Below are 55969 nucleotides of genomic sequence, written 5' to 3'. Positions count from 1 at the left end.
ATCGGCAAGGAGGCCGAGGGTGCCCCGGCGGCGGAAACCGTCCCGCCCCTCACCGAAGCCCAGGTGGTGCAGTTCTCCGACATGGTGCTGGCGGCGGCGGTGCCGGGCCTCATCAAGTACATCGACGCGCTGCGCGCCGACGGCCTGTCCATCGAGGCCGTGATGCTGCAACTGATGGCCCCGGCGGCGCGGAGGCTGGGCGACCTGTGGCTCGACGACCGGCTCAGCTTCCTCGACGTCACGGCGGGGCTCGGCCGGCTGCAGGGCGTGATGCGGGCGCTGGGGCCCGACTTCGACGGCGACGTGCCCGGCCAGATCCACGGCAAGAAGATCCTTCTGGCGCCCGTGTCGGGCGAGCAGCACGTCTTCGGCCTGTCGGTCGTGGCGGCCTTCTTCCGCCGCGCCGGCTGGGACGTGACCTTCGAGCCGCGCATCGCCTTCGACGACCTCCTGATCCTCGTGCGGGCGGAGCGCTTCACCGCCATCGGGCTGTCGGTCGCCAACGACAGGTTCCTGCCCGCCCTTCCGGCCCAGGTGCAGGCGCTGCGCCGCGCGTCCCTCAACGGGGACGTGACGCTGCTGGCGGGCGGGCCCGCCTTTCTGCTCGATCCGGAACTGCACCGGACCGTCGGCGTCGACGCCGTCGCGTCGGACGCCACGGAAGCCGTGCAGATGGCGGAAGCGCTGTCCGGCCAGGTGGTCGCCGCCGCCGCTCGCTCCTGACTTTTTCTGTTTAAAAGGAAGGCTTCGCATTTCGAAACGAGCCGCTTATCGTGAATAAAGCTGGGCGGCGCGCGTCACTCGCGGGAGCCGCCCGACGTTTCCGCAAAGGCGAACCCCCTTGATCGGTACCACCGTCCTTCCCGGCCCCAGAGGTGGTTTCCGGTCCCCGGGAGCCCTGCTGGGCGACATCGGGGCCGAAACCTTCTCGCAGCTCGTGTCGGCGAGCAGCGACATCGCTCTCGTGGTGGATCGCGGCGGGGTCGTGCGCGACGTGTCGGTCGGCGACGCCGAACTCGCGGCGCGCGTGGGCGGCGGCTGGATCGGGCGGCCCCTCGTCGAAACCGTGACGGTCGAAAGCCGCGGCAAGGTCCGGTCCCTGCTCGGGACCGCCGCCGGCGACGGGCTCGCCTGGCACGAGATCAACCATGCCGTGGACGGCGGCGAGGACCTCCCCGTCCGCTACGTCGGGGTGCGCCTGCCGAAGGACGGGCAGTTCGTCGTGCTCGGACGCGACCTGCGCGGCCTCGCGCGCCTGCAGCAGCAGCTCGTCGACATCAACCTCACGGTGGAGCGCGACTACGCCCTCTATCGCAGCGCGGAAACCCAGTTCCGCCTGATGTTCCAGACGTCCGGCGAGGCCATGCTGATCGCCGACGCGGCGACGCGGCGCGTGACGGACGTGAACCCGGCCGGCGAAGACCTGCTGCACCGCGTGGCGCGCCGCCTCGTGGGCACGACGATCGACGAGCTGTTCCTCGACGACGACGCCAACGCGATCTCGGACTGCGCCGCGGCGGCGCGCGCCATGGGCCAGGCGTCCTGCGCGGCGCTGCGGCTGCGGCTGACCTCGGCCGACGTGTCGCTGTCGGCGTGGCTGCTGCGCGGCGGCGGCCCGTCGCAGCTCCTCGTGCGGCTGTCCGCCGGCGGCGCGGCGAGGGCCGGGGTATCGGCGCTGGGCGACGCCTGGGGCGCCTTGAGCCACCTGCCCGAGGCCATGGTGACCGCCACGGGCGACCTCGACATCATCGAAGCCAACGAGGCCTTCCTCGACCTCGTGGACGTCGCCACCGCCAACCAGATCCGCTCGGAGTCCCTCGCACGCTTCGTCGGGCGCCACGGCGTCGACATGAACGTGCTGACGTCCCGCCTGCAGGACAACGGGTCGATCCGGCGCTACGCCACGGTGCTGCGCGGGCAATACGGCGCCGTGCGCGACGTCGAGCTGACCGCCGCCGTGGCGGACCGCGACGAGAAGCGCGTCTACGCCTTCCTGTTCCGCCCCGTCATGGCCGAGCGTTCCGTGCTGGGCGACGTGCGCCGGCCGCTGCGCCCGGTCAGCGAAATGACGGACCTCGTGGGCCGCGTGCCGCTGCGCGACATCGTGCGCGAAGCCACCGACATCATCGAGGAGCTGTGCATCGAGGCCGCGCTCGCCGTGACGCAGGACAACCGGGCTTCCGCCGCCGAGATGCTGGGGTTGAGCCGCCAGAGCCTCTATTCCAAGCTCCGCCGCTACGGCATCGGCGACCTGCCGTCGGACCCGTCGAACGCCGGCTGACGCCGCGTCGCCACCGTCCCGGCGGCGTCGGGCGGTGCCGCGCATCTCGCCCGGCACCTCGTGCCCCGGCGCCCGGCGCCCACCCTGGCACGCCTCCGGACCGCGACGCCCATCGGCGGGCGCGGGGCGTCCCGCGCCGCACCAACACGGGATCGTGATGGCGCTTCGGCAGCATCGGAACATAGGCCGAGTGTCCAGGCGAGCCCGCCCGAAGTGTCAAGTCAGATTGACAACTCTTCGGCGCTCCACCAGCATGACGCCATGCGAGACCACTCCGCCCTGGCCCCCGCCATCGACCGTCCCGCCCCGGCGGCGGTGCTGGAGCTGCTGAAGCCGATCACCTGGTTTCCGCCGATGTGGGCCTTCGGCTGCGGGCTGGTGTCGGGCGGCCTCACGCTGCCGTCGCAGCTCGGCCTGATGCTCGGCGGCGCGGTGCTGGCGGGGCCGCTGCTGTGCGGCGCCAGCCAGGCCGTCAACGACTGGTTCGATCGGCACGTCGACGCCGTCAACGAGCCGTCCCGCCCCATCCCGTCGGGCCGCGTGCCCGGCCGCTGGGGCCTCGCCGTCGCCGTCGTGGCATCCGCGCTGGCGCTGCTCGTCGCAGCCGCGTTCGGCCGGTGGGTGCTGGTGCCGGCGGCGCTGGGAACGGCCCTGTCCTGGGCCTACAGCGCGCCGCCGCTGCGCTTGAAGGCGAACGGGTGGTTCGGCAACGCCGCCGTGGCGCTGTCCTACGAGGGGCTGGCCTGGCTGGCGGGCGCCGACGTGGTGGCCGGGACCGCTCCCGACCGACGTGTCCTCGCCCTGGCGCTGCTTTACAGCCTCGGCGCCCACGGCATCATGACGCTGAACGACTTCAAGTCCGTCGAGGGCGACCGCCGCATGGGCGTGCGCTCGTTGCCGGTGCAGCTCGGCGTCGCGCGCGCGGCCCGGGTGGCCTGCGCCGCCATGGCGCTGCCGCAGGTCGCCGTGGCGCTGTCGCTGCTCGCCTGGGGTCGGCCCTGGCACGCCGCGGCGATCGCGCTCCTCACCGCGCTCCAGCTCGCCCTGATGCCCCGCTTCCTGCGCGACCCGCGGCGCGAAGCCCCCCGCTACAACGCGTCCGGCACCGGCCTGTCCGTGCTCGGCATGATGGTCGCCGCCGTCGCGGTGCGGAGCCTCGTGCCGTGATGGAGGAAGCGCGTCCGCTCGGCTGGTTCGGCGTCGCCCGGCTCGGCCTCGTCCAGGCGTCGATCGGCGCCGTGGTGGTCATGGCCACCACGACGCTGAACCGCGTGATGGTGGTGGAACTGGCGCTGCCGGCCGTCGTGCCCGGCGCCCTGGTGGCGGCCCACCACGCCGTGCAGGTGTTGCGCCCCCGCTGGGGCCACGGCTCGGACGCCACGGGCCGGCGCACGCCCTGGATCCTCGGCGGCATGGCGGCCCTGTCGCTCGGCGGCACCGGCGCGGCGCTCGGCGTGTTGCTGATCCCCGCCATGCCGGCCGTCGGGCTCGCGCTCGCGGCCCTGTGCTACCTGCTGATCGGCCTCGGCGTCGGCGCCGCCGGCACGTCGCTGCTGACGCTCGCCGCGACCCGCGTCGCGCCCGAGCGCGGCGCCGCCGCGGCGGCGGCGATCTGGATCATGATGATCGCCGGTTTCGCCGTCACGGCCGGCGTCGCCGGGGCCGCCCTCGATCCCTTCTCCCTGGGTCGGCTCGTGCGCGTGGTCGGCGCCGTCTGCGCGGTCGCGCTGCTGCTGAGCGCGCTGTCGTTGTGGGGCCTCGAAGGCCGGGCGCCGGGCGCCGGCGCCCCCCGGGCGGCCGTGGCACCGCGGCCCGCCTTCGGGGTGGCGCTGCGCCGGGTGTGGGCCGAGGCGCCGGTGCGGAACTTCACGCTTTTCGTCTTCGCCTCCATGCTGGCCTACGGCTCGCAGGACCTCGTGCTCGATCCCTTCGCCGGCCGCGTGCTGGGCCTGACGCCCGGCGACACCACGAAGCTGTCCGGCCTCCAGCACGGCGGCGCGCTCGCCGGCATGCTGGCCTTGGCGACCGTGGGCGCGCTGTGGGGCCGGCGGCGGCGGGATTTCCTGCGCGCCGGCGCCGTCGCGGGCTGCATCCTGTCGGCCCTGGTTCTCGCCGGGCTCGCGTCCGGCGCGCTCGGGGCCGTCGTCCCGCTGCGCCCGGCGGTGGCGCTGCTCGGCTTCGGCAACGGCGTGTTCGCGGTGGCGGCGGTCGGCTCCATGATGACCCTGGCGGGGCAGGGCGGGCCCGAGGGGGCCGGCCTGCGCATGGGCGTGTGGGGCGCCGCCCAGGCGCTGGCCTTCGGCGCCGGCGCGGTGCTCGGCCCCGGCCTCGTCCAGGGCGGCATCGCGCTGATGGGCGCCCCGCCGCCGGCCTACGCGGCCGTCTTCCTCGTCCAGGCCTCCCTGTTCCTCCTGTCCGCGCGCCTCGTCGCGTCGGCGGCCCCCGCGGGTGCCGGCGACGCCCGCGCCGCGGACCTCGTCCCGGTGTCGGCATGACAGCACAGACCGAGATCTTCGACTGCGTGGTGGTCGGCGGGGGCCCGTCGGGCGCAACGGCGGCCGACGACCTCGCGCGGGCCGGGCGCCGGGTCGCGCTGCTCGACCGGGCGGGGCGCATCAAGCCCTGCGGCGGCGCCATCCCGCCCCGCTGCATCGCCGATTTCGCGCTTCCCCCGGAACTGCTCGTCGCCCGGATCCGCTCGGCCCGGATGGTGTCGCCGAAGCGGCGCGACGTCGACATGCCCATCGACGGTGGCTTCGTCGGCATGGTGGACCGCGAGCATTTCGACGAATGGCTGCGCGAGCGCGCCGCCGCCGCCGGCGCGCGCCGCATCGGCGGCACGTTCGAGGCGATCGCCCGCGACCCGGACGGCACCGCGGTGGTGCGCTACCGGCCGAAGGGCGCCCCCGCCGACGCGGTCGCGGAGATCCGCGCCCGCGCCGTGATCGGCGCCGACGGCGCTCGCTCGGCCGTGGCCAAGGCCGAGGTGAAGGGCGGCGGCGCTGCGCGATGCGTCTTCGCCTATCACGAGATCGTGCGCTCGCCGGTGCCGGCCACGGATGGCGCCTTCGATCCCGCGCGCTGCGACGTGCATTACCGGGGCGCCGTGTCGCCGGACTTCTACGGCTGGATCTTCCCGCACGGCGACACGACCAGCGTCGGCACCGGCAGCGCCCGCAAGGGTTTCGCGCTGCGCGATGCGGTCGGCAAGCTCCGCGCCGACGTGGGCCTGGGCGCCGCCGAAACGCTGCGGCGCGAGGGCGCGCCGATCCCGATGAAGCCGCTGAAGCGCTGGGACAACGGCCGCGACCTCGTGCTGGCGGGCGACGCCGCCGGCGTCGTGGCGCCCGCCTCGGGCGAGGGGATCTATTACGCGATGCTGGGCGGCCGGCTGGCCGCCGAAGCGGTGGCGGAGTTCCTCCAAACCGGCAAGGCCAAGGCCCTGGCGGGCGCCCGCCGCCGCTTCATGAAGGAGCACGGGCAGGTGTTCTTCATCCTCGGCCTGATGCAGGCGGTCTGGTACCGGAGCGACGGCATGCGGGAGCGCTTCGTCAAGCTGTGCCGCGACCCGGACGTGCAGCGCCTGACCTGGGACAGCTACATGAACAAGCGCATCCGGCGTTCCGACCCGATGGCGCACCTGCGCGTGTTCTTCAAGGACATGGCCCACCTCCTCCGCTTGGCGACGCCGTGACGCCCCGCGACGGCGCGCCGTCGTGAACGCCGCGCAGCCTGCCGGCCGGGCGCGCCTCGTCCCCGAGCTCGTCGTCACCGATCTCGACCGCAGCCTCGCGTTCTGGCGCGACCTCGTGGGCTTCCGCATCCTCTACGGGCGGCCGGAGGACCCGTTCGCCTTCCTCGAGCGCGACGGTGCCGAGGTCATGCTGGACGAGTACGACCCCGACGGCCGGCACTGGCTGCTGGCGCCCTTCGCGCCGCCGCTGGGGACCGGCATGAACCTGCAGGTGTCCGTCGCCGATGTCGCGCCCATCCTGGCGCGGCTCCGTGCGGCCGGTTGGCCCCTGCTCCTCGAACCCGAGGACAAGTGGTACCGCGCGGGCGAGGTCGAGAACGGCCAGCGGCAGTTCGTCGTGGCGGATCCGGACGGCTACCTGCTGCGCCCCGCCCAGGCCCTCGGGTCGCGCCCCGTCTGACCGACCCGCGGAGTCGGATGCCACCCGGCCTCGGACCCGACGTCGTCGTCGAAGACGCCCCCTCGCGCTTCAGGCGCCGGGCTCCTTCGGGGTCGGCGCGCCGGGGCGGCCGAAATCCGCCGCCGCCGTTTCCTGGCCCACCGCCACGATGGAGCGCCGGATGGCCCGGGTGCGGGTGAACAGGTCGAAGAGGCCGTCCCCGTCGCCGAACCTCACCATGCGCTGCAGCGCCGACAGGTCCTCGAGGAAGCGGCCGAGCATCTCCAGCACGGCGTCGCGGTTGTTGAGGAACACGTCCCGCCACATGGTGGGATCCGAGGCCGCGATGCGGGTGAAGTCGCGGAAGCCGCCGGCCGAGAACTTGATGACCTCGGAATCCGTGACGGTTTCGAGGTCCGCCGCCGTGCCCACGATGTTGTAGGCGATGAGGTGCGGCACGTGGCTGGTGATGGCCAGCACCAGGTCGTGGTGGTGCGGCGTCATCGTGTCGACCTTGGCGCCGAAGGATTCCCACAGCGCCCGCACCCGCGCGACCGCGTCCTCGGTCGAGGCGTCGCAGGGGGTGAGGATGCACCAGCGGTTCTCGAACAGCGCCGCGAAGCCGGCGTCGGGCCCCGAGAATTCCGTGCCCGCCACGGGATGGGCCGGAACGAAGCTGACACCGGCGGGGAGGTGCGGCGTCACCGCCGCCACCACCGAGCCCTTCACCGAGCCGACGTCGCTCACCACCGCCCCGGGCGCGAGATGGGGCGCGATGTCGGCCGCCACCGTCCCGATGGCGCCGACCGGCACGCACAGGACGACGTGGTCGGCGTCGCGCACCGCTTCCGCGGGGGTTTCGGCCACGCGGTCGGCGAGCCCGAGTTCCGCCACCCGGGCCCGCACGGCGTCGGACGCGTCGTAGGCCACCACCTCGCCGACGCGCCCGCCGCGCCGCGCCGCCAGCGCCATGGAGGCGCCGATCAACCCGAGCCCGACGATCGCGACGCGCGCGAAGACCGGAGGCTCGATCGCGGCCGGCTCAGCCATGCGCGGGTGCCGCCGCCATGAACGACCGCAGCGTTTCGGCCACGAGGCGGTTGGCTTCCTCGGTGCCGACCGTCACGCGCAGGTGGTCGGGCAAGCCGTAGGACGACACGGCCCGCACCACGAGGCCCCGCTCGGCCAAGTATCGGTCGGCCGCCGCGGCGTCGCGGCCCCCGCCCCGGGGGAACCCGACGAGGAGGAAGTTGCCGACGCTCGGGACGACGTCGAGCCCGATGCCGCGCAACGCGTCGGTCAGCCAAGCTGCCCAATGGGCGTTGTGCACCACGGCGGCGTCCTCGTGGGCGCGGTCCTCCATGGCGGCGATGCCGGCCTCGATCGCCGGCAGGTTGACGTTGAAGGCGCCGCGGATGCGGTTCATCGCGTCGCAGACCGGGGCCGGCGCATAGGCCCAGCCGACCCGCAGCGCCGCCAGGCCGTGGATCTTCGAGAAGGTCCGCGTCATCACGACGTTGTCGGCCGTCGCGGCCAGTTCCAGGCCGGACGAGTAATCGTTGTTGCGGACGTATTCGGCGTAGGCGGCGTCGAGCACCAGGACGATGTCGGGCCTCAGGCCGGCATGCAGCCGCTTGACCTCGGAGAAGGGCAGGTAGGTGCCGGTCGGGTTGTTGGGGTTGGCGAGGAACACCATGCGGGTGCGCTCGGTCACGCGCTGCAGGATGGCGTCGACGTCGGCGGTGAGGTCGCGCTCGGGCGCCACCACGGGGGTGCCGCCCGCCGCCCGGATGGCGATGTCGTAGATCAGGAAGCCGTGCGCGGAATGGATCGCCTCGTCGCCCGGCCCGATGTAGCCGTAGGCGAGCAGCGACAGCAGGTCGTCCGAGCCGCATCCGCACACGATCCGCGCCGGGTCGATGCCGTAGCGCCTGCCGATGGCCTCGCGCAGGCGGGTGGCGGCGCCGTCAGGGTAGATTTCCAGCTTCTGGGCCGCGGCCGCGAAGGCCGCCATGGCCTTGGGGGAGGGGCCGAGCGGGTTCTCGTTCGACGACAGCTTGTGCAGCTTCACGCCGGGCGGCACCGCGCTCTTGCCGGGCACGTAGGCCTCGATGGCGAGCACGCCGGCGCGGGGCACCGGGCGGGGGGCGGGGGCGGTCGACATGGGGTGGGCTCTCGGTCGCGTGTGTCAGGTCGGGACGGCGGGGGAAAAGTCGTAGCGGGCCGCGTGGCTGCCGATCGGCGCCACGCGCACGTCCGCGGCCGTGGCGCCGAGCGCGTCGCGGAGCCGCCCGGCGGCGTCGTCCGGGGAGGAAGCGCCGGGCGTCGCGGGCTCGCCCGGCAGGGCCACGAGCAGGGCCAGGCCCTCGGCCCCGGCGGCCTGTTCGAGGATCTCGCCGCCGACCGACGCCACGGCGCCCGGCACGCCGTCGCGCCACCGGTCGATCCACACGCTGTAGACCAGCACCTCCGTGGCCGGCGTGGCGACGGACGGCATGGCGACCACGAAGACCGGCATGCCGGCCGGGTGGCCGGGCCGTTCGACGAAGGGGAGGCGGGCGATGACCTTCGGGGCGTCGGGCCCCGCGAGCGCGCGCCACCACGGCCCCGCCGCGATGCCGCCGTGGAGCCGCACGAGGCCGAGGTCCGTCCCGGCCGCGCGCACCGCCGCGATCACGGCCGCCGGACCCGCGTGGGTGTGGAGCGGCACCGTGAAGCCGAAATGGAACCGCGCCGAGTCGCGCATGGCCGCGTCGCCGGCGGAGCTGTCGGCGTGGACGGCGTATTCCGCCTGGACGTGGGTGAAGGTGGAGATGATGATGCGCCAGATGCCCTCGACCGTGTCGAGCGGCAGGCGGCCGCGGTGCCGCTCGGCGATGTGGCGCATCATCGAGGCTTCGCGGTCCGGCCGGAAGGCCGAGCCGCCGCCCGCACGCGCTTTCACGGCGATCAGCCGGTCGATGATCTCGCCGCGCGCGATGAGGCTCGCATGCATGTCGGCGTCGATGCGGTCGATCTCGACCCGCAGGTCCGCCAGTGTTTCGGGCCGCAGGTCCGTCATGCCCCCGCCGCCCCCCTCCGGGTCGACCCGGGCCCCATGGCGAGCTGGCGCCGGGCTTCCGCTTCGCGGTGGTCCCGGCGGGTCCGTGCGGCGGCTTCGGCGGGGCGGGGGGTGGCGCTCATCGGGACCGTGTTCCGGGGCGGGATGTCCCGCCTTGTATCGGGGCGGGGGCGGGGACGCAAAGGGCGAGCGCGGTCGCGTGTCCGCCCCATTCCGGCACGCCCGGCCCTGGTGCGAGGCTTGCTAACCTTTTGTTCATCCTGAGAGCGTCGGTTGGGGGATCGATCATGCTGGAACGCCGGAAGCATCACAGGGGTCGCGACTTCGCCTGCGGGACCATCGTCGACGGGCAGCGGAACGCGACATACGATTGCGTGCTGCGCAACCTGTCCGACGGCGGTGCGCTGCTCCTGGTCGACGAGCCGAGCCGCGCCCCGGTGGAGCTGAAACTGGCGGTGCGCGGCGGCATGCGCGCGGCGCGGATCGTGTGGCGCAGCGAAACGGAAGTGGGAATCGCCTTCGCGGCGGCCGGTGGCGCGGCGGTGCGCCCCGCACCCGCTTCGGTGGTGTGCCTCGACGCGGCGCGGCGCGCGCGTGTCGGCGGCAGCGACGAACGACGCCTCGCCGACCGCATCGCCCGGTTCGTGCGGTCGCCCCGGCGGCCCGACCGCGGCTGACGCCCGGGCCGCGGAATCGCCGCGCCGCTGAGCGCGTTCGGAAGGACCGGAGCCTCGGATCCGCCTCAAACGACCGTATGATATTCATACGGTCGTAGGGACCGGGGAGCGGTGTCCATGCTGCGCACGACGTCTGTCCTGCCGAAGTCCGTCCTGAAATGGGTGTCGCAGGTGGCGGCGTCGCTCGGGGCGACGCTGTCGGCCACGCTGATCTGGTCGGCGGTCCCGCATCCCGGCGCGGCACCGGCGCCGCAGCCCGAGTTGACCAGCGGCGGCAAGTTCGCGGCCCGCGCGGTCGGGCCGGTTGCCTTCGACGGGCTGGACACCATGCCTCTGCCCCACGTCGCGCCGTCGCCGGCGCGGTTCGTCGCGCCGAGCGTCGAGCCTGCCCCTTCGGCGATGCTGCATGCCGCCGCCTGGGACGAGGCCGCGCCGTCGCAAGCGCCCCGCCCGGTCCGCCCGGTCCGCTCCGCCCAGCGTGCCCCGCTGCGCGCCGACGCGCCGCGCGCCGAAGCCGTGCATGGGGAACCGCGGCATGCCGAGCAGGCTCCGCACCCCGCCGCCGCCGTTCCCGCACAGGTCGCCGCGGAGCCCGAAGCGGACGGCGGCCTGCTGAAGGCCGTGATCCCGTCGGCGCTGCCCCGCATCCTGCCCTCGATCGTGTCGACCGCGCGGAGCGCCTGGACCGTCACGGCCTCGGCCGGCGACACGCTGATGTCGCATGTGGTGCCGCTGATCCCGTGAGCGACGTCGCGACCCCCGGGATCCACGCCCACCGGGCCCCGTCGCGGCAGGCGGAGGCCACGCGGCGCGCCCTCGTGGCCGCCGGCATCGACGCTTTCGCGGAACACGGCTTCGAGGCCGCCTCGGTGCGCGACATCACCGCCAAGGCCGAGGTCAACCAGGGCGCCATCACCTATCATTTCGGCGGCAAGGAGGGGCTGTACCGGGCCGTGCTCGAAGCCGTACGCGACAAGGTGGCGGAGCAGCCCTTGCTGGACGCGTCGGGCGTCGGGCGCCATCCGCCCGACGAGCTGCTGCGGCGTTTCCTCCGGCAGATGCTGGCCCCCTTGGCCGAAGGCCCGGCGGACCGGCGCCACCTGCGCGTGTTCGCCTGGGAGCAGCTGCGCCCGACGGCGGTGGGGCGCCGGCTGACGGAAGACACGCCCTTCCCACCCGCCGTGCTGGCCGGGCACATCGTCCGGCACCTGCGGCCCGGCGCGTCGGATCCCGAGGTCGCCATCGCGGTGGCGTGGATGGTGGGGCAGGCCGTCACCTTCCTGCGCGACGCGGACTACTGGTCGCGCCCGCCCTTCTCGGTCGCCCTCGACGCCGCGTCCCTGGATGGGATCGTGGCGACGCTGGCGCGGCTCTGCCTGGGCGGCCTCGCCGGCGCCGTTCATCTTACGGAGAATTAATGGCGCGGAGGCGCTTTGCGCCGCGCGAGGGCCTTCCCGGTGCGCCGCGGCGAGGCCATATTCCGCTCAGCGACCGACGCGTCTCCCATGGGGGCGTCGGCCATCAGAGGGGTTCTCATGTCCGACTACCGCAATCCGTCGTACCGCTGGGGCGGCACCGCGGCCCGGGCCGGCGCTGACGTCGACCAGGGGCTCCGCTCCTACATGCTGGGCGTCTACAACAACATGGTGCTGGGCCTGGCCGTCACCGGCCTCGTCGCGATGGGCACCAACATGCTGGCCGTGACGCGCGACCCGGCGGAAGCCGCGGCCCGCTTCCACAGCTTCTACCTCACCAGCTTCGGCGTGGCGCTCTACGGCAGCCCGCTGCGCTACGTCGTGATGCTGGCGCCGCTGGCCTTCATCTTCTTCTTCCAGTTCCGCATCGACCGCATGTCGGCGGCGTCCGCTCGCAACATGTTCCTGGCCTTCTCGGCCGTGATGGGCCTGTCGCTGTCGTCGATCCTGCTGGTCTACACCGGGCAGTCGGTGGCCCTGGCCTTCTTCGAAACCGCGGCCGCCTTCGGCTCGCTGAGCCTCTACGGTTACACGACCAAGCGCGATCTGACGCCCATCGGCTCGTTCCTGGTGATGGGCCTGTTCGGCCTGATCATCGTCAGCCTCGTGAACATCTTCATCCACAGCTCGGCGCTGCAGTTCGGGATCTCGATCCTGGCGGTCGGTATCTTCGCCGGCCTCACCGCCTGGGACACCCAGCGCATCAAGGAGATGTATTGGGAGCACGACGGCTACGAGGTCGCCACCAAGAAGGCCGTCAATGGCGCCCTGATGCTCTACCTCGACTTCATCAACATCTTCACGGCGCTGATCCAGCTGACGGGCAACCGCAACAACTGATCCCCTCCGCCGACCGACGATGCGAAGCCCCGGAGCGATCCGGGGCTTTTTCATGTCCGGCTGTGCGGCGCGTCTGCGTCCCCGCGTCGCCGTCGATCTCCGCTGCGGCGCGACCCTGTCCCGCTCCGCCGAGCGGGGTGTCGTGGGCTCGTCCCTGCCATCCTGCCCTTCTTCCCCGCCGGGCGAGGAGGACCGTCGTTCGTCGACCCACGAAGGCCCATCGAGCGCCCGCTCTTGGATGCGCGGGCCGCCGCGACCCGCTATACCGTGGCGACATGGCGCTCTTCGAACTCCTCATCGCACTGCTGCTCGGCGGCGCTGTCCTGACGGCACTGGCCCATCGGATCGGGGCTCCCTATCCGGTGCTCCTGGCGCTGGCCGGCACGGCGCTGGCCATCTCGCCCGTCAACGTGCCGGGCATCCGTCTCGATCCCGACCTGGCGCTGACCCTGTTCGTGGCGCCCGTGATCCTCGACGCGGCCTTCGACACGTCCCCGCGCGACCTGCGCGAGAACTGGGTGCCGGTGACGGGGCTGGTGCTCATCGCCGTGGCGCTGACCATCGCGGCCGTGTCGGTCGTGGCGCGCGCGCTCGTGCCCGAGATGCCCTGGTCGGTGGCCGTGGCGCTCGGCGCCGTGGTGTCGCCGCCCGATCCGGTGTCGGCCACCGCCATCCTGGGCCGGCTGTCCCCGCCGCGCCGCCTCGTCGTCATCCTGGAAGGGGAAGGGCTGCTCAACGACGTGAGCGCCCTCCTGATCTACCGTCTCGCCGTCGCGGCGGCGGTCGGAACGGCGCTGACGGCCGGCCACGCGGTGCCGCTCTTCCTTCTGAACTCGCTGGGCTCGGTGGCGCTCGGCTGGGCGCTGGCCCGCCTGTACCTGCTGCTCGCCGGCCGCATCACCGACCTCGCCATCTCGGTCGTCACGCAGTTCGTCGCCACCTTCGCGGTGTGGATCATCGCCGAGAAGCTCCAGGTCTCCACCGTGCTGACCATCGTGGTCTACGCGCTGGTGCTCGCCCGGCGGATCACGAGCCTGCAGAAGGCGGAAGTGCGGCGCGGCTCGCTCGCCGTGTGGGAAGTCGCCGTCTACGTGCTGAACGCGCTGGCCTTCATCCTCGTCGGCCTGCAGCTCCAGGACATCGGCGACGCGATCCCCGGCGGCGTGACCCGCTACATCGGCTTCGGCCTGGCGGTGCTCGCCACCGTGATCGCCGTGCGGCTCGCCTGGACCTTCACCTACAACGCGATCGCCCGCATGGTGGAGCGCTTCGCCCTGCCGCCGGAGCGGCGCACGCCGACCGCGCGCTCCTACAAGAGCGCCCTCGTGGTGGGCTGGTGCGGCATGCGCGGGCTGCTCACCCTGGCCACCGCGCTGGCGCTGCCCTTCGACGGCGCCTTCGCCAACGCCGAACACCGCGACCTCGTCATCGTCGCCGCCTTCTCCGTCGTGCTCGGCACCCTGGTCATCCAGGGCCTGACGCTGGGGCCGCTGCTGGCCCGGCTCGGCCTCGGCGACGACGGGCGGGGCACGCTCGAGCGCGACGTCGCCCGCCAGGAAACCACGCGGGCCGCCATCGCGTCGCTCGACGGCGTCGACGAGCCCGAGGCCGCGATGCTGCGCAAGGAATATTCCGTGGTGCTGCAGGACGAAGCGCTGCGCCACCTGCGCCCCAAGGTGTTCGGGCGGCTGCGCATGGCCGCCATCGCGGCGGAGCGGGACACGCTGATGCGCTTGCGGCGCGAGCGCGCCATCGGCGAGGATGCCTACCGGGACGTCGAGGAAGAGCTCGACTGGGCCGAGGGCAACGCCCGGCGCCGCGGCCGCGCGCTCCGCCTGCCGGACGGCGACGATGGGGGACGGCGATGAGCATGGTGGTCCGCGACGCCCGCGAGGACGACCTTCCCGCCATCCTGGCGATCCACAACCACGTCGTCGCGACCTCGACGGCGCATTACAATTTCACGCCCGCGGACCTCGCCGACCGGCGCGCGCTCGTCCTGGGGCGCCAGTCCGCCGGGCTGCCGTTCCTCGTCGCCGCGGACGGCGACGCGGTGGCGGGCTACGCGTCCTTCGGGCCGTTCCGCCCGCAGGACGGCTTCGGCCGCACGGTGGAGCACATGGTCTACGTGGCGCCGGAGTTCCAGCGCCGCGGCGTGGCGGCCCTGCTGCTGGCCGCGCTCATCGCCCGCGCCCGCGCGCTCGGGCTGCACGTGATGCTCGGGGCCCTCGACGCCGCCAACGAGGCCTCGATCGCCCTGCACGCCCGCATGGGCTTCGCCAAGGTCGGGCTGATGCCGCAGGCCGGCTACAAGTTCGGCCGCTACCTCGACCTGCTGTGGATGCAGATCGTCCTGGATTGAGCGATGGGCGCCGCAGCGCCGGCCTTCAGCCGTCCGCCCGGAGCTCCCGCCCGTCGTGGCCCGCGATTCGGACGGCGACGAGGCTCCCCGGCTCGACCCCGGCGCTGAGCCGCACGGCCGAGAAATCCTCGGTGCGCCCCCGTCCGCCGCGTTCCGCCAGCACGACGGCCCGCGTCCCGACGTGGCGGTCGAGGTGCCGGGCCAGAGCGGCCTCGCCCGCGGCCCGCAGCGCCGCGGCTCGCGCCTTTACGACGTCGCCCGGCACCGCCGGCATCCGCGCCGCGGGCGTGCCGGGCCGGGCCGAGTAGGGGAACACGTGGAGGTGCGCGATGCCGCAATCCGCCACCAGCGCCAGCGACTCCGCCGCGTGGCCCTCCGTCTCGGTCGGGAAGCCCGCGATGAGGTCGGCGCCGAAGGCGATCTCGGGGCGAAGCCTCCTCGCCTCGGCGCAGAACGCCACCGCGTCGGCGCGCGAATGTCGCCGCTTCATCCGTTTCAGGACGAGGTCGGCGCCGTGCTGCAGAGACAGGTGCAGGTGCGGCATGAAGCGGGGCTCGTCCGCCAGCACGTCGAGCAGGTCGCGGTCCGCCTCGATGCAGTCGATGGAGGACAGGCGCAGCCGCGGCAGGTCGGGCACCTCGCGCAGGATCCGCTTCAGCAGCGCCCCGAGCCGCAGGCCGCCGGGGGCCGCGTAGGAGGTGACGTCGACGCCGGTCAGCACCGCTTCGGCGGCCCCGCCCTCCACCAGCGCCCGGATCTCGGCGACGACGCGCTCGGGGGAGCGCGATCGCGACGCGCCGCGGCCGAACGGGATGACGCAGAAGGTGCAGCGGTGGTCGCAGCCGTTCTGGATCTCGACGAAGCCGCGCGTGTGACCGCCCGCGGCCCGCGGCCCGAACGACGCCGGCGGGAGGGCCGGGAAGGCATGGCCCGGCCGCGCCCAGGCGGCGGGCTCCGCCTTGCCGGCGTTGGGCAGCACGCGCGTCACCTCGGGCAGGGCGCGCAGCCCGGCGTCGATCTCGGCGGCGCAGCCCGTGAGCACGATGGCGGCGCCCGGCCGGTCGCGCGCGGCGCGGCGGACCGCCTGCCGGGCCTGGCGCACGGCTTCGGACGTCACCGCGCAGGAGTTGACCACCACGAGGTCGGTGTGGCCCGCCGCGGTGGCGACGGCCCGCATGGCCTCGGATTCGACGATGTTGAGGCGGCAGCCGAAGGTGACGACCTCGACGCCGCCCGCCTGCGCGGCGCGTCCCGTCACCACGCCGCCGTGGCGCCGGTCGCCGGATCGAGCCGGCCGCGGTGCTCCAGTTCCACCGGGCCGGTCATCATCAGGTGGCCGTCGGCCCGCCACGCGATGCCGAGTTCGCCGCCCGGCAGGGCCACGCGGGCCTGCCGCCCGGTGAGGCCGCGCAGCGCCGCGGCGGCCAGGGTGGCGCAGGCCGCGGAGCCGCAGGCGAGCGTCGCCCCGGCGCCCCGCTCCCACACGCGCAGGCGGATCGCGTCCGTCGCCCGCACTTCGGCGAAGGACACGTTGGCGCGGTCCGGAAACATCGGGTGGCGCTCGAACCGCGGCCCGAGCGCCGGCAGGTCGATCGCCGCGGCATCGGGGACGAAGAAGACCACGTGCGGGTTGCCCATGCCGACCGCCGCCGGCGCCTCCAGCCCCGTGCCGGCGAGCGCGTCGCCGAGATCGAGGTTCAACGTGTCGGCGGCTTCGCGCAGCGGGATCTCGCGCCAGCCGAAGTGCGGCGGCCCCATGTCGACCGTGAAGGACAGCGGCCCGTCGCGGCGGCACGACACGGCCGTGCCGTCGACGTCGAGCGCGACCGCGTCGCCGCTGCCCGTCTCGCCCATGAACCAGGCGACGCAGCGCGAGCCGTTGCCGCAGGCGCCGGCGCGCGAACCGTCCGTGTTGAAGATGCGCACGGCGGCGTCGACGCCCGCGCCGTCGGACAGCACCATCGCCTGCTCGAAGGCCAGGGGGCCGCGGCACAGGGCGCGCGCCATCTCGCCCGTGAGGGTGGGACTGGTGCCGCGCTCGTCCACCACCAGGATGGAATTGCCGGCCCCGTTCATCTTGGCGTAGCGGAGCATGCGAAACAGGTGGCACGGGCTGGGTGCCGGGACAACCCCGGCCCTTCGCGCCGCGGGAGCGACGGCGCTCGCTCGCGGGCCCCGGCGGTCGACACCCGCGGCCGCGGATGGTGTGCCGACAATGTCCTGAGCGGACCCCGCTTCCCCGCCCTCGTCCGGAAGGTCTCGAAGGGAGACGCCCGCCTCTTCAGGACGGGGAACGGCGAAGACAGGCCGCCGCCGGCATCAGTCCGTCATCACCAGCGCCCAGTAGGTCTTGAAGCGCGTGCCCGGCGCCGAAGCCGCCGCGATGCCGATGCGGCGGATCGGACGGAACAGCAAGTTGGCGTCATGGCCGGGAGAATGCTGCCAACCCAGGAGCGCGCGCTCGAAGCTGGGGTAGCCCGCCGAAACGTTCTCGGCTTCGGCGCCGCGCCGGATGCCTTCCGCGGCGACGCGCGCCGAAAGCTCGCCCGCCAGCGTGTGGCTCAGCGTGTCGGCCCGCGCCATGGCGTCCGCCTGGCGCTGGGCCACGCGGTTCAGCGCCGGATCGACCGACACGGCGCCGAGCCCGTGCGAGGCCCGGTACTGCGCAATGGCGCGCCGGGCCGCTTCGGCGTCGACCGGCAGCGGCCCTGCGCTGACCACCCTCGGCGCCGCGTCCGGCACCGGCAGGGCGGAACATCCCGCCAGCACCGAAGCGGCGAGGGCGAGGGCCGCCGCGGCCGGCGCGGCTCCGCGAAGGGGTCCCCTCAACGGAAGGGCCGCATCACTTCAGGAAGACGTAGATGTCGACTTCCAGCGTGTTGTCGTCGGAGCTCTTCGTGCGATTGAGGTATTCCTCGGCGAACATGTTCTTCGCCTCGAGGCCCTTCTCGTCGAGGTAGGCCGTGATGGCCTCGTAGGTCGAGTCGATATCGTCGTAGGCGCTGCGGTGCTGGAACTTCATCACCTTGCCGGCCGGCGACTGCCCGAAGGACTCGTCGGCGGGCATGTCGGCGGGCTTGGCGCCCGGGTCGGCCGCCACGGGCACCATGGCGGTGAACTTGAAGCCCGCGTCGTCGGTCTCGGTGAACACCGCCATCGGGCGGCCGGTCGGCTGGATCTTGTCCTTGGCGAGCTGCTCGTTCAGCTTGGTGAAGCTGTCGTTCAGCGCCTTGAAGCCGTCGTCCCAGGTGGATTGGCCGCTGACCTGCACCACCGGATGGGGCTGCAGCGTCATCGTCTGGCTGATGGTGGTGTCGGGCGGCGACGCGGGCGCCGCCGCGCTGCCGTCGGGCGCCGCGGGGGCGGGGGCGGACGTGGTGGGGCCGGTCGGTGCCGCGGGCGGCTGGGACACGGGCGGGGTGATCGGGGTGGCGGGCGCCGGGGACGCGGGCGCGGCCGGGGTCGTCGTGGTCTGCGCGCCGGCGATCGAGGCCGCGGCGGCGAGCCCGCCCGCCGCCACCGCCGTCAGGGCCAGGCGGCGAAGGAATCCGTTGAAAGCCATTCTGCTCTTTCCCGAGAAGGAATCGCGGCCGACCCGCGGCGACGCGGTCCGGCGCACCTTATCCGACGAACCCGCGGCGATTCAAAGGGACTTCGGTTCCGCTCAGGCCCCGAGGCCACCCTTCCGGTGGATGAAGTCGATCACCGCATCGACGCCCTGCCCGGACTTCATGTTGGAGAACACCCAGGGCTTGCCGCGCCGCATCCGCTCCGTGTCGCGTTCCATCACGTCGAGCGAAGCGCCGACATGGGGGGCGAGGTCGGTCTTGTTGATGACGAACAGGTCGGAGCGGGTGATGCCCGGGCCGCCCTTGCGCGGGATCTTCTCCCCGCCCGACACGTCGATGACGTAGACGGTGAGGTCGGCGAGCTCCGGCGAGAAGGTGGCGGCGAGGTTGTCGCCACCCGATTCGATCAGGATCAGGTCGAGGTCGGGAAAGCGCCGTTCGAGGTCGGCGACCGCAGCCAGATTGATCGAGCAGTCCTCGCGGATCGCGGTGTGGGGGCAACCGCCCGTTTCGACGCCGAGGATGCGGTCGAGCGGCAGCGCTTCGGCCCGCGCCAGGATCTCGGCGTCCTCCTTGGTGTAGATGTCGTTGGTGATGGCGGCGATCTCGTGGGTGTCCCGCAGCCGCCGGCACAGCTGCTCCATCAGCGCCGTCTTGCCGGAGCCGACGGGGCCGCCGATGCCCACTCTCAGGGGCCCGTGTCGCGATGTCATGAGCGGAACAGCCTCGAATACAGCGTTTCGTGCCGCAGGGCGGCCACGTCCGACCTTAGGGCACAGGCGCCGAGGTCGTCGAGCGTGGACCCTGCCGCGACGGCGCCGAGCCGCCGCGCTTCGGGCAGCAGCATCGCCGTGACGCGCTGGCCGTCGGTTTGGCCGATCGGCCCGAGCCGCACGGCCGCCGACACGAGGTTGGCCACGAAGCCGAGCGCCAAGGCTTCGAGGCTCGCCCCGAGCGGCAGGGCCGCCGTCCCGGCCGTCGCCCCGAAGGCCACCGGATAGGCCACGTCCTCGCCCGCCGGCAGGGCGGAACAATGCCCCTCCGGCCAGGCGCCGCGGATCGCGTCGGCGAAGGCGCGGCCGGTGCCGCCCGTTTCCAGCCGGCGCTCGCGCGACGGCGCCAAGGCCAGCCCGAGGTCGTTCAGCTCGGCCAAGGCGTTCCGGTCGCCCGCCGGGGCCAGCCGCCAGGCTTCGGCGGCCAGCACGGCATCCTGCCGCGCCGAGCCGTGGCGCAGGAGGTCGCCGATCCAGCACGCCAGGCCGTCGGCGTCACGCACGAGACCGTCGTCGACCGCGCTTTCGAGGCCGTGCGAATACGCGAAGGCGCCGACCGGGAAGGCCGGCGACAGCCAGGCGAGCAGTTGCAGCGGGAAAGCGGCGGCTTCGTTCAATGGTCGTGCTTGTGCTTGCCGTGCTTGTGGCCGTGCTTCTCGTCGTGATCCGCCGTCGCGTCGCCGTGCTTGTGCCCGTCGCGGCCGTGCTTGTCCTCCCCGGGCTTGCCGTGGTCGTGCTTGTGGCCGTCGTGCTTGCCGTGGTCGTGCTTGCCGTGGTCGTGCTTGCCGTGATCGTGCTTGTGGCCGTCGTGCTTGTGCTTGCCGCCCTTCGCGTCCTTCGGCCCGTCGCCGTGCTTGTGATGGTCGACGGTGGCGTGGCCGGCTCCCGCGTAGGCACCCCCTTCGGGGTCGAAGGGGGCGTCGATCGACACCACGGCGGCGCCGAGGCCGCGCAACATGTCCTCGATGACGTGGTCGCCGCGCAGCCGCAGCGCGTTGGGCATCACCTGGGCCGACAGGTGCCGGTTGCCGATGTGCCAGGCGAGGCGCACGAGGTCGCCCGGGGTGCGCCCGCGCACCTCGATCAGGGGCTCGGCGGCGGCCACCACCTCGACCACGCGCCCGTCGTCGAGCGCCAGCCCGTCGCCGCCGCGCAGCGCCACGGCCTCGTCGAGGTCGAGCAGGAATTCGAGGCCGCCCGTGCCCGTCATGGCGATGCGCCGGCGGTGGCGGTCGTCGAAGTCGAGCACGACGGCGTCGGCGATGGCGGTGCCGTCGGGCCAGTGGCCGCGGGGCAGGACTTTGGTGGCACGGATCAAGGGTTCATCCTCGTGGAGCTGCTGACGGAGCTGATGGATGGTGTGCGCCGCACACCGGCGCGCTCGGCGATCCGGCGCGGTCAGGACGATCGCCGCGCCCTTCACCGCGCCTGTCGGATCGCGATCCGCGGACCGGCCGCCGCACCTGCCGCGTCGCCCGCGTGGGACGCCCCGGGTGATCGCCGACGGGGAGCGGCCGTCCGCTGGCGGAGGGGGCCGGAGCCTCGTCGCGGAACCTAGAGGTCCTCGACCTTTTCGGGATGGATCACCTCGACCTTGCGGTCGACCACGTAGTCGGCCGACACGCGGCGCCATTCCTGCAGGTGCGGCGTGTCGAAATGCGCCGCCAGCGCGTCGCGCGACGCCCAGCGCTCCACGAAGACGAACGCGTTCGGCTCGGTGATGCTGCTGGTGAGGTCGTAGGACAGGCAGCCCTCCTCCTTCACCGTATGGGCGATCACGCTGCGCGCGGCTTCGAGAAAGTCGGCCCGCTTCCCGGGGTGGATGTGGACGGTCGCGATCACGTAGATCATGGCGTCGGGTCCTCTGGGTTCGGCGCCGCGGCGTCGGGCGCCGCCCCGGTGTAACGCCCGAGCGAGCGCTTCGGCAACAGGACCGGCGGGGCGCCGCTTTGTGCCGGCCGCGTCGAGCGGGTAAGGGGAGTTCGCGCCGGATCGTCGGCGACGGACGGCACCACGCGGATGACGGTCGGAACCACGAGAACCGGGCGCGCCGTCGGTCGTGCCGCCGTCACCGCCGCCGTGCTGGCGCTGGCCGGTGCCGCCCTGCTGTTCGTGCTGAAGCCGCTGTCGATCCAGTTGCCGGCCGGGGGCCGCGACGAGTCCTGGATCGCCGTGCTCGGCGAGGCGGCGGCGCGGTCGGCGCGGTGGGGCGTCGACATCACCTTCACCTACGGGCCGGCGTCCGAGCTCGTCACGCGCTACTTCACCGAAGGCTATCTCCTCCGCGCCGTCCCGGTCCTGTGCGGCCTCGCGCTCGTCCACACCTTCGCGCTGGCGCTGCTCGCCCGCGGGGCGGTGAAGGGGCTGCGCCACGGCGCCTGGCTCGTGCCGCTCGCCCTGGCCGCCGATGCCGCCGCCCTCGCGACGCAGTTGGCGCTCGACATCGACGCCTTCGTCTACGCGCTGGTCCTCGCCCTCCTGCTGCTCGACCTCGCGCGGGCGCCGAAGGACCGCGCCGCGGCCGCGACGGTCCTGTCGGGGGCGGCACTCCTCGGCGCGATCGCGGTGGCCAAGACGAGCTTCGGCGTCGCCGCGCTCGGCGTCTTCATCCTCGCCGATGTGCGCGCGGTGCTGGCCCGCCGTCGCGTCCCGGCCCTGTTGCCGGCCTGCCTGGCGGGCGCTCTGGCGTGCTTCCTCGGCCATGGCCAGAGCCTGGTCGACCTGCCCGCCTACCTCGACCTGCAGGGCCAGCAGGCGTCGGGCTATGGCGAAGCCATGTATCTCGCCTCGGACGGCGTCGAACTCGGCGCTTTCCTGCTCGGCGCCGCCGCGCTCGTGGCGGTCTCGGGCCTGGGCGGCTCGCCGGGGCGGGGCGGGCGTGTCGCCGCGGCGCTCGGCACGGCCTTCCTGTCCCTCGTCGGGCTCAAGGCCGGGTTCGTCCGCGCCGACACCCATACCCAGATCGCCTGGTCGCTGCTCGGGCAGGGCGGCCTCATCGTGGCGGTCGGCCTCGTCCTGCCCCGGTCGCGGCTCGGGGCGGCCGCGCTCGGCACGGGCGCGCTGGCCGTGCTGTGGGTCGCGGGGCCGCTCTTCCTGCTGGCCGCGACGGGGCGGGACGCATCCCTGGCCCATCTGCCGGACGTCTACACCGGCATGCGCGGCCAGCTCGCCGCGGAACTCGACGCCGTCGGCCGCTTCGCCCGGAGTCCGTCGGCCTTCGCCGCACGGGCCCGCAGCGACAAGGCCGCCGCATGGGCGGCCGCCGCGGCGGCCCGGCCGATGCCGCCCCTGTCCGGCACCGTCGACATGCTGCCGTCCGAGCAGAGCGCCGTCCTGGCGAACGGCCTCGACTATCGTCCGCGGCCGAGCTTCCAGGAATACCCCACCTACACGGCCGGGCTGATCGCCGCCAACGCGGCCTTCTACGCCGGGCCGAACGCCCCCGATTGGGTGATTTTCGGCATGGGCGAACTCGACGACCGCTACCCGGCCGCCATGGAGGGGGCGCTCTGGCCGGAGCTGCTGCGCCGCTACGAGCCGCGAACCCGCGTCGGCCCGTGGGTCGCGCTGCGGCGGCGTGCCGACCCGCTGGCCGACCCGCTGAGTCCTCCCGTCGCCGTCGAGACCGTGCTGGGCCGACCGGCCGCGCTGCCCTTCACCGGCCCCGTCTTCGCCCGCATGACGGTGCGCCCGACGCCGCTCGGCCGGGTCGCCGCAGTGCTGTTCCGCCCGCCGGCGCTGACCCTGCGGGTGACGCTGGCGAACGGGGACCGGCAGGACTACCGTTTCGTGCCCGCCATGGCGGCCGGCGGATTCCTGCTGTCGCCGCTGCTGACCGATGCCGACGGGTTCGCCGACCTCGCCCTGGGCCATGCCGAGGACACCGGCGGTGCCGACGTCACCGCCGTGGCGGTCGAAGGGGCGCCCTGGGCCCGGTTCTTCTACCAGCCTTCCGTGTCGGTCGAGCTGCGCCGCGTCACCGTGCCGGCCGCGGCCCCGAGCGCCGCGTCGGCGCCGCTGGTCGAAGACCTCGCCCGCGCCCTGCCGTGGCGCCGCCTCGTGCGCGCCATCGGCCGGGCCGGCCAGCTCGACGGAGACCGGCTGACCGCCCTGCCGCCGACGGCGCTGACGATCCCCGTGGCGGGCGCGCGGCGGCTGCGCCTGAAGTTCGGCATCTCCGACGCGGCCTGGACGGACGGCGCGACGAAGGGCGTGTGCTTCGCCGTCGCGGCCTCGCCCGGGGCGGTTCCGATCTGGCGGCGGTGCCTCGACCCCGCCGCGGTGGTGGCCGACCGGGGACAGCAGTCGGAGGACGTCGACCTGCCGCCGGGCCTCGCCGCCGTCACGGCCGAAACGAGCTGCCGGGAGGATTGCGCCTGGGGCTGGTCCTATTGGGGCGGCATCGTCCCGGAAAACTGAAACCCGGCCGTCAGCGCGGCCGCATCATCACGAACTTCTGCGCCTCGGACACCTTGAAATAGTCGCCGGGCCCGCCGCCGCGCAGGATCGGCTCGGCGGCGGCGGTCCGGTACACGCCGTCCACGATCAGCGATCGATCGATGTGGACCGCCACGACCTCGCCGAACACCATCCAGCTGTCGACGTCGCGGCCCGCCGCGGTCTTGAGCCTGACCAACTGGGTGAGCCTGCACTCGAAGGACACGGGGCTTTCGCCCACGCGCGGCGCCCCGATCCGCCGCGACGGCGCCGCGGTCAGCCCGGCGAGGTCGAACTCGTCGACGCCGGGGGCGACGGCGGCGCAGGACTGGTTCATCGCCTCGGCGAGGGCGAAGGTCGACAGGCTCCAGCCGAACTCGCCCGTCGCTTCGACGTTGCGGACGCTGTCCTTGTAGCCGATCGAGCAGAAGCCGACGATCGGCGGGACGTAGTTGAATGCGTTGAAGAAGCTGTAGGGCGCCAGGTTGCGGCGGCCGTCGCGGTCGACGCTCGAGATCCAGCCGATGGGGCGTGGCCCCACGATGGAGTTGAACGGGTCGTGCGCGAGGCCGTGGCCCGTCGCAGGCTCGTAGTAGTGCATGTCGTCGGCCATGGAACGCTCCCGGGTGCTCGATGGCCGGTGTCTAGAGCAGATCGCGATCCGGTGGAAACACCCGGGCGGGCGCCCGCCCGGGTCGGACGGCTTCGGGACGGCCTCGGCCCGTCAGGGCACCACGTCGACGTCGACCGTGATGTGGGACGTGCCGCGGATCACGCGGCTGTACATGATCTCCCCGCCGACCTCGAGCACGAACCGGTCCTTGCCGACATAGCCCTTCTGCGACTGGTATCCCCAGCCGTTGTAGCCCGACGTCCCCGCGCGCCCGTGCAGTCCCTGTTCGGAGATGCCGAGGTGGTTGATGCCGCCGGCGCTGACGGTGCGGCCGCGGCCTCCCTGCACGAAGGACACGCCGCAGACCGCCCCGCTCCTGACCACCATGGTGGTTTCGCCGTCGCTGCCGAAGCTCAGGTCGAACGGGGCGATCTGGCAGGTCGCCGCGGCGGCGGCGGGGCCGGACGCGAGGGCCAGGAGCGGGACGAGCACGGACCGGTGGAGGCGCAAGGCGTTCCCTTCCCAAATGATGTTGGGGGAAAGCTAGCGCACCTATCTTGGGTTGGAAAGCGCGTGTGCGGCCCCATCGCCACATCCGTTCCGGCGCACTGCCGGCTTCCGGCGGAGCCTTCCACGCCGGCGCTGGCGCCGGACCCGCCGAGGTCGCGTCGCGACGTCGCCGGGGAGTGTGTCTTTTTTGCCGATCGGGTGTTGTCGGGCCCTGGCGACGCCGTCCGCACACCCCCACATCGGGTGGAGCCGGCCGCCGCAACGGGGCCGGGCTTTATCGGACGATCCGCGCCGCTTCGGGGCCGGACCGCCATGGAGACATCAGCCATGAACTTCGAAAAATTCACGGAACGCGCCCGCGGCTTCGTGCAGTCGGCCCAGTCGCTCGCGACCCGCGAAGGACACCAGCAGTTCACGCCCGAGCACGTGCTCAAGGTGCTGCTCGACGACAACGAGGGCCTCGCCGCTGGCCTGATCGACCGCGCCGGCGGCCGCTCGCGCGAGGCCCTGCAGGCCACGGAAGGCGCGCTCGCCAAGCTGCCGAAGGTCGGCGGCAACGGCGCCGGCCAGCTCTACCTCGCCCCCGCCACGGCGCGCCTGTTCGGCGAAGCCGAGTCGATTGCCACCAAGAGCGGCGACAGCTTCGTCACCGTGGAGCGGCTGCTGCTCGCGCTCGCGATGGACAAGGGCGCGGACGCGGGCCGCATCCTCGCCGTCGCCGGCGTGACCCCGCAGACGCTCAACGCCGCCATCGAAGACCTCAGGAAAGGCCGCAAGGCCGACAGCGCGTCGGCCGAGAACGGCTACGACGCGTTGAAGAAATACGCCCGCGACCTGACGGAAGCGGCGCGCGCCGGCAAGCTCGACCCGGTGATCGGCCGGGACGAGGAGATCCGCCGCTCCATCCAGGTCCTGTCCCGCCGCACCAAGAACAACCCCGTGCTGATCGGCGAGCCCGGCGTCGGCAAGACCGCCATCGTCGAGGGCCTGGCGCTGCGCATCGTCAACGGCGACGTGCCCGAAAGCCTGGAAGACAAGCGCCTGCTGTCGCTCGACATGGGCTCCCTCATCGCCGGCGCGAAATATCGCGGCGAGTTCGAGGAGCGCTTGAAGGCCGTGCTCAGCGAGGTCACGGCCGCGAACGGCGGCATCATCCTGTTCATCGACGAGATGCACACGCTGGTCGGCGCCGGCAAGGCGGACGGCGCCATGGACGCGTCGAACCTGCTGAAGCCCGCGCTGGCCCGCGGGGAGCTGCACTGCGTCGGCGCCACCACGCTGAACGAGTACCGCAAGCACGTCGAGAAGGACGCCGCCCTGGCGCGCCGCTTCCAGCCCGTCTTCGTGTCCGAGCCCACGGTCGAGGACACGGTGTCGATCCTGCGCGGCTTGAAGGAGAAGTACGAGCTCCATCACGGCGTCCGCATCACCGACGCCGCCATCGTGGCCGCCGCCACGCTGTCGAACCGCTACATCGCCGACCGCTTCCTGCCCGACAAGGCCATCGACCTCGTCGACGAGGCGGCGTCGCGCCTCCGCATGCAGGTCGACTCCAAGCCCGAGGAGCTCGACGAGCTGGACCGTCGCATCGTGCAGCTGAAGATCGAGGCCGAGGCCCTGAAGAAGGAGCCCGACGCCGCGTCCCAGGACCGGCTCGGCCGGCTGGAAGGCGAGCTGCGCTCCCTGCAGGAGAAGTCCGACGCGCTCACGCTGCGGTGGCGGTCCGAGAAGGACAAGCTCGGCACGGCGCAGAAGCTCAAGGAGGAGCTCGAAGCGGCCCGCAACGAGCTGGTCCAGGCCCAGCGCCGCGGCGAATACCAGCGCGCCGGCGAACTCACCTACGGCGTCATCCCCGATCTCGAGAAGAGGCTCGGCGAGGTCGAGGCCAAGGGCTCCGAGGTGCTGGTGTCGGAGGCCGTGACGGCCGACAACGTCGCCCAGGTGGTGTCGCGCTGGACGGGCGTGCCGGTGGACAAGATGCTGCAGGGGGAGCGTGACAAGCTCCTCGCCATGGAAGGCGTGCTGGCCCGGCGCGTCGTCGGCCAGGCCGAGGCGGTGAAGTCCGTCGCGACAGCGGTCCGCCGCGCCCGCGCCGGGCTGCAGGATCCGAACCGGCCGATCGGCTCCTTCATGTTCCTCGGGCCGACCGGCGTCGGCAAGACGGAACTCACCAAGGCGCTGGCCTCGTTCCTGTTCGACGACGAGACCGCCATGGTCCGCATCGACATGTCGGAATACATGGAGAAGCATTCCGTCAGCCGGCTCATCGGCGCCCCTCCCGGCTACGTGGGCTACGAGGAAGGCGGGGCGCTCACCGAGGCGGTGCGGCGCCGGCCCTACCAGGTCGTGCTGTTCGACGAGATCGAGAAGGCGCATCCGGACGTGTTCAACGTCCTGCTGCAGGTGCTCGACGACGGGCGGCTGACGGACGGGCAGGGGCGCACGGTCGACTTCCGCAACGTGCTCATCATCATGACGTCGAACCTCGGCTCGGATCATCTCGCGGCTCAGAAGGACGGCGAGGACACCGCCAAGGTCCGCGAGGACGTGATGGGCGTGGTGCGGGGCCACTTCCGGCCGGAGTTCCTGAACCGCGTCGACGAGATCATCCTGTTCCACCGGCTGCGCCGGGACAACATGGCGGCCATCGTCGACATCCAGTTCGGGCGGCTGCAGCGCCTGCTGGCGGATCGCAAGATCACGCTCGACCTCGCGCCCGCAGCGCGGGCCTGGCTGGCCGACAAGGGCTACGATCCGGTCTACGGGGCGCGCCCGTTGAAGCGCGCCATCCAGAAGGCGGTCCAGGACCCGCTGGCCGAACTCATCCTGGCGGGCGAGGTGCGGGACGGCGCCAACGTGCCGATCGAGGCGGGCCGCGACGGGTTGCGCATCGCCGGGCATGGCGCCGAGCCGGAGGAGCCGGCCGAGGAGGAAGGCCGCGTGGTGAGCTTCCCGCGCGGGGTGTGACGCCCGCGTTCCGCCTGCGGAGGGGGCCGGCGTCCCACGGGCCCGTAGCGCGACCGCCCGGTTCCCGGGCGGTCGCCGCCGTTAGTCGACGGTCTTCAGGTCCTTCAGGTCGACGGTGCCGCCGGCGTCGCTGAAGGTCGCCGATCCGCCGTTGGCCTGCTGCACGCCGCTGATGGCGTGGTCGCCGGTGTCGTAGGTCTTGGTCTTCCCGTCCGTCTCGACGACGAGGCGTTGCTTGTCGGGGAAGAAGGCATAGCGCATGCCGTTCTGGGCGCCGCTCGACGAGGGGCTGCCGAGGTCCTTGGGCCACCAGGCGTCGCCGCCGTCCATGGGCTCCATGGGCTTCATGGGTTCCATCGGCTTCATCGGTTCCATGGCGTCGCGCCTCCTGGTCCGCCGCGCTCCGCGGCCTCGAAGGCGCAAACGCGCGAGCGCGGGATCGTATCCGCGCCGGTGCGACGCTTCAGCGCTGCCGCAGCTTCGCCGCCGTCTGGGTCGCCCCCATGCGGTCGGCGAGGTCCTGGGCGGTGAGGCCGGCGGCGTCGCGGGCGTCCGCGTCGGCCCCCCGGGCCATCAGCAGGTCGAGCATCTCGGTCCGGTCGAACATGGCCGCCATCATCAGGGCCGTCTTGCCGTCCGGCCCGCAGCCGTCGACCGCGGTGCCGGCATCGAGCATCGCCGCCATCACGGCGCCGTACCCCTTGAAGGCCGCGGCCGTGAGCGGGACCTGCCCGCGGTCGTTGGCGCGGGTCGCGTCGGCGCCGCGCGCCATCAGCGCCCGCACCGTGTCGACGTGGCCGTGATACGCGGCCAGCATCAGCAGCGTGTCGCCCTTGTCGTTGGTCAGGTTGGCGGGCAGGCCCGCGGCCAGCAGCTCGTTGAGCTCCGGCGCGTGCCCGAGGCGGGCGAGCTGGAACACCTTGCCGGCGAAGGCGATCGTGTCCTCGTCCAGGGCGGGGCGGGCGGCGGTGGCGTCGGTCATGGTCGTTCCGGATGGGGGCGGGTCTCGCCGCTGAGATAGTTCGCCCGCGCCGCGCCGGCCAGCCGCCGGAGATGGCGCTTGCGGCTTCCGTTCCGAAGGGGGAAGGATCGGCCGCCCTTCCACCCCGAGACTCCGCCTTGCCCGACGCCCCGACCTCCGAGCCCCTTCTGTCGGTCCAGGACCTCGCGGTCGGCTTCACCCAGGGCGGCCGGACCACGCGCGCGGTGGACGGCGTGTCCTTCGCCCTGCGGCGCGGCGGAACGCTGGCGCTGGTGGGCGAGTCCGGTTCCGGCAAGTCCGTCACCGCCATGTCGATCGCGCGGCTGTTGGAAGCGTCGGGCGCCGAGGTGCTCGGCGGCCGCATCCTGTTCGCCGGGCGCGACCTCCTGGCGGCGTCGGAGGCCGAGATGCGCCGCATCCGCGGCCGCGCCGTCACCATGGTGTTCCAGGAACCCATGACGTCGCTGAACCCGCTCCACACGATCGAGACGCAGATCGGCGAGATCCTGGAGCTGCACGGCTTGAGCGGCGGCGCGAAGCTCCGGCCCCGCATCGTCGAGCTCCTGGGCGAGGTCGGCATCCCCGACCCGGCGTCGCGCCTCGGCGCCTTCCCGCACCAGCTGTCGGGCGGGCAGCGCCAGCGCGTCATGATCGCCATGGCGCTGGCGAACCGCCCCGACCTCCTCATCGCCGACGAGCCCACGACCGCGCTCGACGTGACCGTGCAGGCGCAGATCCTCCGGCTGCTGAAGGACCTGCAGGCGAAGCTCGGCATGGCGATGCTGTTCATCACGCACGACCTCGGCATCGTGCGGCGGATCGCCGACGACGTCTGCGTGATGCAGAAGGGCCGCATCGTCGAGGCCGGCCCGGCCGCGCGCGTGTTCGGCGCACCGGAGCACGCCTACACCCGCATGCTGCTCGCCGCCGAGCCGAAGGGGCTTCCGCCCGCCGCGGATCCGGCCGCCAAGAGCATCCTGAAGGTCGACGACCTCAAGGTGTGGTTCCCCATCCGCCGCGGCTTCCTGCGCCGCGTCGTCGGCCACGTGAAGGCCGTCGACGGCATCTCGCTCGACGTGCGCGAGGGCCAGACCGTCGGCGTCGTGGGCGAATCCGGCTCGGGCAAGACGACGCTGGGCCTCGCCATCCTGCGGCTGATCCGCTCCGAAGGGCCGGTGAGCTACCTCGGGCGCCGCATCGACGGGCTCGACTCCGGCGCCATGCGGCCCCTGCGCCGCGACCTGCAGGTGGTCTTCCAGGACCCCTACGGTTCGCTGTCGCCGCGCTTGAGCGTCTTCGGCATCGTCGAGGAGGGGTTGGCGATCGGGCGCAAGCTCTCCTACGCCCGGCGCCGCGACATCGTCGCGAAGGCGCTCGCCGACACGGGCCTCGATCCCGGCAGCATGGACCGCTACCCGCACGAGTTTTCCGGCGGTCAGCGGCAGCGCATCGCCATCGCGCGCGCCATGGCGCTGGAACCGAAGTTCGTGGTGCTGGACGAGCCCACCTCCGCCCTCGACATGTCGGTCCAGGCCCAGATCGTCGACCTGCTGCGCGACCTGCAGCGGCGGCGCGGCCTCGCCTACCTGTTCATCAGCCACGACCTCAAGGTCGTGCGGGCGCTGGCCACCGACATCGTGGTGATGAAGTCGGGACGCGTCGTCGAAGCCGGGACGGCGGCGGACGTGTTCGCCAACCCGGCGAGCGACTACACGCGCGCCCTCTTCGCCGCGGCCTTCGACGCCGAGGCGGTCCCGGGGGGGATGGCGCCGTGACCCGCGCGGTCCTGCTCGTCCTCGACTCGGTGGGCATCGGCGGCGCGCCCGATGCCGGCGCCTACGGCGACGCCGGCGCCGACACGCTCGGCCACATCGCCCGAGCCTGCGCGGAGGGGCGCGCCGACCGCCCGGGCCTCAGGGCCGGCCCGCTGCGCCTGCCGAACCTGGACGGCCTCGGCCTCGGCGCCGCCGCGGCGCTGGTGGCGGGCGGCGTGCCGCCGGGCCTCGCCGAAGCCGCCGGGCCGGGCGCCGCCTGGGGCTTCGGCATCGAGGTGTCGGCCGGCAAGGACACGCCGTCGGGCCATTGGGAGCTGGCGGGGGCGCCGATGCAGGGGCGGTGGGGCTATTTCCCCGCCACCGACCCCTGCCTTCCCCCCGACCTCGTCGCCGCGATCCGCGCGGAAGCCGGCCTGTCCGGCATCCTGGGCGACCGCCACGCGTCCGGCACGCTGATCATCGACGACCTCGGCGAGGAGTCGCTCAGGACCGGCCTGCCGATCCTGTACACTTCCGTCGATTCCGTGCTGCAGGTCGCCGCCCACGAGGACGCCTTCGGGCTCGACCGGCTTTACGCGCTGTGCCGCACCGCGCGGCGGCTGTGCGACCCGCTGCGCATCGGCCGGGTGATCGCGCGACCCTTCACGGGGTCGGACGCGGCCTCGTTCCGCCGCACCGGGAACCGCAGGGACTACGCCATGCCGCCGCCGCCGGGCACGGTGCTCGACCGCTGCGCCGAGGCGGGCCGCGCGGTCGTCACCGTCGGCAAGGTGGCCGACATCTTCGCCCACCGCAACACCGGGCTGGAACTGCACGGCGACGGCAACGACGCCAACCTCGACCACCTGCTCGGCGCCCTGCCAAGCCTCCCAGACGGCGGCTTCGCCTTCGCCAACCTCGTCGACTTCGATTCGGAGCACGGCCATCGGCGGGACGTCGCCGGCTACGCGGCCTGCCTGGAGCGCTTCGACCGGCGGTTGCCGGAGCTTCTCGCGGCGTTGCGCGACGGCGACCTCCTCGTGATCACCGCCGACCACGGCAACGACCCGACGTTCCGCGGCACGGACCACACGCGCGAATGCGTGCCCCTCCTGGCCTTCGGTCCCGGCGCCGGATGCGGGCCGTTGGGCCGGCGGGGCTTCGCCGACGTCGGCGCCACGATCACGCGGCATCTCGGGCTCGCCCCGACGGCCAGCGGCCGGGCGTGGCCCTGAGGGCGGGGACGGTCGCGCCCGTCGCCGCCCTTGCATCGCCGTCCGCCATTGGCCAGGAAGGCCGGCATGCCGCGCTTCCCGCGCGCCGCCGCCGAGATCCCACACCATGATCAAGCGCTACAAGACCGGCCCCCGCATGTCGCAGGCGGTGGCGGCCGGGGGCACGCTCTACCTCGCCGGGCAGGTGGCCGACGACGGCCGCGGTTCGATCGAGGCCCAGACCCGCGAGGTCCTGGCCAAGGTCGACGCGCTCCTCGCCGAGGCCGGGTCGGAGAAGGCGAAGATCGTCGCCGTCAACGTGTTCCTGTCCAACATCGCCGATTTCGCAGCCATGAACACCGTCTACGACGCCTGGGTCGACCGCGCGAACCCGCCCGCCCGCGCCTGCATCGAGGCCCGCCTCGCCGACCCCGACCTCCGCGTCGAGATGACCGTCGTGGCGATGCTCTGACGCGGGCGGTCAGGAGCCGGCACCGTCCCCGAAGGCGAAGCGCCCGGCCTCCTCCCAGGGGCCGCCGCGGTAGTGCCACAGCGCCAGGCCGACGACCGTGCCGGAGATCGGCAGCAGCGCGTCGAGCCGCCCACGGGCGTCGCGCGCCTCGTCCGACGACACCTTGTTCTGGATGGTGGCGTGCGGCTTGTAGCCCTGCCGGTCCTGCGCCGTGAGTCTGTCCTTCCAGGCCGCCGCGAAGCCGGCGCGGAGCGTCACCAGCCCCGGGCACTCGATCTCGAAGGCCACGCCGCGGCCGAGGAAGCGCGTCCTCGCCATGGTGAAGGGCAGGGGCGCCGAGGCCGCGCAATCGGTCCGCATCCGCTCCACCACGGCGCGCAGGTCGGCGCCGGGCAGGTGGTGGAACAGGGTGGCGTGGGCGGGCACGCGGTTCTGCGCCGCCGGGAAATAGCGCCGCCGCAGCCCGTCGAGCGTGTCGAAGCTGTGCGGATCGAACAGGGCCGTCATGATCAGGGGATCGGGCTCGGGCGCGGTCGACGGGCTATGGTGGGTCATCGGCGGTCTCTCCTGATCGCCGAACGGCCGGCTCCGCTCCCACATAGGGCCGAAGCGACGCCCGCCGAACCGGAGAACCCCCGTGCTGCGCCCGTATGACGCCGACACCGCCGCGGACGTCGCGGCGCCGAGCCTCGATGCCGGCTCGCTGCCCGACGCGGCGGGCCTGGCCGGAGGCCCCGCCGCGCCCGCGGCGCCCGACCTGCCGCGGAACCGGGTGGGCTCCGCCCGCTACGTCAGGGCGAGCCTCGCGCTGTTCCTCGCCGGCTTCGCCACCTTCTCGCTGCTCTACTGCCCGCAGCCGCTGCTGCCGACGCTGTCGCGCGCCTTCGCGGTCGACGCCGCGGCGGCGTCGCTGTCGATCTCGGTCGTGACCACCTTCCTGGCCCTGTCGATCGTGGGTGCCGCCACCCTGTCGGATCGCAAGGGGCGCCGGTCCGTGATGCTGCTGTCGCTGCTGCTGGCTTCGGGGCTGAACGCCGTGGCGGCCTTCGCACCTTCCTGGCCCCTGTTCCTCGCCGCCCGCGCGCTCGAAGGCGTGGCGCTCGGGGGCGTGCCGGCGGTCGCCATGACCTATCTGGCCGAGGAAACCGAGGCCGGCGGCCTCGGCCTCGCCATGGGGATCTACGTCGGCGCCACCGCGGTGGGCGGCATGGGGGGGCGGGTGATCACCGGCCTCGTCGCCGAACACGCGGGCTGGCGTGCCGCGGTGGCGACCATCGGCGTGCTCGGGCTCGTCGACGCGCTGGGCTTCGTCCTCCTCCTGCCGCCGTCGCGCCACTTCCGCCCCCGCGCCGTCGACCTCCGCACGCAGGCGCGCGCCTTCCGGGCGGCGGTGGCGGACCGGCGGCTCCTGCTCGTCTACGCCTTCGCGTTCCTGGCGATGGGGGGCTTCGTGGCGGTGTACAATTACGCGGGCTACCGGTTGGAAGCGCCGCCCTATTCGCTCGACCAGGCCCAGGAGGGCCTGATCTTCACCCTCTACCTGCTCGGCACATTGTCCTCGACCCTGGCGGGCACGCTGGCCGACCGCATCGGCCGCGCGCCCGTGATGGCGCTGGGGCTCGGGGTCGCGCTGGTGGGCGCCGCCGCGACCGTGTTCGCCCCCCTGGCCGCGGTGGTGTTCGGCATCGCCCTGGTGACGGTGGGCTTCTTCGCCGGCCACGGCGTGGCGAGCGGCACCGTCGGGGTGTTCGCGGGCGGCGACAAGGCCCAGGCGGCATCGCTCTACCTGCTCAGCTACTATGCGGGGTCGAGCGTGCTCGGCACGGTGGGGGGCGTCTTCTGGTCGGCCGGCGGCTGGCCGGGCGTGGCGGGCTTCGTCGCGGCGCTCTTCGCCGGCGCGGCGGCGCTGGCGGGCGCCCTGCACCGTCGCGTGCGGGCGCAGGGCCGGGCCTGAACCGCCGCGATCCGCGGGAGGTGGCCTCGCGTCAGGCCCGGAAGGTGCCGTCCGCGATGCGCGCGTGCAGCGCCGCGTCGACCGGCACGTAGGCCCCGGCGGAGCGGTCGTCGACGTAGAGCGGGTCCGGCACGGCGGCGGGGTCGAAGCCGTCGCGGACCAGCGGCGCCTTGCGGTGCTTGAACGTGTCGGTGCTGTCGATGGCGGGCTGCAGCCGCAGGAACACCGGCCGCGCATAGGCGGGCAAGCGCGACGCGAGGTGGAGCCGCAGCGCCGCCAGCGAGAACCCCTCGCCGGTCACCAGCGCCGCCATGCCGGCGCGCCCGTCCCGGTGGGGCACCGCCACGCCGTAGACCGTGGCCTCGACCACGCCGGGCGCACCCGTCAGCGCTTCGGCCACCTCGGTGGTGGCGACGTTCTCGCCGCACCACCGGAAGGTGTCGCCGATCCGGTCGACGAAGAAGAAGAACCCCGCCGCGTCGCGCCGCATCAGGTCGCCGGTGCGGAACCAGCGGTCGCCGGGCGCGAACACGTCGCGCAGCACCTTGGCGTCGCTGTCGGCCCGGTCCGTGTAGCCCTCGAAGCGGCCCGCCCCCTCGGCGTCGCCGATGAGCCCGACCGCTTCGCCGGCCTCGTCCGGCGCGGCCCGGATGCAGAACCCGTCCGCCCCCCGCGAGGGCAGACCGGCCTCGACGTCGAAGCGCAGGATGGCGGCGGGGAAGCGGTGCGCCAGGAACGGCGGCACGCGGCCGATCGAGCCGGGCCTGCCCTCGACGTTGACCAGCGAGAAGCTGCCCTCGGTGGCGGCGTAGAACTCCATGATCTCCGGCACGGCGAACCGGTCCCGGAAGTCCTCCCAGACGTCGGGCCTCAGCCCGTTGCCGAGGCCCAGGCGCAGGCGGTGGGGGGGCGGCGCGGAGCCGGCGGGCGCCGCCGCCAGCAGGTAGCGGCACAGTTCCCCGATGTATTGGAACAGCGTGCAGTCCCAGCGTGCCACGTCGGTCCAGAACCGGGACGCGGAGAAGCGCTCGGCGATCACCACCGATCCTCCTGCCGCCAGGACGCAGCCCGGCGCCACGACGCCGCCCACGCTGTGGAACAGGGGCAGGCAATCGTACATGCGGTCGTCCGGCCCGAGGGCGGCGAGGCCGGCGAACCAGCGGCTCCACGTCACGATCCTCCGGTGGCTGACCACGGCCGCCTTGGGCAGGCCGGTCGTGCCCGACGTGTAGATCAGCAGCGCCCGGTGGGACGGGCGCAGGGCGACGCGCTCGCCCGGCCCGAGCGGCTCGCCCGACAGCGCGGCGAGCACGCCGTCGAAGGCCGGGTCGTCGCGGACCCAGGCGCGGGGCGCGGCGTCGAGGTGGGGCAGGGCGCCGGCGAACCGTTCCGCCAGCGACGCCGCCACCACCACGTGCTCGGGCCGCGCCACCGCGACGCAATGGGCGAGCGACGCGCCGACGAGGCTCGTGTTGAGCAGCGCCGTCGCGAGCCCGGCCCGGGCGATGCCGATCCAGGCCGCGAGGTAGTCGGGGCGGTTCGGCATCATCAGGCCGATCGTGCTGCCGGGCGCGAGGCCGAGCGACAGCGCCCAGCGGCCGTAGCGGTTCGAGCGTGCCGCCAGTTCCGCGTAGGTCAGCGTTTCCGCGTCGGACAGCAGCGCCGGGCTGTCGCCCCGGCTCAGCGCCATCGCGTCGAGGAGATCGGGGAAGGTGGGAGCCTCGGGACCGTCGAGGCCGGCGGTCAGTTCCAGCGCCCGCAGCCAGCGCTTGGTGGCGGAAGGGCGGGCGGCGGGGGACGGGATCATGGGGCGCGGCTCCGGGCGGGCGGCCGATGCCGCGCCTCCAGTCTCGGCCGAGGGCCCTGATTTTGGATGAAAACCGCGGCGCCGCGATGCCGTCATGGTTATCGCGCTCCGACGTTGCCGAACTGTAAAGTATAGGGTCGGTCTTTCGGCGCGACCGTTGCAGGGGCGGCCGGTGTTGACGCGCCTTTCATCGCGATCGCCCAGGATCGTGCCGGAATGGGTTAGGGCGCGGCGCGCGCGAGCGCGGCGCGCGTCGAAACGGGACGGGGACCTCAGCCATGCGGAACGAGACGATCGCGCTTCACGCCGGCTTCGCCGACGACCCGGCGACCCACGCGGTCGCGGTGCCGATCTACCAGTCCGTCGCCTTCGCCTTCGACAGCGCGGACCACGGCGCGGCGCTGTTCAACCTGGAGGAGGAGGGCTACCGCTACAGCCGCATCGCCAACCCCACCGTGGCGGTGCTGGAGGAGCGCGTCGCCGCGCTGGAAGGCGGCGCCGCGGCGGTCGCGGTGTCGACGGGCCAGGCCGCCACCTATTACGCGTTGGCGAACCTCGCCGACCGCGGCGGCAACATCGTCACCGTGCCGCAGCTCTACGGCACCACCCACACGCTGCTCGCCCATACGTTGCCCCGCATGGGCATCACGGGCCGCTTCGCCGCATCGGATTCCGCGGACGACGTCGAGCGCATGATCGACGCCGACACCCGGGCGGTGTTCTGCGAAAGCGTCGGCAACCCGGCCGGCAACATCCCCGACCTCGCCGCGCTGGCCGAGGTGGCCCACCGGCACGGCGTGCCGCTCGTCGTCGACAACACGGTCGCGACCCCCATCCTGGTGCGGCCGATCGAGCATGGCGCCGACATCGTGGTGGAATCGCTCACCAAGTTCATGGGCGGCCACGGCACGACGCTGGGCGGCGCCGTGGTGGACGGAGGCACGTTCGACTGGGCCGCCAACGCCGCGCGCTTCCCCATGTTCTGCGAACCCGACGCCTCGTACCACGGCATGGTCTACGCGGAGCGCTTCGGGCGCACCGCCTTCGCGGCCCGGCTGCGCAGCGTTTACCAGCGCACGACGGGCGCGGTGCTGCCCGCGATGAGCGCCTTCCTGCTGATCCAGGGCATCGAGACGGTGGCGCTGCGCGTCGAGCGCCACGTCGCCAACGCCCGCCGGGTGGCCGATTTCCTCGCCGCCGACCCGCGCGTCGCCTGGGTCAACTACGCCGGCTTCCCGTCCTCGCCCTACCACGCCCTGGCGCAGCGCTACCTCGGCGGCCGGCCGCCGTCGCTGCTGACCTTCGGCGCCACTGGCGGGTATGCCGGCGGGCAGGCGTTCTACGACGCGCTGAAGCTGGTGAAGCGCCTCGTCAACATCGGCGACGTGAAGTCCCTCGCCTGCCACCCCGCCTCGACGACGCATCGCCAGATGTCGCCGGCGCAACAGGTCGGCGCCGGCGTGCGTCCGGAAACGATCCGGCTCAGCGTCGGCATCGAGCACATCGACGACATCCTGGCCGACCTCGATCAGGCCCTGGCCGCCGCGGCGCGCCGCGGTGAACGGCCGCTGGCGGCGGAATGAGCGCCGCGTCGCGCGTGTCGGGGGGAGGGCGCCCATGCCGCTGATGGTCCAGGGTGTCGATGCCTGCCTCGGCACGATCGAAGGGGTCGAGCCGCCCGGGTCGATCCCCGGCCGGCGCCCGGGCCGGCTCGACATCGGCCTCGTCAACAACATGCCCGATGTGGCGCTGAAGGCGACGGAGCGCCAGTTCGCCCGCCTGCTCGCCGCCGCTTCGGGTCCGCTCGACGTGCACCTCCACCTGTTCTCCCTCGGCGAGCTGCCGCGCGGGGACGCGGCCCGGAGCGCCATGGCGGGCCGCTACCGCGGCTCGGACGCGCTGGAGCGGGCGAGGCTCGACGCCCTCATCGTCACCGGGGCCGAGCCCCTCGCCCCGTCCCTGGCCGACGAGCCCTACTGGGATGCGCTGACGCGCGTCGTCGATTGGGCCGAGCACAATACCGTTTCGACCATCTGGTCCTGCCTCGCCGCCCATGCCGCGGTGCTCCACCTCGACGGGATCGCGCGGCGGAAGCTGCCCCGGAAGCGCTTCGGCCTGTTCGAATGCGTTCCCGTGGCGGATGGCGGGCTGTTCGCGGGGGCGCCCTCCGGCCTGCGCGTGCCGCATTCCCGCTGGAACGACCTCGCCGAAGGCGACCTCCGCTCGCATGGCTACCGGATCGCGTCGCGCTCGATGGAAGCGGGGATCGACTGCTTCACCAAGCAGTGGGCCAGCCTCTTCGTGTTCCTGCAGGGCCACCCCGAATACGATGCCGACACGCTGTTCCGGGAATACCGCCGCGATGCCCATCGCTTCCTGGCGGGCCACGGGGACGATCTCCCGGCGCTGCCGTCCGGCTATTTCGACGCGCGCACCGAAGGGGCGGTCGCCGACTTCGAGGCGCGGGCCCGGAAGGAGCGCTCGCTGGCCTCCTGGGACGCGTTTCCGCGCGACTGGGCCTGTCGCCTGCCCATGCTGAACCTGTGGCAGGCGTCCGCGACGCAGTTCTACCGCAACTGGCTGGGCCTCGTCGCCGCCGACCGTTGAACGCCGGCTGGCCCAACGAAAAGGGCGCCGGCTCGAAAGCCGGCGCCCCCCGATGTAGCTCGTCGAAGCAGCGAAGCGCTTTACGCGGCGGCGCTGTAGGCCGAATAGTATCCGCCGCCGTAGGAAGAGCCGTAGTAGCCGGCGTACCCGCCACCGTAGTAGCCAGCGTACCCGCCACCGTAGTAACCGGCGTACCCGCCGCCGTAGTAGCCACCGTAGCCATAGTAGCCACCGTAGCTGTAGCCGCCGTAGCCGTAGTAACCACCGTAGCTGTAACCACCGTAGCCGTAGTAGCCACCGTAGCTGTAACCGCCGTAGCCGTAGTAGCCGCCGTAGCTGTAGCCACCGTAACCGTAGTAGCCGCCGTAGCCATAATAGCCACCGTAGCCGTAGTATCCGCCGTAGCCGTAGTATCCGCCGTAGGCGAAGCCGTAGCTGCCGTAGCCGTACGAGCTGTACCCATACGAGCCGTAACCGTAGCTGCTGTAGCCGTACGAGCTATAGCCATAGCTGCTGTAGCCGTAGCTGCTGTAGCCGTAATATCCAGCCATCCTGAGCTCCCATCATCTCTTCCCGCCGCGAAGCAGAGGGATCGAACCACACCCACCTGGCATCGCCGACGGATCGCGTCCTCAGCGTGTCATCTACGTCGAAACCTGCCCCACGGACAAGGCCACGCTCCAGCTTGCGTCGGACAGCCTTACGGAAGTGTGGACGTGTTGCTCGCGCGACCCAGACCGATCGTTGTCTCAATCCTGACAACGCGACGATCCCGTCATCGTTCCTGCGCCGATTGTTCGAAGAGCGAATGCAGAGGCGACAAGATGTAGTCGATCGCGCGCCGGCTTTCGGTGCGAATTTCAACCGTGACGGTCATTCCGGAGGTGAGTTTCCTCAAGCGGCCGTCCACCATGAGGCCGGGCTGGTCCGGCACCACCGTCACGGGGAAGACGAGGTCCGTCACCTGCTGCGCCGCGCTCGTCACCGACATGGACCCATCGGCGCTGGGCGGCGTCGAACCGTTGCCCTGCTGCTGCTGCGCCTGCTTGCCCGGCAGCGCGTCGGCCGCCACCTTGGTCACCTTGCCCGAGATGGTGCCGTAGCGCGTGTAGGGGAACGTGTCGACCTTGATGGTCGCATCCTGGCCCACACGGACGAAGCCCGCGTCCGAGTTGAGGATATAGGCGTCGACCTCCAGCGGCGTGCCTTCCGGCACGACCTGCATGAGCTGCTGGCCCGTGGTGACGACCTGGCCCACCGTGGTCACCGCGGTGGCCTGCACGGTGCCGTCGATCGGAGACGTGAGGGTCATGTGGTCCACCTTCTCGTCGGCCTTGGCGAGGTCCTGGCGGAGCTTGTCGACCTGCTGCTGGGACTGGACCAGCGCGGTCGTGTTCGTCGTCACGAAGGTTTGACGCGTCGACAGGATCTTGGCGTCGATGACCGGGATGGCGGCTTCGGCCTGGGCCAGGCTGCCCTGCAGGTTGACGAGCTGGAGCTGCGCCGTCTGCAGCTGCTGTTCCTCGGTGATCACCGTGAGCCGGCTGTTGTAACCGTCCTTGTACAGCTGGTTGCCCATGCCGAGGTGCTCGGTGACGAGGGCGATCACCTTCTTCTGCGGCTCGATGTTGGCCTGGTACTTGTCGCGGTCGGCCACGGTGGCGACCCGCTCGGCCTGCAGGCTCGCCAAGGTGGCGGCGATGCTCGACAGCTCGCCCGTCAGGGCCTGCGTTTCGCGCGCCGTGACGTAGCCGGGCAGATCGGACGGCCATTCGACCTTCGGGGCGGTGTTCACCTTCTCGGAGGCGAGGGCTCCGATCTCCGCCTGGTGGCGGATGACCTCGCCGCGGGCGTTCCACAGCTGGTCCCGCGTGACGTTGCGGTCGGCGATGGCCGACGTCGGGTCGAGCCGCACCAGCACGGCACCCGCCTTCACGTGGTCCCCGTCGGTGGCCTGGATCTCCTCGACCCTGCCGGATTCGACCGGCTGCACCACCTTGGTGCGGCCCGACGCCTGCACCTTGCCGGTCGCGTCGGCATAAACGTCGAGATGGCCGAACCAGGACCACGCCAGCGCCGCCGTGACCAGCCCGCACAGCGCATAGATGAGCCACACGCGGATCGGCGACGCCGGCGCTTCCAGGATCTCCAGCGCCCCGGGCAGGAACTCGCGGTCGACGGCGGCGCGGTCGGGCTTGACGGGGGCCCACAGCTCGTCGAGGTCGATCACCGGGCGCCCGGCGTGCTTCCTGCGGGCGGGCTGGCCGGCGCCCGCCACCGTCACGTCGCGCCCCGGGCCGGCGGGACGCGGCGTCTGCGCGCCCCCGGCGCCCTGCAGCCGGCGGCCGGGCGCCACGGTGTCGCGCTGCGGCCCGTCGGAGCGGGCGGGGGCCGGGACCGCCGCGACCGCGCGGGCCGCCTGGAGGCGGCGGCTCGGCGTTTCCCCGGCGGTCGCGGTCAGCGCGGCCCCATTCTGTTCCGCCGGGACGCCGCGGCGTCGGCGCCCGGGAGCCGGAGCAGCGGGATCGGCGAGAACCGCGGCGGCGCCCTCCGCCGGGGGGCCGGGCTGCACGTTTCCGGGAGCGGCGTCGAGCGCGTCCGCCCCCGCGATGGATCCGCGGCGCATCGTGGTCATGCGCTCACCTGATCGGTCTGGAGGGACCACAGCCGCGCGTAGAGGCCGTCGCGGCGGCCGATCAGGTCGTCGTGGGTGCCGATCTCGATGATCTCGCCCTTGGTCATGCCGACGATGCGGTCGCAGTGGCGCACGGCGGCGAGGCGGTGGGCGATGATGATCACGGTGCGCCCCCGCGCGATATGGTCCATGTTGTGGCGGATGATGCGCTCGCTCTCGTAGTCGAGCGCGCTGGTGGCCTCGTCGAGGATCAGGATCCGCGGATCGGTGGCGAGCGCCCGCGCGATGGCGATGCGCTGGCGCTGGCCGCCCGACAGGTTGGCGCCCCGCTCCTCGATCACCGTGTCGTAGCCCTGCGGCAGTTTGGCGATGAACTCGTCGGCGCCGGCGAGCTTGGCCACCCGCACCACCCCGGCGCGCGACAGCGCCGGATTGGCGAGCGCGATGTTCTCGTGGACGGTCTGGTTGAACAGGAAGTTCTCCTGCAGCACGACGCCGAGCTGCCGCCGCAGCCAGGTCGGGTCCACCTGGGCGATGTCGATGCCGTCGACCAGGATGTCGCCGCTCGACGGCGCGTGGAACCGCTGCACGAGCTTGGTCAGGGTCGACTTGCCGGAGCCCGACGGGCCGACGATGCCGATCACCTCGCCCGGCCGGATCGCGAGGCTGACCTTGCGCAGCGCTTCGGGCAGCTCGGGGCGATAGCGGAACGACACGTCGCGCAGTTCGATGGCGCCCTTCGGCGCGGGCAATGCCTGCAGCGCCGCGGGCTGCTGCTCCACCGGCGCGTCGAGGATGTCGGCCAGGTGCTCGAGCGACACCTGCACCTCCTGGAAGCCCTGGTACAGCTGCGCCGAGCGCAGGATCGGCTGCGTGACGCGCTGCCCGATCATCGAGAAGGCGATGAGGCCGCCCACCGTCATGGAGCCCGAGATGACGAGCTGCGTGCCGAAGAACAGGATCAGCGCCGTCTGCAGGTTGGTGACGAAGGAGATGCTGGTCTGGGTGATGGTGCCCAGCATGGTCGAGGCGAAGCCCGCCTTGACGTAGGCCGACAGCCGCTCCTCCCACATCTTCTGGAAGATGGGCTCGACCGCCGAGGCCTTGATGGTCTGCACGCCGACGATCGTCTCGACGAGGAGCTGCTGCGCCTTGGACCAGCGGCGGAACTTGTCCTTCAGCCGCCTGCGGTAGGTCGGCTTCACCAGCAGGCTGATGCCGAAATAGACCGGGATCAGCAGCAGGATCACCAGCGTCAGGGCCGGCGAGTAGAGCATCAGCACGCCGAGGTAGATGAACAGGAACAGCAGGTCGACGACCGACGTGAGGCTCTGGTCCGTCATGAAGCGCCGCACCGTCTCGATCTCGCGGGCGCGGGTCACGATGATGCCGGCGGGGCGGCGCTCGAAGTAGGAGATCGGCAGGCGGATCAGGTGGGCATACAGCTTGGCGCCGAGCTCGACGTCGATGCGGTTCGACGTGTGGTTCAGCACATAGGCGCGCAGGTACTTCAGGATGCCGGAAAAGATGGAAATCAGCACCATGGCGGAGATGACCACCACCAGCGTCGAATAGCTCTTCGACACCAGCACCTTGTCGACGACGAGCTGGAACACCAGCGGGGTCGCGAGGGCCAGCAGGTTGATGAAGAAGGACGTGACGAGGACGTGCACCAGCGGCTTGTGGTAGCGCCTGATGGCCGGCACGAACCAGCCGAGGCCGAACTTCAGCTGTTCGGCGGCGAGGCCGGCGCTCTTGCCGACGAGGATCACCTCGCGGTCGAGCCGCTCCAGCACCTCGGGGATCGAGAGCTGGACCTGGCGGCGCGTCAGCGGGTCGATGACGCGGTGCAGCCCCGGCTCGGTTTCAACGCCGAACACCGCCCAGGTGCCGTCCTTCACCTTGACGATGGCGGGCACCGGGATGGTCTTCATCCGCTTGACGTCGGGGTCGCGCACCACGCGGGCCTTCAGCCCGACCCGGATGGCGGAGCGGGCGAGGTCCTCGGCCGTGGGCGGGGCGTCGCCGAGCCCGGAATCGTGGCTGAGCTGGGCCGCGGAGGCCAGCACGCCGTGGTGGCTGGCGAGCTGCGCCACCGCCATGAAGCCCCCATTGTACATGGGGATGGCTTCGAGATCGGAGATCGGTGCGTTCAAGCCGCCTGTCCTGGGCTGCGCCGCGCGGGCTTGGACCGCGCCGCGCGGGGATGGGCCCCATCGGCTACCGTCGCGCCGCCCGGGGGGCAAGCGCGGCGGCATTACAAATGGGCAAGCCCTCACTCTCACCCCAGATGGTGAACCGGCGTTGAATTGCACCCACCCCGGCCGCCGTCGCGCCCCCGCGGTGGCCCGGAAGCGCCGTTTCGGCTATGCGGACGGCGGAACGCGGCCGTCCGGCGGCGCCCTTCCTCCCGAGATGTCCCGTGAAAGAACACATCGACAGCCTGCGAGCGCTCCGCGATTTCCTCGTCGAGGACCGCCGCAACCTCGTGACCACGCTGGTGGCCGACCCCCACACGTCGGGCGATGCCGCCGGCGACTTCATGAACCTGCAACAGTTCATCGACGTGGTGGAACGCGCGATCGGCCACGAGCAGAGCCTCGACCGGCCCCAGGGCTCCTGGCCGCCGAAGCCTCCGGGCGGCAAGGGCATGATGCCGCCGCGCTGACGGGACGGGCGGCGGCCGTCGCCGCCCGCTCACCGCGCCGCGACGGCGCGCTCCATGGCGGCTTCCCGCTCCAGCGACTCCACGTCGCGCCCCATCGTGGCCACCGCTTCAACGCGTCCGCCCCGCGAAAAGGCGATTGTAGCGTCGCGGTCCGCCGGCGAGCCGTCCACCGCGACCTCGGCGTCCCGCCCGGCGTGGCCGATGTAGCGCAGCGACAGGTCGAAGTGCTTCGACCAGAAGAACGGCACCGCCGCGAAGGCCTCCGGCCGGCCCAGCATGGCGGCCGCCGCCGCCTGGCCCTGGCGCTGCGCCACCACCCAATGCTCGACGCGGATGTCGCGACCCGTGTGCGGGTCGGGCCAGCGCGCGATGTCGCCGGCCGCAAAGACGTCCGGATCCGAGGTCCTGAGGTGGGCGTCGACCACGACCCCGTCGTCCACCGCCAATCCCGCCGCCTCGGCGAGCGCGGTCCGGGGGAACACGCCGGTGCCGAGCACCACCAGGTCGGCGGGGAGCCGCTCGCCGTCGTCGAGCGTCACGTCGCCCGCCCCGATGGCCTGGACCTCGCGGCCGAGCCTGAACGCGACCCCCTTGGCCCGATGCACCGCCATGATCGCGTCCGACGCCGCCTGGCCGAACACCGCGGCGGTCGGCGCCTCCTCGGGCGACACCACCGTGACCGAGAGGCCGCGGCTCCGCAGCGAGGCGGCGGCTTCGAGGCCGATGAAGCTCGCCCCGAGCACGACGATCTCCTTCGCGGTGCCGATGCGCGCCAGCACGGCGCGGCAGTCGGCGAGGCTGCGCAGCACGCGGACATGGTCGCCGTCCGCCCCCGGCAGGTCGGGGCGGATCGGCTCGGCGCCGGTCGCCAGCAGCAGCTTGGCGTAGGGCAGGGCTTCGCCGTCCGCGAGGACGACCTCGCGGCGGGCGCGGTCGACGCGCGCCACGGCCGTCGACAGCCGGAGCTCGACGCCGAGCCCCGCGAGGTCCGTCTGCGCGATGGGCAGGCGGTCGTCCCCGAACTTGCCGTCGAGGTAGTCCTTGGTGAGGATCGTGCGATCGTAAGGTGCGTGGTCGTCGTCCGACACCACGGTCACCCGGGCGCGCGGCGCGCCCTCCTTCAGCGCCACGGCGGCGGCGAAGCCGGCGGCGCCCCCGCCGACGATCACGAAGGGCCCTTCGGCCAGGACGATGGCGGCGCGGGGCGGGGCGACGGGCTCGGCCTGGGTGACGCGGGCGCGGCCATCCTCCACCGCCACCGGCCAGACCGGCAGGGGATCGAAGGCGGGCGCCTTGGCGGCGCGGCCGGACGCCACGTCGAAGCAGGCGTGGTGCCAGGGGCAGCGCAATTCGCCGCCGACGAGCATCCCCTGGGCCAGCGGCGCCCCGAGATGGGTGCATTTGGCGCCGACGGCGCGGATCGCGTCGCCGTCGCGCACCAGCACGGCGTCGCGCGTCCCGATCGTCCCGGCGAGCAGGCCGGAGGCCGGGATGGCGTCGAGGGCGACGCCGGCGAGGAGGTCGGGTTTGGGCTGCTGATCGGCCATGGGGGCGGGGCTCCGGCGGGTTCGCTCCGCAAAACCCCTGCCGGCGCCATCCGGTTCGCCGCCGCGTCGTCGCGGGCGCCGCCGCCGGGCGCGACGGCCGGTTGCGGCCCTGCCATCCTTCCCTGCGACGGGGAGCAGACATTCGGGGGTCGACCCACGAACGTCTGCTCAGGCCGGCTTCGTCGCCACCATGAACACGCGCGGGAAGGCGAGGAGGCGCCGCCGGTCCGCGCGGGCCGGATAGGCGCCGTCGATGGCCCGCTCGTAGGCGCTCAGAAAACCCGCCTTCAGGTCGGGCGGCAGCGGGTCGACGAAGGGTTTCAGCCCGGTGGCGCTGAGCCACGCGACGATGGAGGCCGCCCCGTCCATGCGGTGCTGGTAGGCGGTGCGCCACACCTCGACCGTGGCGGCCAGCGGCGCCAGCGTGTCGTAATAGCCGTCCACGTCCAGCATGCGGCCGACCCGCCCCGCCACGGCGGGGTCGCCGATCGCTGCCGACCAGGGGCCGCTCGCCGCCACCTCGCGCATCAGCCGATGGGACGGCTCCGCCAGGTTGTCGGGCATCTGCACGGCCAGGACGCCGCCGGGCGCGAGCAGCCCGAAGAGCCTCGGCAGCAGCGTCGGGTGGTCCGGCACCCATTGCAGCACGGCATTGGCGAAGATCAAGTCCGGCGGGCGCCGGGGCGTCCAGGTGGCGGCGTCGGCCGCCTCGAAGCGGAGGGCGGGCAGGCGGCGGCGCGCGCTGTCCAGCATCGCCGCCGAGGTGTCGAGGCCGACCACCTCGGCGTCCGGGAAGCGGCGGAGGATCAGCTCCGTGGAGTTGCCCGGGCCGCAGCCGAGGTCGACGGCGAGGCGGGGTGAGCGGAGCGCGACGCGGCCGAGCAGGTCGGCCGCCGGGCGCGTGCGCTCGTCTTCGAAGCGGGTGTAGAGGTCCGGATCCCAATCCGCCACGCGCGCGTCAGCCGCGTGCCATGAGGGAGCGGGCGCGGGCGCAATAGGCGCGGTTGGCAGCGTTGGCGCGGCGGGCGAGGTGCCCCGACTGGTAGCGCATCAACGCGCCGCACAGGTCGCCGTGGGCGTCGCGATAGGCCTGGGCCAGCACCTTCATGCCGAAGCGCAGGTTGGTGTCGGCGACGAGCAGCCCCGCGGCCGGCCCGCTGAACCCCACCGCGCGGGCCGTCGCCCACTTGATCTGCATCAGGCCGAGCGCGCCGTGGTTGGACGCGCGGGCGTTGCCGCCGCTCTCGATGCGGACCACCGCCTTGGCGAGCGCGACCGGCACCCCTTCCTCGAAGGCGTGCTTGGCCAGCATCTCCGCCAAGGAGTGCGACGCCGCTTCGCGGGCGCCCTCGAAGGCGGAGGCGGAGGTGTCGGGCGTCGGTGCCGCGGCTTCGCGGTTGCCGGCGGGGGCGGGCGCTTCCAGCGTCGCCACCGCGGCGCCCACGTCGTCGCCGTGCGCCGGCGGCAGGGGCGCCGGCACCGACCCGATGGTGAGGTGCCGGATGCCGCCGAACGGGTCGACGCTGCGGGTGAGGGCGGCGGCGGCGCGGGCCACCCTGCGCTCGTGCGCCCGGGCGAGGCGGGTGCGCCTGCGGCCGGATCGGCGGGACGGCGGGGCGGCTTCCGCGACGGGCGCCGCGGGCGCCACGGCCGCGGGCGCCGCGATCGGCGCGTTCACCAGCTCGGGCGACTGGTGCATGTCCCCGTCGGCCAGGGCCAGGGCGGCCGACGCCAGCAGGGCGCCGGCCGCGAGAAACGCACGCGACATCCACAACAAGCCGCTTCCTCCACCCTGATTGATCGGACCGGCAGAGCGCCGCCCAAATGCGTCGAATTCCAGGCCCGCCGTCGCCACGATGTGTTGAAGCCCGATGAAGCCCGGTTCGTCCGCGTCGATTTCGATCGTCTGTGCTGTTTTTGACACGGTCGCGCCCGGGATCGGCCGTCGCGGACGGTTCCGAGCTGCCGAGCGTGTCCCCGCATCCGAATCTTCCGCAGAAAAGCCCGTTTTCCTCCCGATTGAGCCCCCGCTGCCCTTCGCGGGGATTCTGGGCGGGACGGCGTGGGCGGACCCGCGCGATCCCGCCCGGTCGAGGGGCGGGCATCCTCATCGTTAGGCCGGCATTCACGTTGCCGGCGGCAGGGTCGCGCGTCGGGTTGGGCCGGGTTCGGCGTCGTGCCGAAGGGAGTCGAGATGAACAAGAGATCCGCGGCGGTCGGTGCCGCCATGCTGTCGGCGCTCGCGCTGGCCGGCTGCGCGGCGCAGACGCCCCAAGACTACAACGCCGGCCGCGGCGCCGTCTTGGGCGGCGCCACGGGTGCCCTCATCGGCGGCCTCGCCACGGGGCGCCCGATGGGCGCGCTGGCCGGTGCGGCCGTGGGTGCCGGCACGGGTGCGGTGCTGGGCGCGGCGTCGACGCCCCGCTACGGCTACGCGCCGCCCGTCGAATATGCGCCGCCGCCGCGCGCCTGCGCCAGGATGGGCTACGACGAATACGGCAACCCCGTCTGCTTGAAGCTCGCCGGCTACCGCGCCGTCCCGCCGTCGAACTATTGAGCGAGGAGGCGGCCGCACCGGCGACGGACAGCCGCGTCGCCGCGGCCGTCCGTCCTTCGCCGAACCACAACGCCCGGCGCGGCCCGGCGCGGCCCGACGCCATCGTGGTGCATTACACCGGCATGGCGGACGGGCCGTCCGCCCTGCGCCGCCTGTGCGACCCCGAAGCCGAAGTCTCCTGCCACTACGTGGTGGAGGAGGACGGCACGGTGATCCAGCTCGTGCCCGAATCTCGTCGCGCCTGGCACGCGGGGCGCGGCCTGTGGTGCGGCGCCGACGACCTCAACTCGGCTTCGATCGGCGTCGAGATCGTCAACGGCGGCCACGACTTCGGCCTGCCGGCCTATCCTGAGGCGCAGGTCGCGGCGGTGATCGCCCTTTGCCGCGACGTGATGGACAGGCACGGCATCGCGCCCGAGCGCGTGCTCGCCCATTCCGACATCGCGCCGTCGCGCAAGCGGGACCCGGGCGAACTGTTCCCCTGGAAACGGCTGGCCGACGCCGGTGCGGCGATCTGGGTCGAGCCCTCCGACGACGGTTCGATCGGCCTGCCGCTCGACCCGGAGGAGGTGCGAGCCGTGCAGGCGGACCTCGCCCGCCTCGGCTACGGCATCGCGCCGTCGGGGATCCACGACGCGGCGAGCCGCGGCGTCGTCGAAGCCTTCCAGCGGCGCCACCGCCCGGCGCGCGTCGACGGCGCGATGGACCCGGGCACGCGGGACACGCTGGCGCGGCTGCTGCTCCTGCACGGGCCCGGCGGCCCGACGCGCTGAGGCGAGGTCCCGCCGGACGGCCGCGCCCCTACAGGAACGCCGTCAGCGCCGCCAGCGTCGCGTCCGGGTCCTCCTCGGCCATGAAGTGTCCGGTGTCGGTTTCGACGCCTCGCGCGTCGGGGGCGAGCCGCGACCGCCAAACCTCGACCGGCGCCGGCTTGCCCGCCTTGACGAGGTAATGGCGGCTCGCCACCACGAGCACCGGGCAGGCGATCGTGCGGCCCGCGGCCTCGTCGGCCCGGTCGGCGTCGACGTCCTGCGCGGCCCCGGCGCGGTAGTCCTCGCACATGGCGTGGATGCGCGACGGCTCGTTCCAGGACGCGCGGTACAGCGCCAGGGCGTCGGGCGCGAAGGGCGACAGGTCCTTCGCGCCGCTCCATTTGGCCAGCAGGCCCTCGAAATAGCTGATCGGGTCGGCGCCGATGGCGCGCTCGGGTTCCGGGGCAGGGCGGGCCAGCCAGGGCCAGTGCGGCGACACGTCCGGGTCGGCCTCGCGCGAGCGCCACACGTCCACCGTCGGCACGATGTCGAGCAGCGCCAGGCGCTCGATCCGTCCCGGCTGGTCGAGGGCGAGGCGATAGCCGACGCGGGCCCCGCGGTCGTGGCCGACGAAGCGGAAGCGCGCGAAGCCGAGGTCGTCCATCAGCGCCACGAGGTCGGCGCCCATGGCGCGCTTGGTGTAGCCGTCCCCGTCGCGGCTCGCCGGCGCCGACGACCAGCCGTACCCGCGCAGGTCCGGCACCACGACGGTGAAGCGCTCCGCGAGCTTCGGCGCGATGCGGTGCCACTGCGCCGAGGTTTCGGGGAAGCCGTGGACGAGCAGCAGCGGCGGCCCTTCGCCGCCGACCCGCGCGAAAATGCGGGCGCCTTCGGTCGACACGGTGCGGGACGCGAAGCCGGGGAACAGGTCGACGGGATCGGGCATGCGGGCGGCTCCGGGCGGGGTCGCGCCGTCAACGCCCGTGGCCGGCATTCCGTCGCAGCGTCCCGTCCGCCGACGTCCTTAACGCCGCATCAACCCGGGGCGTGCAGGGTGGTCCCATGGTCGTCCGCACGCGCCTCCGCGCCATCCTCACCCCGCTGCTCCTCTACGCCGTGTCGGGGGCGATGTCGGCTTACTTCATCCAGACCGCCATCCACGGCGAGCGCGGGCTGAAGGCCAAGGACGAGTACAAGATCCAGATCGCCGAGCTGCGCGCCGACCTCGACAGGCTCAAGGCGGAGCGCGCCGGCTGGCTCCACCGCGTCACCCTGATGCACAGCGACACGGTGGACCGCGACCTGGCATCCGAGGAGATCCGCTTGAAGCTCGGCTACGTCGACCCGCGGGACCTCGTGATCTTCACCGACGCCAACCGCAAGCGCTGACGACGGCGGGCCGCAGGGTCGGCATATTTGCATACAACTGCAGCGCAACACCGATTTGGTGCGCCGCAGCATGCAGAAGGTGCAGATTACCCATGCAAAACAGCGGGTTGGTGAGCCGTGGAAGCGGCGTCGCGGCTCTCGCCTTCGGCGGCCCGCTCGGCTAGTTTGCGCTCCGGAAGATGTGAACGGCGCCCTCGACGGCGCCGCTGTCGCATGAAGGAGCGCCCATGGCCGTAGCCGCAGAACTCTCCCGCGCCGAGGACGACGCCCACGACGTGTCGGGCCAGCGCAACCATTTCGCCGCCTTCACGAAGGGCGAGGAGATGGACAGCTACTACGACATGCTGCTGATCCGCCGCTTCGAGGAGAAGGCCGGCCAGATGTACGGCATGGGCCTGATCGGCGGCTTCTGCCACCTCTACATCGGCCAGGAAGCCGTGGTGGTCGGCATGAAGATGGCCACCACGCCGAAGGACAAGGTCATCACCGGCTACCGGGACCACGGCCACATGCTGGCCTGCGGCATGGACCCGAAGGGCGTGATGGCGGAGCTGACCGGGCGCCGGGGCGGCTACAGCCGCGGCAAGGGCGGCTCCATGCACATGTTCTCGAAGGAGAAGAACTTCTACGGCGGCCACGGCATCGTGGGCGCCCAGGTGTCGCTCGGCACCGGCCTCGCCTTCGCCAGCCAGTACGACGGCGACGGCTCCATCGCCATGGCGTATTTCGGCGACGGCGCCGCCAACCAGGGCCAGGTTTACGAGAGCTTCAACATGGCGGAGCTGTGGAAGCTCCCCATCATCTACGTCATCGAGAACAACCGCTATGCCATGGGCACGTCGGTGACGCGCTCCTCGGCGCAGACCGACTTCTCGAAGCGGGGCGTGTCCTTCGCCATCCCCGGCATGCAGGTCGACGGCATGGACGTGCGCGCCGTCAAGGCGGCGGGCGAGGAAGCGGCCGAGCATTGCCGGTCCGGCAAGGGGCCGATGATCCTCGAGATGCAGACCTACCGCTACCGCGGCCATTCCATGTCGGATCCCGCGAAGTACCGCACCCGCGAGGAGGTGCAGAAGATGCGCGACCAGCAGGACCCGATCGAGCAGGTCCGCTCGCGCCTCGTCAAGGAGCACGGCGTCACCGAGGACGACCTCAAGGCCGTCGACGCCAAGATCCGCGCCGTGGTGGCCGAGGCCGCCGATTTCGCCCAAGCCGACCCCGAGCCCGATCCGTCGGAGCTGTGGACCGACATCACGCTCTGACCGCCTGACAGGCTCTAGGGAAGAACCATGGCCACCAACGTATTGATGCCCGCCCTGTCCCCGACGATGGAGCAGGGCAAGCTGTCCAAGTGGGTCAAGAAGGTCGGCGATCAGGTCAAGTCCGGCGACGTCCTCGCCGAGATCGAGACCGACAAGGCCACGATGGAGGTGGAAGCGGTCGACGAGGGCACGCTCGGCGCCATCCTGGTCGAGGAGGGCACCGACAACGTGGCGGTCAACACGCCCATCGGCGTGATCGTCGCCGAGGGCGAAGCGGCGGATGCCGCGCCCGCGGGCGCGGCCCCCGCCCCGAAGGCGGAGGCGTCCGCCCCGGCGGCGGGCGGATCCGTGCCGGAAGGGGCCAAGCCCGGCGCGCCGGACCTCCAGGAGAAGCCCAAGGCGCCCGGCCAGCCCGGCCCCGGCCCGACCGCCGACGCCGCCGACCACGCGTTGAAGGGCGGCGCGCCCGAGCCGGACGCCCCGGACGTGCCGGCCGGCACCAAGATGGTCACCATGACGGTGCGCGAAGCGCTCCGCGACGCCATGGCGGAGGAGATGCGGCGCGAGCCCAAGGTCTTCGTGATGGGCGAGGAGGTCGCCGAATACCAGGGCGCCTACAAGGTCACCCAGGGGCTGCTGCAGGAGTTCGGCGCCAAGCGCGTCATCGACACGCCCATCACCGAGCACGGCTTCGCCGGCATCTGCGTCGGCGCCTCGATGTCGGGCCTGAAGCCCATCGTCGAATTCATGACGTTCAACTTCGCCATGCAGGCGATCGACCACATCATCAACTCGGCGGCCAAGACGCTCTACATGTCCGGTGGCCAGATGGGGTCGCCCATCGTGTTCCGCGGCCCTAACGGCGCGGCGGCCCGCGTCGGCGCCCAGCACAGCCAGGACTACACCGCCTGGTATTCGTCCGTGCCCGGCCTCAAGGTCGTGGCGCCCTACTCGGCCGCCGACGCCAAGGGCCTGCTGAAGAGCGCCATCCGCGACCCGAACCCGGTCGTGTTCCTCGAAAACGAGATCCTGTACGGGCAAAGCTTCGAGGTGCCGGAGGGCGACGACATCCTGGTGCCGATCGGCAAGGCCAAGGTGGCGCGCCGGGGCAAGGACGTCACCATCGTGTCCTGGTCGATCGGCATGACCTATGCCCTGAAGGCCGCCGACGAGCTCGCCAAGGAGGGCATCGAGGCCGAGGTCGTCGACCTGCGCACCATCCGGCCGATGGACATCGACACGGTGGTGCGGTCGGTCAAGAAGACCAACCGCTGCGTCACCGTGGAGGAGGGCTGGGCCCAATCCGGCGTCGGCGCCGAGATCGCGGCGCGGCTGATGGAGCTCGCCTTCGACGACCTCGACGCGCCCGTGCTGCGGGTCAGCGGCAAGGACGTGCCGATGCCCTACGCCGCCAACCTCGAAAAGCTGGCCCTGCCGACCGTCGCCGACGTGGTGGCGGCCGTGAAGGCGGTCACCTACCGGTGACCACCCGGCCCGGCGCGCTCCGCCGGGCTTTCGGCAGGTTCGTGAGGGCCTGCCGCTTCCTCGCATCTTCGGCAGCCCGGCTGCTCCGGCCCCCCTTCGAGGCGTCCATGCCCACCAACATCCTGATGCCGGCCCTGTCCCCCACGATGGAGAAGGGCAACCTCGCCAAGTGGTTGAAGAAGGAAGGCGACGCCATCAAGTCCGGCGACGTGATTGCCGAGATCGAGACCGACAAGGCCACCATGGAGGTGGAAGCGGTCGACGAGGGCGTGCTGGCGAAGATCGTCGTGCCGGAGGGCACTGCGGACGTGCCCGTCAACGAGCTGATCGGCCTGATTGCCGCCGACGGCGAGGATGTGTCGGCGGTGGCGGCGGGCGGCGGCGCCAAGGCGCCCGCGACGCCGGCGCCCGCTTCGGCCGCCCCGCCGCCCCAGGCGGCGTCGGCCGGCGACCTCACGGTGCCGGAAGGGCACCAGTACGAGCGCGCCCCGGAACTGAAGCCCGTGGACGCCAAGCCGGCGGCGGGCGGTGCGGCCCCGGCGCCTCAGGCCGGCGGCGGAGCCCAGCCGGCCAGCGGGCGCGTCTTCGCGTCGCCGCTGGCGCGCCGCGTCGCCAAGGAGGCGGGTCTCGACGTCGCGTCGGTGAAGGGGTCGGGCCCGCACGGCCGCATCGTCGAGCGCGACGTCCGCTCCGCCATCGCCAACCCGCCGAAGGCCGCAGCCGCCCCGGCGCCCGCGCCCCAGGCCGCGCCCGCCGCGGCGCCGGCCCCCGCAGCCGCCGCCCCCAAGCCCGCCGGCGCGTCGGACGAGCAGGTGAAGAAGATGTTCCCGGCCGGCTCCTTCGAGGAGGTGCCGCATGACGGGATGCGCAAGACCATCGCGCGCCGCCTCACCGAAGCGAAGCAGACCATCCCACACTTCTACCTGTCGGCCGACTGCGAGCTCGACGCCCTGATGGCGCTGCGCGAGCAGGTGAACGGCTCGGCGCCGAAGGACAAGGACGGCAAGCCGGCCTTCAAGCTGTCGGTCAACGATTTCATCATCAAGGCGCTGGCGCTGGCGCTCAAGCGCGTGCCCGAGGCCAACGTGTCCTGGACCGACGGCGCCATGCTGAAGCACAAGCACGCCGACGTGGGCGTGGCGGTGTCGATCCCCGGCGGCCTCATCACCCCCATCGTCCGCGCGGCCGAAACCAAGACGCTGTCGACCATCTCGGGCGAGGTCAAGGACATGGCGTCGCGCGCGAAATCCCGGAAGCTGAAGCCCACCGAATACGAGGGCGGCACCACCGCGGTGTCCAACCTCGGCATGTTCGGGGTCAAGAACTTCCAGGCCATCGTCAACCCGCCCCATGCCACGATCCTGGCGGTGGGCGCCGGCGAGAAGCGCGTCGTGGTGAAGGGCGGCGAGCCGAAGGTCGCGACCGTGATGACGGTGACGCTGTCGACCGACCACCGCGCGGTGGACGGCGCGCTCGGCGCCGAGCTGATGAGCGCCTTCAAGGACTTCATCGAGCATCCGATGAGCATGCTGGTCTGAAAGGCGCGCCCGGCCGCCGCCTCCACCGGATCCTGGGGAGGCGGCGGGGCCGCGCGCGCTCCGGCCTCCTGTCCCAATCCGCATCCAAACGACGCCATCCCATCGAGAGCGACACGCCATGGCTGACGCATACGACATCATCGTGGTCGGGGCCGGCCCGGGCGGCTACGTCACGGCCATCCGGGCGGCGCAGCTCGGCTTCAAGACCGCCGTGATCGACCGCGAGCACCTCGGCGGCATCTGCCTCAACTGGGGCTGCATCCCCACGAAGGCCCTGCTGCGCTCGGCCGAGGTCTACCACACCATGCAGCACGCCGACGCCTACGGCCTGTCGGCCACCGGCACGGGCTTCGACCTCGGCAAGGTGGTCGGCCGGTCGCGCGGCGTGTCGGCGCAGCTTTCGGGCGGCGTCGGCTTCCTGCTGAAGAAGAACAAGGTCGACGTCATCTGGGGCGAGGCGACGATCACCAAGGTCGGCACCGTCGCGGTGAAGCCCGCCACGCGGTCGGCGCTCGGCGGCAAGCCGGTGCCGCCGCCGAAGGGCGCCAAGGCCGAGGGCACCTATACGGCCCCCCACATCATCGTGGCGACGGGCGCCCGCCCGCGCGCGCTGCCGGGCCTCGAGCCCGACGGCAAGCTGATCTGGACCTATTACGAGGCGATGGTCCCGCAGACTTTCCCCAAGTCGCTGCTGGTGATGGGGTCGGGCGCGATCGGGGTCGAGTTCGCCTATTTCTACCGCGCGATGGGCGCCGAGGTGACGATCGTCGAGGTGCTGCCGCAGATCCTGCCCGTCGAGGATCCGGAGATCGCCGCCTTCGCGCGCGGCCGCTTCGAGAAGATGGGCATCAAGATCCTCACCGGGTCGAAGGTGACGGGCGTGGTGAAGGGCGCCGACTCCATCACGGCCACCATCGACGACGGCAAGGGCGGCACGTCCCAGATCACCGCCGACCGCATGATCTCGGCCGTGGGCGTCGTGGGCAACACGGAGAACATCGGGCTCGAAGCGCTGGGCGTGAAGGTGGAGCGCAACACGGTGGCGACCGACGGCTTCGGCCGCACCAACGTGGCCGGCATCTACGCCATCGGCGACATCGCCGGTCCCCCGATGCTGGCCCACAAGGCCGAGCACGAGGGCGTGATCTGCGTCGAAACCATCAAGGGAATGCACACCCACGCGCTCGACCGCGCCATGATCCCCGGCTGCACCTATTGCCAGCCGCAGATCGCGTCCGTGGGGCTGACCGAAGCCAAGGCCAAGGAGGCCGGGCACAAGCTGAAGGTCGGGCGCTTCAAGTTCATCGGCAACGGCAAGGCCATCGCGCTCGGCGAGCCCGAGGGCATGGTGAAGACGATCTTCGACGCCGACACCGGCCAGCTGCTGGGAGCCCACATGGTGGGCGCGGAGGTGACGGAGCTGATCCAGGGCTTCGTGGTGGCGATGAACCTCGAAACCACCGAGGAGGACCTGATGCACACGGTGTTCCCGCACCCGACCCTGTCCGAAACCATGCACGAGGCCGTTCTCGACGCCTACGGCCGCGTGGTGCACGCGTAGCCGACGGCTTCCCCCTTTATGGATGGCCCGCCCCTCCCTCTGCAGCAGCTGATAGCATGCTGGTGCAACCCAGGTGAGGACGGAGCA

Annotated in this window: 52 protein-coding genes (1 of these 52 cut by a window edge); 28 read left to right on the top strand and 24 right to left on the bottom strand. The window is 72.6% G+C overall.

Annotation, left to right across the window (positions count from 1 at the left end; translation table 11 throughout):
* The 6 genes from D3273_RS00255 to D3273_RS00230 form a co-directional block, all read left to right on the top strand.
* Nucleotides 1-723, top strand: the 3' portion of a protein-coding gene (locus D3273_RS00255) for a cobalamin B12-binding domain-containing protein (RefSeq protein ID WP_129222582.1). The gene continues 150 nt to the left of window position 1, outside the view; the window shows 723 of its 873 coding nt (coding positions 151-873); its start codon lies beyond the left edge, outside the window; it ends in the stop codon at nt 721-723.
* A 118-nt stretch (nt 724-841) separates the two neighbouring features.
* Nucleotides 842-2281, top strand: a complete 1440-nt coding sequence (gene ppsR, locus D3273_RS00250) for a transcriptional regulator PpsR (protein ID WP_129222581.1) — start codon at nt 842-844, stop codon at nt 2279-2281.
* Nucleotides 2282-2542: 261 nt separating this feature from the next.
* Nucleotides 2543-3448 carry a chlorophyll synthase ChlG gene (gene chlG, locus D3273_RS00245; RefSeq protein WP_245500911.1) on the top strand — a complete coding sequence of 302 codons (906 nt, stop codon included), beginning with the start codon at nt 2543-2545 and terminating at the stop codon, nt 3446-3448.
* Entirely contained in the window at nt 3448-4776 is a 1329-nt protein-coding gene (locus tag D3273_RS00240) for a BCD family MFS transporter (RefSeq protein WP_129222580.1), read from the top strand. The genes chlG and D3273_RS00240 overlap by 1 nt, the downstream gene beginning before the upstream one ends.
* Nucleotides 4773-5975, top strand: coding sequence for a geranylgeranyl diphosphate reductase (locus D3273_RS00235; protein WP_129222579.1), 1203 nt, complete (start codon nt 4773-4775; stop codon nt 5973-5975). Before D3273_RS00240 ends, D3273_RS00235 begins: the two co-directional genes overlap by 4 nt.
* A gap of 22 nt (nt 5976-5997) precedes the next feature.
* Complete coding sequence (locus D3273_RS00230; protein ID WP_129222578.1) at nt 5998-6435, top strand: bleomycin resistance protein; 438 nt, start codon at nt 5998-6000, stop codon at nt 6433-6435.
* 69 nt (nt 6436-6504) lie between these two features.
* Here D3273_RS00230 and D3273_RS00225 read toward each other — a convergent pair whose 3' ends face one another.
* Genes D3273_RS00225 through D3273_RS00215 form a run of 3 tightly spaced genes read right to left on the bottom strand, consistent with a single transcriptional unit; the run spans nt 6505 to nt 9475 of the window.
* The gene (locus tag D3273_RS00225) at nt 6505-7464 is read right to left on the bottom strand and encodes a prephenate/arogenate dehydrogenase family protein (RefSeq protein ID WP_129222577.1); all 960 of its coding nucleotides are present in this window, start codon (nt 7462-7464) and stop codon (nt 6505-6507) included.
* Nucleotides 7457-8578 carry a pyridoxal phosphate-dependent aminotransferase gene (locus D3273_RS00220; RefSeq protein ID WP_129222576.1) on the bottom strand — a complete coding sequence of 374 codons (1122 nt, stop codon included), beginning with the start codon at nt 8576-8578 and terminating at the stop codon, nt 7457-7459. The genes D3273_RS00225 and D3273_RS00220 overlap by 8 nt, the downstream gene beginning before the upstream one ends.
* 24 nt (nt 8579-8602) lie before the next feature.
* Entirely contained in the window at nt 8603-9475 is an 873-nt protein-coding gene (locus D3273_RS00215) for a chorismate mutase (protein ID WP_129222575.1), read from the bottom strand.
* Nucleotides 9476-9762: 287 nt separating this feature from the next.
* Between D3273_RS00215 and D3273_RS00210 the strand changes: the two genes are divergently transcribed.
* From D3273_RS00210 to D3273_RS00190, 6 genes are all read left to right on the top strand, one after another.
* Nucleotides 9763-10152, top strand: coding sequence for a PilZ domain-containing protein (locus D3273_RS00210; protein WP_129222574.1), 390 nt, complete (start codon nt 9763-9765; stop codon nt 10150-10152).
* 117 nt (nt 10153-10269) lie between these two features.
* Nucleotides 10270-10896, top strand: coding sequence for a hypothetical protein (locus tag D3273_RS28030; RefSeq protein ID WP_165359323.1), 627 nt, complete (start codon nt 10270-10272; stop codon nt 10894-10896).
* On the top strand, nt 10893-11570 hold the full coding sequence (locus tag D3273_RS28025) for a TetR/AcrR family transcriptional regulator (protein ID WP_165359322.1): 678 nt from the start codon (nt 10893-10895) through the stop codon (nt 11568-11570). The genes D3273_RS28030 and D3273_RS28025 overlap by 4 nt, the downstream gene beginning before the upstream one ends.
* A gap of 117 nt (nt 11571-11687) precedes the next feature.
* On the top strand, nt 11688-12467 hold the full coding sequence (locus tag D3273_RS00200; RefSeq protein ID WP_129222572.1) for a Bax inhibitor-1/YccA family protein: 780 nt from the start codon (nt 11688-11690) through the stop codon (nt 12465-12467).
* A gap of 275 nt (nt 12468-12742) precedes the next feature.
* On the top strand, nt 12743-14335 hold the full coding sequence (locus tag D3273_RS00195; protein WP_129222571.1) for a cation:proton antiporter: 1593 nt from the start codon (nt 12743-12745) through the stop codon (nt 14333-14335).
* Nucleotides 14332-14829, top strand: a complete 498-nt coding sequence (locus D3273_RS00190; RefSeq protein ID WP_129222570.1) for a GNAT family N-acetyltransferase — start codon at nt 14332-14334, stop codon at nt 14827-14829. The genes D3273_RS00195 and D3273_RS00190 overlap by 4 nt, the downstream gene beginning before the upstream one ends.
* A gap of 25 nt (nt 14830-14854) precedes the next feature.
* Here D3273_RS00190 and mtaB read toward each other — a convergent pair whose 3' ends face one another.
* The 8 genes from mtaB to D3273_RS00150 form a co-directional block, all read right to left on the bottom strand.
* Nucleotides 14855-16087 carry a tRNA (N(6)-L-threonylcarbamoyladenosine(37)-C(2))-methylthiotransferase MtaB gene (mtaB, locus tag D3273_RS00185; protein WP_207210615.1) on the bottom strand — a complete coding sequence of 411 codons (1233 nt, stop codon included), beginning with the start codon at nt 16085-16087 and terminating at the stop codon, nt 14855-14857.
* Nucleotides 16084-16923 carry a diaminopimelate epimerase gene (dapF, locus tag D3273_RS00180; protein WP_129222568.1) on the bottom strand — a complete coding sequence of 280 codons (840 nt, stop codon included), beginning with the start codon at nt 16921-16923 and terminating at the stop codon, nt 16084-16086. Before dapF ends, mtaB begins: the two co-directional genes overlap by 4 nt.
* Nucleotides 16924-17148: 225 nt before the next feature.
* Nucleotides 17149-17658 carry a CAP domain-containing protein gene (locus D3273_RS00175; protein ID WP_129222567.1) on the bottom strand — a complete coding sequence of 170 codons (510 nt, stop codon included), beginning with the start codon at nt 17656-17658 and terminating at the stop codon, nt 17149-17151.
* 13 nt (nt 17659-17671) lie between these two features.
* Nucleotides 17672-18391 (bottom strand): GyrI-like domain-containing protein, encoded by a 720-nt coding sequence (locus D3273_RS00170; RefSeq protein ID WP_129222566.1) that lies wholly within the window; start codon nt 18389-18391, stop codon nt 17672-17674.
* Nucleotides 18392-18493: 102 nt separating this feature from the next.
* Nucleotides 18494-19111, bottom strand: a complete 618-nt coding sequence (ureG, locus tag D3273_RS00165) for an urease accessory protein UreG (RefSeq protein WP_129222565.1) — start codon at nt 19109-19111, stop codon at nt 18494-18496.
* Nucleotides 19108-19788, bottom strand: coding sequence for an urease accessory protein UreF (locus tag D3273_RS00160; protein ID WP_129222564.1), 681 nt, complete (start codon nt 19786-19788; stop codon nt 19108-19110). The genes ureG and D3273_RS00160 overlap by 4 nt, the downstream gene beginning before the upstream one ends.
* Complete coding sequence (locus D3273_RS00155; protein ID WP_129222563.1) at nt 19785-20489, bottom strand: urease accessory protein UreE; 705 nt, start codon at nt 20487-20489, stop codon at nt 19785-19787. The genes D3273_RS00160 and D3273_RS00155 overlap by 4 nt, the downstream gene beginning before the upstream one ends.
* Before the next feature lie 236 nt (nt 20490-20725).
* Nucleotides 20726-21022: a putative quinol monooxygenase gene (locus tag D3273_RS00150; RefSeq protein ID WP_129222562.1), complete on the bottom strand. Its 297-nt coding sequence runs from the start codon at nt 21020-21022 to the stop codon at nt 20726-20728.
* A 168-nt stretch (nt 21023-21190) separates the two neighbouring features.
* Here D3273_RS00150 and D3273_RS00145 point away from each other — a divergent pair, with 168 nt between their 5' ends.
* Nucleotides 21191-23590, top strand: coding sequence for a hypothetical protein (locus D3273_RS00145; RefSeq protein ID WP_129222561.1), 2400 nt, complete (start codon nt 21191-21193; stop codon nt 23588-23590).
* 10 nt (nt 23591-23600) lie between these two features.
* On the opposite strand, the gene D3273_RS00140 is transcribed toward D3273_RS00145, so the two are convergent.
* Nucleotides 23601-24221: a flavin reductase family protein gene (locus D3273_RS00140; protein WP_129222560.1), complete on the bottom strand. Its 621-nt coding sequence runs from the start codon at nt 24219-24221 to the stop codon at nt 23601-23603.
* A 111-nt stretch (nt 24222-24332) separates the two neighbouring features.
* Nucleotides 24333-24731 (bottom strand): hypothetical protein, encoded by a 399-nt coding sequence (locus D3273_RS00135; RefSeq protein ID WP_129222559.1) that lies wholly within the window; start codon nt 24729-24731, stop codon nt 24333-24335.
* Nucleotides 24732-25058: 327 nt separating this feature from the next.
* On the opposite strand from D3273_RS00135, the gene clpB reads away from it, so the two are divergent.
* Nucleotides 25059-27698, top strand: coding sequence for an ATP-dependent chaperone ClpB (gene clpB / locus D3273_RS00130; protein WP_129222558.1), 2640 nt, complete (start codon nt 25059-25061; stop codon nt 27696-27698).
* An 81-nt stretch (nt 27699-27779) separates the two neighbouring features.
* On the opposite strand, the gene D3273_RS00125 is transcribed toward clpB, so the two are convergent.
* Together D3273_RS00125 and D3273_RS00120 are read right to left on the bottom strand one after the other, a co-directional pair.
* Nucleotides 27780-28073, bottom strand: coding sequence for a hypothetical protein (locus tag D3273_RS00125; protein ID WP_129222557.1), 294 nt, complete (start codon nt 28071-28073; stop codon nt 27780-27782).
* Nucleotides 28074-28161: 88 nt separating this feature from the next.
* Entirely contained in the window at nt 28162-28680 is a 519-nt protein-coding gene (locus D3273_RS00120; RefSeq protein ID WP_129222556.1) for an ankyrin repeat domain-containing protein, read from the bottom strand.
* 137 nt (nt 28681-28817) lie between these two features.
* Here D3273_RS00120 and D3273_RS00115 point away from each other — a divergent pair, with 137 nt between their 5' ends.
* The 3 genes from D3273_RS00115 to D3273_RS00105 all read left to right on the top strand — a co-directional run bounded on the left by D3273_RS00115 (nt 28818) and on the right by D3273_RS00105 (nt 32120).
* A complete protein-coding gene (locus tag D3273_RS00115; protein ID WP_245500910.1) occupies nt 28818-30455 on the top strand; it encodes an ABC transporter ATP-binding protein in 1638 nt (545 codons plus the stop codon).
* Nucleotides 30452-31669: a phosphopentomutase gene (locus D3273_RS00110; protein ID WP_129222554.1), complete on the top strand. Its 1218-nt coding sequence runs from the start codon at nt 30452-30454 to the stop codon at nt 31667-31669. Before D3273_RS00115 ends, D3273_RS00110 begins: the two co-directional genes overlap by 4 nt.
* A gap of 106 nt (nt 31670-31775) precedes the next feature.
* Nucleotides 31776-32120 carry a RidA family protein gene (locus D3273_RS00105; RefSeq protein ID WP_129222553.1) on the top strand — a complete coding sequence of 115 codons (345 nt, stop codon included), beginning with the start codon at nt 31776-31778 and terminating at the stop codon, nt 32118-32120.
* Nucleotides 32121-32129: 9 nt separating this feature from the next.
* Here D3273_RS00105 and D3273_RS00100 read toward each other — a convergent pair whose 3' ends face one another.
* Nucleotides 32130-32675 (bottom strand): 2'-5' RNA ligase family protein, encoded by a 546-nt coding sequence (locus tag D3273_RS00100; protein WP_129222552.1) that lies wholly within the window; start codon nt 32673-32675, stop codon nt 32130-32132.
* A gap of 82 nt (nt 32676-32757) precedes the next feature.
* Here D3273_RS00100 and D3273_RS00095 point away from each other — a divergent pair, with 82 nt between their 5' ends.
* Complete coding sequence (locus D3273_RS00095; RefSeq protein ID WP_129222551.1) at nt 32758-34074, top strand: MFS transporter; 1317 nt, start codon at nt 32758-32760, stop codon at nt 34072-34074.
* A 31-nt stretch (nt 34075-34105) separates the two neighbouring features.
* On the opposite strand, the gene D3273_RS00090 is transcribed toward D3273_RS00095, so the two are convergent.
* Nucleotides 34106-35881: a long-chain-acyl-CoA synthetase gene (locus D3273_RS00090; protein ID WP_129222550.1), complete on the bottom strand. Its 1776-nt coding sequence runs from the start codon at nt 35879-35881 to the stop codon at nt 34106-34108.
* A 278-nt stretch (nt 35882-36159) separates the two neighbouring features.
* Here D3273_RS00090 and D3273_RS00085 point away from each other — a divergent pair, with 278 nt between their 5' ends.
* Both D3273_RS00085 and metA read left to right on the top strand, forming a co-directional pair.
* Nucleotides 36160-37464 (top strand): O-acetylhomoserine aminocarboxypropyltransferase/cysteine synthase family protein, encoded by a 1305-nt coding sequence (locus D3273_RS00085; RefSeq protein WP_129222549.1) that lies wholly within the window; start codon nt 36160-36162, stop codon nt 37462-37464.
* Nucleotides 37465-37498: 34 nt separating this feature from the next.
* Nucleotides 37499-38488 (top strand): homoserine O-succinyltransferase MetA, encoded by a 990-nt coding sequence (gene metA / locus D3273_RS00080; protein ID WP_245500909.1) that lies wholly within the window; start codon nt 37499-37501, stop codon nt 38486-38488.
* An 80-nt stretch (nt 38489-38568) separates the two neighbouring features.
* Here the strand turns inward: metA and D3273_RS00075 are convergent, their stop codons facing one another.
* The 3 genes from D3273_RS00075 to D3273_RS00065 form a co-directional block, all read right to left on the bottom strand.
* The gene (locus tag D3273_RS00075; RefSeq protein ID WP_129222548.1) at nt 38569-39039 is read right to left on the bottom strand and encodes a hypothetical protein; all 471 of its coding nucleotides are present in this window, start codon (nt 39037-39039) and stop codon (nt 38569-38571) included.
* Nucleotides 39040-39263: 224 nt separating this feature from the next.
* Complete coding sequence (locus tag D3273_RS00070) at nt 39264-41123, bottom strand: HlyD family type I secretion periplasmic adaptor subunit (protein ID WP_129222547.1); 1860 nt, start codon at nt 41121-41123, stop codon at nt 39264-39266.
* Entirely contained in the window at nt 41120-43279 is a 2160-nt protein-coding gene (locus D3273_RS00065) for a type I secretion system permease/ATPase (RefSeq protein ID WP_245500908.1), read from the bottom strand. Before D3273_RS00065 ends, D3273_RS00070 begins: the two co-directional genes overlap by 4 nt.
* Nucleotides 43280-43545: 266 nt before the next feature.
* On the opposite strand from D3273_RS00065, the gene D3273_RS00060 reads away from it, so the two are divergent.
* The gene (locus D3273_RS00060; RefSeq protein WP_129222546.1) at nt 43546-43791 is read left to right on the top strand and encodes a flagellar export protein FliJ; all 246 of its coding nucleotides are present in this window, start codon (nt 43546-43548) and stop codon (nt 43789-43791) included.
* Nucleotides 43792-43820: 29 nt separating this feature from the next.
* On the opposite strand, the gene D3273_RS00055 is transcribed toward D3273_RS00060, so the two are convergent.
* The 3 genes from D3273_RS00055 to D3273_RS00045 all read right to left on the bottom strand — a co-directional run bounded on the left by D3273_RS00055 (nt 43821) and on the right by D3273_RS00045 (nt 47106).
* A complete protein-coding gene (locus D3273_RS00055; protein ID WP_129222545.1) occupies nt 43821-45338 on the bottom strand; it encodes an FAD-dependent oxidoreductase in 1518 nt (505 codons plus the stop codon).
* A gap of 168 nt (nt 45339-45506) precedes the next feature.
* On the bottom strand, nt 45507-46289 hold the full coding sequence (tam, locus tag D3273_RS00050; protein WP_129222544.1) for a trans-aconitate 2-methyltransferase: 783 nt from the start codon (nt 46287-46289) through the stop codon (nt 45507-45509).
* Between the two features lie 7 nt (nt 46290-46296).
* Entirely contained in the window at nt 46297-47106 is an 810-nt protein-coding gene (locus tag D3273_RS00045; RefSeq protein ID WP_129222543.1) for a lytic transglycosylase domain-containing protein, read from the bottom strand.
* A gap of 426 nt (nt 47107-47532) precedes the next feature.
* Here D3273_RS00045 and D3273_RS00040 point away from each other — a divergent pair, with 426 nt between their 5' ends.
* Both D3273_RS00040 and D3273_RS00035 read left to right on the top strand, forming a co-directional pair.
* Complete coding sequence (locus D3273_RS00040) at nt 47533-47895, top strand: YMGG-like glycine zipper-containing protein (protein ID WP_129222542.1); 363 nt, start codon at nt 47533-47535, stop codon at nt 47893-47895.
* Nucleotides 47892-48668 carry an N-acetylmuramoyl-L-alanine amidase gene (locus D3273_RS00035; RefSeq protein WP_129222541.1) on the top strand — a complete coding sequence of 259 codons (777 nt, stop codon included), beginning with the start codon at nt 47892-47894 and terminating at the stop codon, nt 48666-48668. The genes D3273_RS00040 and D3273_RS00035 overlap by 4 nt, the downstream gene beginning before the upstream one ends.
* A gap of 28 nt (nt 48669-48696) precedes the next feature.
* Here D3273_RS00035 and D3273_RS00030 read toward each other — a convergent pair whose 3' ends face one another.
* Nucleotides 48697-49593: an alpha/beta fold hydrolase gene (locus D3273_RS00030; RefSeq protein WP_129222540.1), complete on the bottom strand. Its 897-nt coding sequence runs from the start codon at nt 49591-49593 to the stop codon at nt 48697-48699.
* A 116-nt stretch (nt 49594-49709) separates the two neighbouring features.
* Here D3273_RS00030 and D3273_RS00025 point away from each other — a divergent pair, with 116 nt between their 5' ends.
* The 5 genes from D3273_RS00025 to lpdA all read left to right on the top strand — a co-directional run bounded on the left by D3273_RS00025 (nt 49710) and on the right by lpdA (nt 55882).
* Entirely contained in the window at nt 49710-50036 is a 327-nt protein-coding gene (locus tag D3273_RS00025) for an FtsB family cell division protein (protein ID WP_129222539.1), read from the top strand.
* A gap of 227 nt (nt 50037-50263) precedes the next feature.
* Nucleotides 50264-51298: a pyruvate dehydrogenase (acetyl-transferring) E1 component subunit alpha gene (pdhA, locus tag D3273_RS00020; protein WP_129222538.1), complete on the top strand. Its 1035-nt coding sequence runs from the start codon at nt 50264-50266 to the stop codon at nt 51296-51298.
* Nucleotides 51299-51325: 27 nt separating this feature from the next.
* The gene (locus D3273_RS00015) at nt 51326-52783 is read left to right on the top strand and encodes a pyruvate dehydrogenase complex E1 component subunit beta (protein ID WP_129222537.1); all 1458 of its coding nucleotides are present in this window, start codon (nt 51326-51328) and stop codon (nt 52781-52783) included.
* Nucleotides 52784-52890: 107 nt separating this feature from the next.
* Nucleotides 52891-54321, top strand: coding sequence for a pyruvate dehydrogenase complex dihydrolipoamide acetyltransferase (locus D3273_RS00010; protein ID WP_129222536.1), 1431 nt, complete (start codon nt 52891-52893; stop codon nt 54319-54321).
* 118 nt (nt 54322-54439) lie between these two features.
* Nucleotides 54440-55882 carry a dihydrolipoyl dehydrogenase gene (lpdA, locus tag D3273_RS00005; RefSeq protein WP_129222535.1) on the top strand — a complete coding sequence of 481 codons (1443 nt, stop codon included), beginning with the start codon at nt 54440-54442 and terminating at the stop codon, nt 55880-55882.
* Nucleotides 55883-55969: the final 87 nt, after the last annotated feature.

The organism is Lichenibacterium minor, assembly GCF_004137685.1.
In the GTDB taxonomy this organism is placed as follows: domain Bacteria; phylum Pseudomonadota; class Alphaproteobacteria; order Rhizobiales; family Beijerinckiaceae; genus Lichenihabitans; species Lichenihabitans minor.
This window is presented reverse-complemented; position numbering and strand designations above follow the sequence as displayed.

Coding starts and splice junctions, on each gene's coding strand:
- chlG (WP_245500911.1), top strand. CDS start 2,543: ATGCGAGACCACTCCGCCCTGGCCCCCGCCATCGACCGTCCCGCCCCG.
- D3273_RS00240 (WP_129222580.1), top strand. CDS start 3,448: ATGGAGGAAGCGCGTCCGCTCGGCTGGTTCGGCGTCGCCCGGCTCGGC.
- D3273_RS00235 (WP_129222579.1), top strand. CDS start 4,773: ATGACAGCACAGACCGAGATCTTCGACTGCGTGGTGGTCGGCGGGGGC.
- D3273_RS00225 (WP_129222577.1), bottom strand. CDS start 7,464: ATGGCTGAGCCGGCCGCGATCGAGCCTCCGGTCTTCGCGCGCGTCGCG.
- D3273_RS00220 (WP_129222576.1), bottom strand. CDS start 8,578: ATGTCGACCGCCCCCGCCCCCCGCCCGGTGCCCCGCGCCGGCGTGCTC.
- D3273_RS00215 (WP_129222575.1), bottom strand. CDS start 9,475: ATGACGGACCTGCGGCCCGAAACACTGGCGGACCTGCGGGTCGAGATC.
- D3273_RS00210 (WP_129222574.1), top strand. CDS start 9,763: ATGCTGGAACGCCGGAAGCATCACAGGGGTCGCGACTTCGCCTGCGGG.
- D3273_RS28030 (WP_165359323.1), top strand. CDS start 10,270: ATGCTGCGCACGACGTCTGTCCTGCCGAAGTCCGTCCTGAAATGGGTG.
- D3273_RS00200 (WP_129222572.1), top strand. CDS start 11,688: ATGTCCGACTACCGCAATCCGTCGTACCGCTGGGGCGGCACCGCGGCC.
- D3273_RS00195 (WP_129222571.1), top strand. CDS start 12,743: ATGGCGCTCTTCGAACTCCTCATCGCACTGCTGCTCGGCGGCGCTGTC.
- D3273_RS00190 (WP_129222570.1), top strand. CDS start 14,332: ATGAGCATGGTGGTCCGCGACGCCCGCGAGGACGACCTTCCCGCCATC.
- dapF (WP_129222568.1), bottom strand. CDS start 16,923: ATGCTCCGCTACGCCAAGATGAACGGGGCCGGCAATTCCATCCTGGTG.
- D3273_RS00170 (WP_129222566.1), bottom strand. CDS start 18,391: ATGGCTTTCAACGGATTCCTTCGCCGCCTGGCCCTGACGGCGGTGGCG.
- ureG (WP_129222565.1), bottom strand. CDS start 19,111: ATGACATCGCGACACGGGCCCCTGAGAGTGGGCATCGGCGGCCCCGTC.
- D3273_RS00150 (WP_129222562.1), bottom strand. CDS start 21,022: ATGATCTACGTGATCGCGACCGTCCACATCCACCCCGGGAAGCGGGCC.
- D3273_RS00145 (WP_129222561.1), top strand. CDS start 21,191: ATGACGGTCGGAACCACGAGAACCGGGCGCGCCGTCGGTCGTGCCGCC.
- D3273_RS00140 (WP_129222560.1), bottom strand. CDS start 24,221: ATGGCCGACGACATGCACTACTACGAGCCTGCGACGGGCCACGGCCTC.
- clpB (WP_129222558.1), top strand. CDS start 25,059: ATGAACTTCGAAAAATTCACGGAACGCGCCCGCGGCTTCGTGCAGTCG.
- D3273_RS00125 (WP_129222557.1), bottom strand. CDS start 28,073: ATGGAACCGATGAAGCCGATGGAACCCATGAAGCCCATGGAGCCCATG.
- D3273_RS00120 (WP_129222556.1), bottom strand. CDS start 28,680: ATGACCGACGCCACCGCCGCCCGCCCCGCCCTGGACGAGGACACGATC.
- D3273_RS00105 (WP_129222553.1), top strand. CDS start 31,776: ATGATCAAGCGCTACAAGACCGGCCCCCGCATGTCGCAGGCGGTGGCG.
- D3273_RS00100 (WP_129222552.1), bottom strand. CDS start 32,675: ATGACCCACCATAGCCCGTCGACCGCGCCCGAGCCCGATCCCCTGATC.
- D3273_RS00090 (WP_129222550.1), bottom strand. CDS start 35,881: ATGATCCCGTCCCCCGCCGCCCGCCCTTCCGCCACCAAGCGCTGGCTG.
- D3273_RS00085 (WP_129222549.1), top strand. CDS start 36,160: ATGCGGAACGAGACGATCGCGCTTCACGCCGGCTTCGCCGACGACCCG.
- metA (WP_245500909.1), top strand. CDS start 37,499: ATGCCGCTGATGGTCCAGGGTGTCGATGCCTGCCTCGGCACGATCGAA.
- D3273_RS00075 (WP_129222548.1), bottom strand. CDS start 39,039: ATGGCTGGATATTACGGCTACAGCAGCTACGGCTACAGCAGCTATGGC.
- D3273_RS00070 (WP_129222547.1), bottom strand. CDS start 41,123: ATGACCACGATGCGCCGCGGATCCATCGCGGGGGCGGACGCGCTCGAC.
- D3273_RS00055 (WP_129222545.1), bottom strand. CDS start 45,338: ATGGCCGATCAGCAGCCCAAACCCGACCTCCTCGCCGGCGTCGCCCTC.
- D3273_RS00045 (WP_129222543.1), bottom strand. CDS start 47,106: ATGTCGCGTGCGTTTCTCGCGGCCGGCGCCCTGCTGGCGTCGGCCGCC.
- D3273_RS00040 (WP_129222542.1), top strand. CDS start 47,533: ATGAACAAGAGATCCGCGGCGGTCGGTGCCGCCATGCTGTCGGCGCTC.
- D3273_RS00030 (WP_129222540.1), bottom strand. CDS start 49,593: ATGCCCGATCCCGTCGACCTGTTCCCCGGCTTCGCGTCCCGCACCGTG.
- D3273_RS00025 (WP_129222539.1), top strand. CDS start 49,710: ATGGTCGTCCGCACGCGCCTCCGCGCCATCCTCACCCCGCTGCTCCTC.
- pdhA (WP_129222538.1), top strand. CDS start 50,264: ATGGCCGTAGCCGCAGAACTCTCCCGCGCCGAGGACGACGCCCACGAC.
- D3273_RS00015 (WP_129222537.1), top strand. CDS start 51,326: ATGGCCACCAACGTATTGATGCCCGCCCTGTCCCCGACGATGGAGCAG.
- D3273_RS00010 (WP_129222536.1), top strand. CDS start 52,891: ATGCCCACCAACATCCTGATGCCGGCCCTGTCCCCCACGATGGAGAAG.
- lpdA (WP_129222535.1), top strand. CDS start 54,440: ATGGCTGACGCATACGACATCATCGTGGTCGGGGCCGGCCCGGGCGGC.